Below are 57,671 nucleotides of genomic sequence, written 5' to 3'. Positions count from 1 at the left end.
TCCCGCAATGGTGATTGAACCTGCCTGAACTGCTCCCGGATCGGTGGAACCAGCCCAGGTACCGAGCGCCCGTCTAATACCTTCCGTTCTCGCCTTGGAATCGTTATGTCCGACGTCGCCGATGCACAGTACATAGCCCAAAACACCGTCGCCGTTGCGGTCGATCGAAGCATCAGCCTTCGCAAGGAAGTCCATAATCAATGCCCCTTGAACGGCACCGCCGCCTGCAGCGTCAAAACCGACATAGTAGGTCTTGTCGTTCCAGTTCATCGTCGTCATGTCGATTGCACCGGTCGTCGGATCGGACGGCTGCCGGTTAAAGAATACGAGCGGCTTATCCTTGTTGAGCGTCGCGGTGCTTTTCCCGCCGCAGCTTGCAAGAACCAAGAGGCTGCACGCCAGTACAGCCAATACAACTTTGTGAGATACTTTTGAAACATAGTTCATAGATATCTGCCTCCTCAAAATAAGTCATGCTTAACAGTGGCCCCGTTTTTGGGAAGCCAAAGCTAAGCCTCCGTATCTAACAGTTTTACCATTATTTACGGCTCACTGCCAGTACAATTCCGTATTATACTATATAAGTGCAAAATTTTCAAAATATTTTTTTATTTTTAATAGCACAATATGCAAAGCGAATGCATTGGAAACCGAATTTTAATGAAACAGGATGAATTGATTAGCTGCTTGCCCGCACACAACTTACCGCATACCCTTGAACGATAACCGAAAAATAACTAAAATATTTACTTATTGTAGAAAAACGAAGCAGGAGATTGGCGTCATGGAAGACATATTGCACACGATAGAATTGGAAAAAGCATATAATCCTAAGGATTTTGAAGATAGGGTCTATGCGGATTGGGAGAAGCAGGGCTGTTTTAAGCCGGTAAAAAAGACTGATGGTACCGGCAGATATGTCGTCGCCATTCCTCCCCCCAATGTAACCGGTGTTCTCCACATGGGACACGGTTTAAACAACGTGCTGCAGGATGTCGTTGTCCGCTACCACCGCATGAAGGGGGATGAAACGCTCTGGATACCCGGTACCGACCATGCCGGTATCGCAACGCAAAATGTGGTTGAACGCCAGCTAAAGGCAGAAGGCAAAACACGGCACGACCTCGGACGGGAAGCCTTTCTTAAACGCACGTGGGAGGTCAAAGAAAAGCACCACTCGATTATCACCAATCAGCTGCGTAAAATCGGTGCTTCCGTCGATTGGTCTCGGGAACGGTTTACGATGGACGAAGGGCTTTCCCATGCCGTCCGTACCGTATTCGTTACCCTCTATGAACGCGGGCTTATCTACCGCGGCAACTATCTGGTGAACTGGTGTCCTTCCTGCGGTACTGCGCTTGCGGACGATGAGGTCGACCATGAGGAGACCAAAGGGGGAATGTATCATATTCTGTACCCCCTCGCCGATGAAAACGGTACCCCTTCCGCGTCGGAATATATCGAAATAGCGACAACCCGTCCCGAAACGCTTTTGGGCGATACCGCGGTTGCCGTACACCCTGACGATCCCCGCTATACTCATTTAATAGGAAAGAAACTCGTGCTTCCCCTGACCGGCCGCTGTATCCCGATTGTTGCAGACAGCTATGTCGATAAGGAATTCGGGACGGGCGCCGTAAAAATAACCCCTGCCCACGACCCCAATGACTGGGAAGTCGGCAAGCGGCACAATCTCGAAGTTATCAATATATTAAACCCTGACGGTACGCTCAATGCGGCTGTACCCAAAAAATACCGCGGCATGACGGTGAAAGCCGCCCGTGAAGCGGTTATCGCCGATTTGGAAACGGCAGGTTTGTTTAAAGAGAAAGAAAACATTAAACATGCCGTAGGGCATTGCTACCGCTGTCACAGTGTCGTAGAGCCGTATCTTTCGGAGCAATGGTTTGTCAAAATGAAGCCGCTCGCAGACAAGGCACTTGCCGCGTGGAAAAAAGGCGAACTCGTGTTCTATCCGCAAAAATGGGAAAACACCTACAGTCATTGGATGGAAAACATTCGCGATTGGTGTATTTCGCGGCAGCTGTGGTGGGGGCATCGGATTCCGGTGTGGTATTGCCAAGACTGCGGTAAGATGACTGTTTCGGTAAAAGATGTAACCGAATGCCCCCACTGTAAGAGCGCCGCCCTCAAGCAGGATAGCGATGTGCTCGACACGTGGTTTTCAAGCTGGCTGTGGCCGTTCTCGACGCTCGGCTGGCCTGAAAACACCGAAGATTTACAGCACTATTACCCAACCTCCGCCGTTATCACCGCCCATGATATTATCTTCTTCTGGGTTGCCCGTATGATTATGGCGGCGCTGGAGTTTACCGGCACCGTTCCCTTCCGCGATGTTTATCTGCATGACTTAGTGCGCGATAAACAAGGACGCAAGATGTCCAAATCGCTCGGTAACGGTATCGATCCGCTGAATATTATCGACGAGTACGGAGCCGACGCTCTTAAATTTACGCTCACCTTTATGTGCACGCAGGGGCAGGATATTCTTATCGACAACGAATCCTTTAAACTCGGCTCCCGCTTTGCCAATAAAATCTGGAATGCTTCGCGCTATATCTTAGGAAACCTCGAAGGGCGGCGCATTGTTCCCGTTTCCGCCTCTGAATTAACCGAGCTTGACCGATGGATTTACCATACCCTCAACGAAACGGTTAAAAATGTGCGGGCAGCCTTTGAAGGGTACCGCTATAACGAGGTAGGGCACGGCATTTATGAATTCTTCTGGAATAACTTTTGCGACTGGTATGTTGAAGGGACAAAACTTTCCTATAAGAGCGGAGATGATGCGGAAAAAGACCGCATAACTTCGGTGCTGCTTGCTGTTTTGGAGGAATCGCTCCGGCTGCTGCACCCCGTGCTGCCCTTCGTTACCGAAGAAATCTATCGCAAACTCCCCGACCACTGTGCCGCCGGAGCTTCACACCGTGCGGAGGCGCTGATAACCGCCGATTATCCCGTCTATTGCGAAGAACGCATCGATACAGCAGCTGCTGCGCGCTTTACTGCGCTGCAAAATATCGTACGGCTTATCCGCGCGCTCCGGGCGGAATGCGGTATCGATCCTCAGCTCAAGCTGCATATTGTGCTCTATATCGAAGCAGGTTCCCCCGCATCCGCCGCGTTTGAGAATATCGATTTAATTAAGCTATTGGCGGGACTCGCGGATATCGCGTTTATCGAAACCCTCGCCGATAAACCTGCAAATTCCATCGGGACGGTAGGAGCCGGCTTTGAAGCATTCATCATTACCGGAACCGAGGTAGACCGCAGTCAATTGGCTGCACGCTTTACCAAAGAACTCGAAAAAGAAAAACAGGCGGTGTCCCGTTTAACGGCAAAGCTCTCTAATGCAAATTTTACGGATCATGCTCCTGCTGAGGTTGTCGAAGGGGAAAGAGAAAAGCTGCGCCAAGCGGAACGGCTGATTGAAAAGTTCACGCTCTATTTGCAAGACCTCGTATAACGAAAAAAGGATAAGAAGATGGAACAACACGAAGTAGCACTATTAAAAGGGATGTATCTTGCTCCCTATATTCATTTGGCGACCAGTTTACGGGGAAAAGCCCGCCATGCAGGCGGTAATATGTTTCGGCATCAAATCGATACGATGGGGACACTTATCGATTACGGCTATATCGACAGCATCTTACTAAAAGCGTCAATCGTTCATGATGTATTGGAAGATGTGCCGGATTTTAATGTGAATGAATTGTTATCGATCGATTCGGAATCTTCCGCTGTCTATGAATTGGTTATGGAAGTTACCCGTCGTCCGGGGCAGTCAAAACCTGAATATTTGGAGCATATTATCAGGCATGGATCACAACGGGCAAAGGTTCTCAAGTGTGCCGACCGAATCAGTAATATGATCAGTTTGGGCTTTGTAAACGATCCTGAATTTATTAAACGGTATTGTAATGAAACTGAAGTGTATGTATTTCCGATTGCGCTGGAAGTAAATTTTGATATGTATAATGAATTGCTGTATCTGGTGCAGTCCCGTCTGCAATACCTTGCTGATTTTGAATTTCTGCATCAACACCGCAAAGACTCTGCTTCTGTTTAATAGATCGGAGGCTGCCGTTTTCAGCAGCCCCTTTTTTTATTTCGATCACTTATTCGTCGAAGTCGTCTTCAAAACCGTCATCATCGTCATAGGTATCATCAAAATCGTCATCGTCAAAATCATCATCGAAGTCGTCGTCAAAATCGTCATCGAAATCGTCATCAAAGTCGTCGTCGCTAAAATCATCGTCAAAATCATCATTGCCGAAATCATCGTCAAAGTCGTCATCGAAATCATCGTCGTCATCAAAAGGAGCGGCCGATAAAAAACGATTTCCGAAAAAGAAAGAAACTTTGTTACTCATAGTGAACCATCCATTGTATTTTGGAATATCTTATAAAATCGTCTTAGAGGAAAGACGCTACCGTTGGGTAAACGGCAAATGCATAATAATAAGAGTATACTACTCTGTCAACCGGTTTTAGATTCAATGTATATTAGCTTAACCGTGCAAGACATCGCCGGTATTTATCCGGATTAACCCTAAAAGCTACAATAGGATCGCCGCCCTCTTGGGTTGCCTTGCCGATTGCAGCCATAGCTTCTTCGATCATGCGGGGAGCAGGAATAAGCCGCCCTGCCCGTGTCGTAAGTCCGATGCCGAGCGATTTCTTAGCGGAATCATCCAAAAGAGCCGTAATTTCGTCATAGAGACTACTTGCAATTTGCATTGCCTGATCCAACGGTGCATAAAAGATAATAATACCGAGAATATCTTTATTAAAAACAAACACCTTATGGATGCGGTCGAGTGTTGAACGCAGCAGATGAACAATTTGCTGATTATGAGGTATATCGGTTGCATGAATGAGCAGAAGTGTTAAGTCCTCTTCGGCTACAGCTGTTTCGATAATTGCCGTTGTCAATTCTTCGATGAGTGTAGCTTGTTCAAGCGAATGACTGCTGCTGTGTGATGCACCTGAAAGCGGTGTATTTTCGAAGGTAGTAACGGGCGGTTTTTTTGCAGATTCTTGTGTTTCGGTTGAGGTTTTCAATATTTGTGTATGATTTTCAAAGAAACCGTAATTCCTCGCGTCAAAACCCTGTTTACTATCCGCTTGCGGAGTCTCTGCCGTTTGTAAAATGTCCGTTTCAGCGCTATTTGAGGATACCGGACGTTCCGTATCCTTATCTGTGTTGCTTTGCCGATCTGCTGTGCTGTTTTCAAGCTGTGTGTGTTGTGAGCCTGCTTGATATTCGGGGGCGCTTTGTTGGGGCTGTTCATCATTGTAGATATGGAGACGGTTGAGCGATTCAAGCTGTTCATTTAACGGTAAAGACGAGACCGTCGTAGATATTTGCGCCTTATTTTTTTCCGTTACAGGCTGTTCATGAGTATTCGGCATCTTTGCACGGATACTTAAACCTTCTGTTTGCAAGGAGGCTGAATTGTCCGGTTCGGCACAAGTTTCCGTCTGTGGTATGCTTGGCGGCTCATTAGTTGCTGTAGCAGCGGCATACTCGCCTGACTGAGCGGTATTCGAATCGGTTATATCCGTTTCGGAAGTGCGTATAGCACTTTTAAGCTCCGGTTTTTTTTCTGCTGCGGATTTGATATCCATATATGAAAAGATCAACACCAAGACGGTCATTAATACAATCAGCAGTAATAGAAAGAATACTATTTGACCGCGGTTAAAGACCGTTTCAATCGGAAGCATTTGGAGCGCCGCATGGACGGTCACGGTATTCCCCGTTTCTTTAACCGGAATATGCGTTTGAGCAGCAGTAAAAAAGAGCGGCAGGTTTTTTACTTCGACTACATATTGTTCATTATATGAAAAAATATCGGTGTTTTTTGGCCAGGTAAATACGATACCGGCACTATCCCGAATGAGAACTGCTTGAATATATTTGCTGTAGTTACGGCATAGCTGTTCAAGCTGTACTTGCAGACGGACAGGATTACCCTCTTGAGCGGATTCCGACAATATCTCGCCGGTATGCTGAGCAAATATCTTAAAGTTCTTCAATGCTTCCGTTTTTCCCGCAGCAGAATCGCTGTGAAGGGTAAAAACAAACCATAACAAACTTCCAATAATAACAAGCAATGCGCATGCGGCATAGACTGACATCAATATTTTTTTCATCATAAATCAGTATACTCCGAAATGAATTCCGATACAAGTTCCATATCGGTCAAATTTCCTTTTCTATGAGCTTTACACCATGCAAGTGCAGGGAGCAGCGGCATGACGGCATTCCGGCCGTTTTGTTGTAAGGTTTTACTAAAAGATGCAAGAAATGCCGTGTGCGGGAATTGTTGAAAATCAGTGGGTTGCCAGCGGGTGGCACTGTGTTTTTCCGCTTCAAAAGCCGCCCGGTAAGAATCCAAAAGTGCCGTTCGATAGGTGATGCCTTGCGTTGTCCTCTCGTTGTAGGTTTCGGTACGAAACATGAGGCGGACGAACGAGTGTTCTTGAGGGCTGATACGTGCTGCACTGCCGGCATATTGCGCCGAAAGATAGGTACCGCGGCTATATGCCTTGCCGCCGGTATAGGCAAAGTCCATTCCGCTGCATTCGATATGCCGGTAACCGAGTGCCTGTGCCGCATGGTAGGCTGCGACGGCAACAGTGCCGGAACCCGTAGCAAGCGGCGGAAAAGGGGAGAAAAGCGCGGCTGTTTGGACAAGCGGGTGCCCGCCTGCCGTAAAAAAGAAAGCGTTGCCGTTTTTGTAAAAGCGGCGCGCTCCGGCGGGTTGTGCCGAAAGGTCGAAGATGCCTGTCGTTTCTTTAGGTATGACACCGATGGTATGCTGATATGAGATATGCTGCGGGTCAAGCGCAATGAAGAATTCCGGTGTAATACCGCTTGTGCATACGGCGGGAAAGGCTGTATCGGTACAAAAGACCGTGTACTGCTGCCGCTTTTTTTTCAACAATGATAAGCCTGCTTCCAAGCTTGGGCCTGCGCCCAATATGAGCGCTGTCCGGGCGGTATCAGTGTGAGGATATGCCGGTTTGACGGAACCTGCAAGGCGCAAATTGAAAAAGATATTGCGCAGCCAGATTTTTCCAAAATGTGCTTGAACCGAAAAATCCGCCTTGATTTTTTCGAGTGCGTGTTCGATCTTTTCCGGTAAATCTTTTACCTGAGCTTTATAGAATTCGCTCCATGTCCTTAGAATATGATAACCGAAGGTACCGTGTACGGCCGGCAAATAGGCTGCGGTAAGTGCGGTTTCAAAAGCGCTGCTTGTGCAGGGCGGCAAGAGAAAGACCCTGCTATCGGCTAATAGCTCCGTATAGTCGATGAGTGAGAGCAGCTGCTTGAAGGATTCGTAATCCGATTCCGTAATTGCGCAAAATGATTGCGGATATGTATCTAAAAACACTTTGATGTGGATACCGTTGCCCAGTCCGCAAAAAAGCATAAAACCGGCTGCTGAAGTAAGGGCGCGTTCTGCCTCACGTACCGGATTATACAGGGACTGCAGCGCCTGTCCCGATGCAAAAAGCGGCACCGGCTCCCCTGTTTTTGCGGGTACGACGCCTTTATAGGCAGCTCCTACTTGAGAGCGTTGGATATTTTCTGCGAGTTCCGGTTGTTTAAGGCGTATCGCAGCGAGGTTCATTTCTAAAACCGTCATGCTTCTATCCTTTTGATGAGCGCACCGAGTATGCGGCTTACCTGTTCCGACAAGTTTGTGTGCGCTTTGTTATCCGCAGGATTTTTTATCACATTACAGTAAGCGGTATAGCTGCATAAGGCGCATATCTGTTTTTCGAGGGTTGCCGTATCTTCCGCGAGCCGTGCCGGTTCCGCTGCAATTAACGCGGGTATTCCGGTACGCAGTGTGTTTAGCAGGGAATGCACTATCCGTGTGCGCTCCTGAGCGGATGGTGCAGGGTAGGATGTTACGGAAATCCGTGCCTTACCCCGTACTCCCGCTGTTAGGTCAACCGGTTTGATATTCGGAAGCGGCGCTCCACCCGTACCGGCGCGGGCCAGTCTCCGTGCAGATTCCGGCGGCAGCTGCAAAAACCATTGCCGATAGGTTTCAAGCGATTGCGCTGCAAAGTTTTGGACGGCGAGTGCATCAGCAAGCGGATGTACTCTGTTCGTTTCGGCAAACAAGCGTGCGATACTTGCATGGGGCTGTGCATGGCTGAAACCTTTTGCAACTGCTAAATCGACGCCGGCAAGTATGATGTTCCGGTTGCTATGCCGTAAAAGCAGTTCGCAGGCTGTGCCTGTTACAGTGCCGTTCTCTCTGGCGGTAAGCGGCTGTAGGTTTGCTGCCGTAAAGAGCGCTGATTCCAGCGGTGAATTGTATGAAAGCGGAACACAGGGATGCGTTTTGAGTATCGATGCAGGAATTGCCGCTTCGAGCGGAAAGGCAATCGGAACACTTGCAGGCAGCCGGTCAAAATGAGGCAATGCCCAATAGCCGGCGTCAGTACTGATGCAGAGGTCTATCGGGATATCCCGCGCCGTCAGCGCTGCACAAGCCGATGATACTGCAAGGATAGAGTAGGGGGCAGCCTGTGCTGCGGTCAGCTGTTCTAAGCTTGGGCCTGCCCCGGCTAAGATAAAATCCTGTGTTCCGAATTGCAGCGCTGCAGGCTGCTCAAGCCCGATAAAGTTATTGATCGTGTTTTGAAGCCACTTATTTCCAAAGAATGAACGGGTATGCATGATGCTCGTCAGCATATCGATTGTATTTCGAATATTTTTCCAGACTGTATCCGCCGCATCGGGAAAAGCTTTATCGGCAGCCTTCCAGCTGATAAAGCGGGTTCCGGCCAATTTTTCATCGGGTATATGTGAAAGTAAGAAAAAAGGCAAACTGCCGCTTCCCGGCCGCCAAACGGCGTCCCAGAGGGTATCGGAATCGGCAAAAGCTGTTTCGTTATACCGCACTGCGATACATTTTGTAGAGGGAAACTTTGCTTTCAGTACCGATGCAAGGTAGGATTCTCCCGGCTCGGTTATGACAATAATCGACGGATTGCCTTCAATAGCGGAAGCAAACTGTTCGGCTTCTTTGTGAGGGTTGTATTTTGAATGGAGACGAAAAGGAGGCATGAAAGCAATTAGCCGCTATGCAGGGGGGCATAGCGGCGCTAGGAAGTTTCTGTTATTAGGAAATGCCTAATTCTTCAAAAAGATGTTTATAAGTTTCAAAATATTCAGATTTGGCAAACTCTTCAATCTTCTTTTCGGGCAAGGCTTCCAACAGTTGATCCATGTAGGAAAGAACCGATTTAATCTCGTTTTTCAGTTCCAACGGAATAGAAATGGTTTCCCGCTTTCTGCTCGCAGCTTGCAACAATGTTTCCTGTTTCGGTTCTTCGGGAACGCTTTCGGTTTCCGGTTCCGATTCAAGCTCTGGAATTGCATCTTCAGCGGCGGTGTCCAATGCTTCGAACGTATCTTCATGGGCTCCAGATTGAGCTTCTTCGCCTTCCGATTCAATAGCAGGAACTTCTGCGATAAACGGTTCTCCGATAATTGCTTCTTTTATCGAATCTTCGCCGGCAGCTGAATCATCGTCAAACGGGTTCGGGAAATCTTCGTCATTTTGAAGTTCATGAATTGTGCGTTCTTCTTTCATTTCTTTAGAAGACTGTATTTCATTGTCAACCGCTTCCATGTTTTCAGAGGGAACTTCAATCTCCTGTTCCGTGGGAATATCGAAGGATTCTATATTGATATCTTCAAAATCGGCATCGTCATCCACAGACTCAGCGTCTTCAATATCTTCAAGTTCGGCTATTTCTTGATGATCTTCCGTATCTCCGTCAATAAGCCCCATATCTTCATCCGTAACTTCCGATTGATCGTCAAGGTAACTGAGATCTTCGGGCAGCGATGTAATGGGTGTGGGGTCTACATTAAAGACGGGATCGGATGCAAGGAGTTTTTCCCCTTCCGCCTCAGGTTTGTAATCGTTATTTGTCTCTTCCGAAGCCGGTTCCGCTATACTGTCTTCAAAAGCGTGATCGGCAGAGGCTGTTTCTTGTATTTCCGGATCAATATCTTTTGTAAGTACGGGCGGCACTTCATAGGTTTCGGTTGTTTCTGCCGGAGCTTCCTCATCGGCAGATGCCCGCTCTCCATCCTCGGCGTTCCGCTCTTCAGTGAAATCCGCAGTAATAAGGATATTATTTAGCTCATCCCCGGTGAGGGCAATCGTTTCGTCCGTGTCATCATCGCTGAAAAAGCCCGAACTTTCCGTATCGGCAGCTTTGTTTTCCGTATGTGCAGCAGCGTCTTTTACCGGTGCTTCGGAGGTTACTTTCGCTTGAGCCGTCATACCGGCTTTTAAGCTATTCAGCTCTGCTTTCAGATCGCTGATTTCGTGAGCAATTTGCATCAGTAATTCGGTTGCTTTATCTTGTTCAGCGGCGGTGCGTTGGAAAGGTACGGCTGTTGTATCCATAGTTTCTTTTGAATCCTTTTCCAAAGCAGGTTTCACCGGTTCTGCTTCAGGTTCGGTAACCTGCTGTGTTGAAAGTAAATCTTCTTTAACAGCTTCAACATCGTCAAAGAAAGCCGGCTCTTCCGTATGGGGAGATTTGTCGTCTGTCTCCGTACCGAAAATCGAAATATCGGCATTATCTTCTACAATCTGTGAGGATAGTGCCGAAAGCGGCTGCTCTTTTGCTCCTTCATCATCAGCTGTAACGTCAATGTCTAAAACGGTCTCTTCTTTTTGTTCGCTGTGTCCGGCTTCTTGCGTTTCGGAAGCGTCGTCTGCGAAGATATCGTTAAAATCATCGACTGTCTCAAAACCGTCGTCCGATCCGGAGCTTTCAGCCGGCGCTGCGTCTTCAAAATCTTCAAGAGAAATTTCACTGAAGTTTTCGAGCCCTGCCGGAAGTTCATTGGTGTTAGAATGTTGTTCGGTATCGTCGGTAATTTCGGTAAAATCAAGATCTATCGGTTCTTCTTCAACAAATGCTTCGGAGCTTTCTTTGGGCGCCGTTTCTGCAGAGGAGTCATCCGACAAAAAGTCATCCAAATCCAACGACTCAAAACTGTTTTCATCAAGCGCAATATCGGAAGTATCACTATCGCTATATGAAGGTGCAGGCGTTTCCAGCGGTATTTCGGTTGAAGTATTTATATCACTCAACTCGTCAAGTTCTGGTATTTCAGTATCTGCAGCCATATCCGAAAAAGAGAAATCATCATCAAAATTTATGCTATCTTGATCCGGTTCTATGTCGGAAGTACTTACAAATTGAGAATCGTCTGAATCGAGCGGTTCATTACTATCTTTCTTTTTCTTAAGCCATACACCATACATATCCAATTTTTCCGTGCTTTTACTGTCTATAGAAAAATTAGGATCATATAAATCATCGGTTTTGTTAAAATTATCCATAAACTTTCTCCACAAAGGGCTGTGTCATTATATCATGTATCGGCATACCCTGTATATAACATAAGTAACATAAACGGAAGTCTTGCCGAGAGTTTCTAAAAAATCCGGCATTCACAGGTGCTCCCCTACCGATTCAGTCGGTATCTTCAACTTTCTATTGTACCTTATTTCGAATAAAATTCAAGAAAATATTTATTTTGCCGTTATTAAAATCGAGTATGAAATTTTATTTGAAAGTTATTACGCCGATCTTCGTATTTGCGTTTGTTTATAGCTTTTTGAGTATGTGCTTTGGAGCACGCGGTTTTTTTGCATGTCAGCAGTTGAGAAGGCAGCACGAAGCTCTTGTGCAGCACGTACAGCTTCTATCCGATATTGGGGAAGATCTGAATATTCGTATCGCGAATTTGTCTTCCGATCCTCAGACCATCGCTGTGTATGCGCATGAATTGGGCTATGTTCAAAAAAACGAACGGCTTATCAAATTGATGAACTTTTCCGGGACGGCGGAGCGCACCGAGGATGTCGGTGTCGTGTATCTGATAGAGGCTCCGCGCTATCTGCCGGATGCCGTATGCAAAACGATTGCCGTTTCCATGAGTATTATCGTTATTATGTGCGAGATGATTGTGAGCAAAAAGAATGCGTATTCAAAAAAAAGCGTCTAATTCGGCGGATGCCGCCGCTGCGGAACTCAGGCGTGGAAATATCGTGGTTATTCCAACCGATACGATTTACGGATTTTCCGGGTTGATCGGTAAGACTGCCGAGGCAATTGCCCGTATTAAAGGAAGAGCTGAAGATAAACCGTTTATCGCCCTCATCGCCGAACCGGAGGATATTTACCGCTATACCGATCTAAAAATTCCCGAACATATTTTGAACCTGTGGCCTGCACCGCTGACGCTTATCGTGCCGTTAAAAGGGCAGGGCACACAGGCATTTCGCTGTCCCGCGGATGATTGGCTGCGCGGTGTCGTTGCTGCAGCGGGAGATGCAGTGTATTCGACGAGTGTTAACCGTTCGGGAACCCCGCCCCTCACCGATATAGAGGCGATTTGCCGCGAATTTGAGGATTCCGTTTCGTTAATTGTCGATGACGGTAATCTTGAGGGGCTTCCTTCTACTCTCGTGGATTTGACTTCCGGCACTCCCCGCGTGCTCCGCCAAGGTTCTGTTGTTATCGATTAAGCAAAGAGAAGATGGGCTATCCGTGCGGATGAGCTTTGTGGTACAGCTCTTGGAGCTGGGCTGCCGTGATGTGGGTGTAGCGTTGGGTGGTTGCGATATTGCTGTGTCCCAGCAGTTCCTGCACAACCCGTATGTCTGCTCCGCGCGTGATGAACATCGAGGCAAAGCTGTGCCGGAAAGCGTGCGGCGTCAGCTTTTTATAGTTCGGGAGAAGGGCTGTGTATCGGTTGATGATGTACCGGATGCCCTGTGTTGTAAGCGCGCCGCCGCGGCAGTTTAAAAAAAGCGCGTCTTCGGCAATCGCAGTTTTTAAGCCGTCCTGTTCTTTTAGGTATGCAATCAGTTCCGCCCGCTCCGTCAAATACCGCTGTACCGCTTCCCGTGCAAAGTCCGCAAAGAACACCTTGCGTTCTTTGCTTCCTTTTCCTTGTACGATTGCCCAGCTGCAATCTCCCTTTAAATCCGTTATTTTGAGTCCTTGCAGCTCCGCCGCGCGGCAGCCGGTAGAGTAGAGCGACGAAAAGATCGCTGCATCGCGGGCGTACCATAAAATGCCCGCTTCTTTGGGAAATTCACAGAAGCGTTCCGCTTCATCAGGAAAGAGGAAGCGGGGCAGCTTGTCCGGCTGTTTGAGGTTGCGGACAACCGCGGCGGGGTTCGTGGAGCAGAGCCCTTTCTGCAGGGCATAGCGATACAAGCCCCTCACACAGGAGAGGGTTCGGTTAATGCTTGCCGGTGCAAAATGCCGGTTACCGAGCTCTGCAACAAAGACACGTATCTGTGTTTTCGTAACTTCGGTAAAGGCCAGCTCATTGTCCGCAAGCCAGTCCGAAAAAAGCTTGAGGTCGCTCCGGTATGCCTCGATTGTCTTTTCCGAAAAGTGCCGCACGCCTGCGCTGTAGGCGAGGTAGTCTTCAAAGACCGTATTCATCGGCTAGTCGATATCCCGGTCTTCAATGCCTTCGACAACGCTATGAAGATAATCGCAATCGGGATTTACACAGGCTTTGTAGCTTCCGTTCTTTTTATCGTATTTTTCAACCATGAACCAGCCGCATTTGGGGCACGCCGAGTTGATAGGCTTAAAATGAGAGATAAAATTACACGTTGGAAAGTTGGTACAACCGAAGAATTCTTTGCCCCGCCCTTTTGCCCGCCGGGATACGATGTCGCCGCCGCATCCGGGACGCGGGCATTTAGCCAATGGAATGGATTTGGTATTGCGGCATTCCGGAAATCCTTCGCATGCCAAGAAAAAGCCGAAGCGGCCGAGCTTTTTCATCATTCTTTTGCCGCATTTTTCGCAGGTAAAGTTTGTCGGCTCATCGAGGCTTCCTTTCAAACTGCCTAAATGCGCCATCACCGAATCCACCTGTGTGATGAATGGGGTATAAAAGGAGCCGATAATCTTTGACCAGTCGGCATTGTGTTCTTCTATTTCGTCCAGCTTTTGTTCCATACCGGCGGTAAAGTTGACGTCGATTACGTCGTTGAAGTTTGCGACTAACAGATCGTTGATTATTCTGCCGAGCTGAGTGGGAACAAGCTGTTTATTGGAGCGGTTAACGTAATAACGGTCGAGCAGTACCGAAATAATCGGCGCATACGTCGAGGGGCGCCCGATACCTTTTTGTTCCAGCATTTTAACGATACTTGCGTCGGTATAGCGGGCGGGCCCCTGCGTAAAATGCTGTTCGGGTGTCAGGCTGTCTACCGTCAGGGTGTCGCCGGTTTTTAACGCCGGTAATGCCTTGCCTTTTTCTTCTTTTGAAAGGAGGAGATTCAGCACCGAATAGAAACCTTTGTCCGTTACCTTGGTAGAAGCCGTTCTAAAGACGGCATCTCCTGCGGAAATTTCATAGCTGAGCGTTTCGGTCTTTGCACCGGTCATCTGGCTCGCGGTAAAGCGTTCCCAGATAAGGGTATAGAGGCGCAGTTGGTCGCGGTTGAGATAGTCTTTCAGATAATCGGGCGTATAATGAGCGTAAGTCGGGCGGATACCTTCGTGGGCATCCTGCGCTTTTGCTCCGACGCTGTAGAAATTGGGTTTTTCCGGCAAGTAGGCGGGATATTGCTCGCCGATCCATTTGCGTACTTCCGTAAGAGCAACATCGGAGATACGTACCGAGTCGGTACGCATATAGGTGATTAAACCGACGCGGCTTGAGCCGACGGCGATACCTTCGTACAACTGTTGAGCAATCTGCATTGTCTTACGGGAGGTAAAGCCGAGCCTATTTGCTGCCGTTTGCTGCATCGTGGAGGTTGTAAACGGCGGTTTCGGATTGATGGTCTTTTGCGTGCTTTTGACATCGGTAACCGTTGCCTCTTTTCCGCTCAATACATCGATAATCGCCTGTACCTCCCGCTCGTTCTTCAGCGCCGGTTTTTCTCCGTTATATAATGCGAGTTGGGCGTTAAAGGCTGTTTTCCCCTTTTTAAAAGCTCCTTCCAGTGTCCAAAATTCTTCGGGGATAAAACTTTCTACCTCCGCTTCCCGTTCGCAGATGAGGCGCAGCGCAACCGACTGTACCCGCCCCGCGGAAAGCCCGTTCTTTACTTTTTGCCAAAGCAGCGGAGAAAGGTTGTAGCCGACAAGCCGGTCGAGTACGCGGCGGGCTTTTTGCGCATTCACCTTTGCCTCATCGATATCCATAGGATTCTGCACGGCGGTTTTAATCGCCTGCGGAGTGATTTCGTTAAAGACGATACGGTTGATAGGCACATCTTCGCATTTTTCCCGTATCGCATTGCACAGATGATAGGCGATTGCCTCCCCTTCGCGGTCATTATCACTTGCGAGAAAGACGTGTTGAGCATTTTTTGCATCTTGCTGCAGCTCTTTTAAGAGTTTAGCTCTGCCGCGCACGGTGATATATTCGGGCTGAAAGCCGTGTTCGATATCGATTGCGATACGGGACTTCGGCAGATCGATCAGGTGCCCCATCGAAGCCTTAACCGTATAGCCGCTGCCTAAATACTTTTCGATTGTTTTTGCTTTTGCCGGAGACTCTACGATAATTAAGTTTGTTTTTTTCGTTTTTGCTGCGGTTTTCTTCGCCATATTATGGTGCTCCTTTCTCAAACAAAGGTAGTTGTATGTGCTGCTCTCTCTGTAAATACTGCAAGGTCGGATGTGCCCATTCGCGTAAAAGGTCGCCGGCATGTTCTACCGGAATCGCTCCGTCCTCAGCAAGTTTTTTGCAGCCGGTATTCTGTACGGAATCCTGCATTCCGGCGTATATGCATACGTCGCGTCCTTGCTCAAGGGCAAAGTCCGCCGTAATAAGCGCCCCTGATTTCGCCGGCGCTTCGACGACAACGGTTGCGCGGGCTAACCCCGAAATAATCCGGTTACGCTGCGGAAAGCGGTAGGCAAGCGGCAGCTCCCCGGGCGCATATTCGCTGAGGATGCACCCGCCCGTTTCCAGTATCCGGCCTGCGAGCCGTGCATTGCTCTGCGGGTAGAGCCGGTCAAGTCCGCAGGCGAGTACAGCCGTCGTGAGGCCGCCGCCTTCCAAGGCTCCCCGGTGCGCAAAGGTGTCGATACCGCGTGCCAGCCCCGAAAGAACGGGGATGCCGGCGTGCCCGCATTCGGTGCCCAGCTGCAGTGCCGCCTTAATGCCGTTTCCTGTCGGGCGGCGTGTGCCGACAATCGCCGCTGCGGGCGTATCGGCCTGCGGTAAGACGCCGCGGTAGTACAGCAAAAAAGGCGCATCGGGAATTTCCCGCAGCAGGGGAGGGAAGTCGGCGTCATCGTAAAACGTCATGTTGATTCGGCAATACTTCATCAGCGCTTCAGCTTTTTCCACTGCCTGCGGCAGCTGTTCGGGCTTATAACTGCGTGTGCGGAGTGTCCGCTGTATCAGCCTGCTCAGCGTATCTATTGAACTTACTGTAAGTGCTTGCAAAGTGTCAAGCGTGCGGGCAAGTAAAAGGCGCTCGCTGCCCTTTAGAAAAGAGCAATAAGAGAGCGCAATGTAGAGTTTCCGCTTTTCAGAATCGGTTTTTGTATTCATTATTATAGTTTTTGTCGAATTCTATTGCCGAGCAGTTGTTGACCGTTAGCGCCGTGCATTTTCTACGAAAGCTTTGTTCCGTTCGGCGTCGGCGCGCTGTTCGGCGCTTCCGCTCGTTTTGATAATGCGGTCGTAGGCGGCAATCGCTTTTTCATATTGACCGGTCATGTAATAGGCGCGTCCAAGGATGAATAAGGAATCCAGCGGCTTTTTTTCGCGGGCGGCAACCGGTTCCATGATCGTAATGGCATCCTCCGGCCGGTTCAATTCAAAAACATAGAGTACGGACAGTGCGTATACCGCCCGTGTATAGGTTGGATCAAGCTCTACGGCGCGTTTATAGGCTGAGACCGACAGGTCGAAATATGCTTGCCGTTCGCCGAGGCTCATATTGGGGTAATCGAGGGTGCTTTTTGCGATAATAGCGGCACATACGCCGATTTGATAAAACACATGCTGATTTTCGGGGAAGTATTCCAATGCATTGCGGAAGGATTCAATCGCTTTTTTGTACATCTTTTTATCCATGTACCGGCGGCCGAGTATTTTGTACCAAATGCCGACTCGCTGTTCCATAGTTAGGATTTCGTTGATCTTTCCCTGATACTTTTGTATGGCCGATTCCAATTCTTGTATAGAAGACGGATTCTTGACGCCCATCTCCATATCCTGCATTCGCCGAATAAAGGCATTGTCCTTACAGGCAGTAAAAAGGAAAAGAATTGAACACAACAGCCCCGCATACGGAACTTTTTTTGATTTCATGTACACCTTCTTTTATTCAGCGCCGCCACAGATGACGGTGGTTATATTTCATGAGTGATGACAAGGATGTTCATCACCCGTGAAGTATTCTTATATATCTTTGTATGATTGTCAATATTACGGCAGCGGACTTCGGGCTGTGGATAAATGAGCCTTTTTTTCGGAATTCCGGGGCATAAAGGAAATTTGTATCTTTTGCTTAACTTTTTCTGTAAAATATTGCGGTTCTTTTTCCTTTTTACTATAATGAATCCTCAAAATAGGGAACCACTGGTTAATCCGAACGCGAATTAATCAACGCGCCCTTAATATACCCTTTCGGGTATAAAGGAGTTGTTTATGTCTGCTAAGGAAATACCGATTGAAGAAATCGCACTGCAAATTGTCCTTTCCGTCGGAATTATTATTATCGCTGCAAAGTATCTTGGTCTGCTTGCTAAAAAATTCAATATTCCGCAGGTTGCCGGCGAAATTGTTGCAGGGCTTTTCTTACGCTACCTGCCTTTTTTCCGTAATTTCGGCGGCGTCGAACCGAATATTATCTACGCTGGAACCAACCAATTTATCGAGTATATGTCAGAAATCGGCGTTATTCTGATTATGTTTTCCGCCGGATTGGGTACTAATTTAAAATCGCTTGTAAAATCCGGTATAAAATCAACCGTGATTGCTGCCTGCGGTGTTATCATACCATTGGTTTTAGGTACGGTTATGGCGTTGGGCTTTTGGGGTTTTGACGGCTTCGGGACACCGCTATTTTATCAAGCGCTATTCATCGGTACTATTTTAACGGCAACTTCGGTCAGTATTACCGTTGTTGCATTGAAAGAGCTGGGCAAGATAAATTCGGAAGTCGGGCAAACAATTATCAGCGCTGCAATTATTGATGATGTCTTTGGTATTATTGTATTAACGGTTGTGCTCGGCGCAAGTTCCGGTAAGAGCGATTACCTCGGACTTATCATAAAAACGGCAGCATTCTTTGGCGCTTCATTGGTCGTGGGGTACCTGATTTACCGAATTTTTAAATGGTATGATAACCGGCATCCGCATACCCACCGTATTTCGATTTACGGGTTGGGGGTTGCGTTGATTTTTTCCTATTGTACGGAACGCTTCTTCGGTATCGCTGATATCACCGGTGCGTATGTCGCAGGGGTTGTATTTTGCAATTTACATGATGCCTCTTATATGGAGAAAAAAATAGATATCAATTCATATATGTTTTTTAGTCCTCTCTTTTTTACTGCTATCGGACTTAAAACGGATTTAAGCGGACTGAATATGAGCTTAATATGGTTTTCGATCGCCTTTGTGCTTGTCGGTTGTATTGCAAAAATAATCGGATGCGGCGGTTCGGCTTTGGCTTTGGGCTTTAAGCGACAGGAATCGCTCCAGATAGGGCTGGGAATGATGGTGCGCGGTGAGGTAGCCCTTATCGTAGCTCAAAAGGGACTTGCCGTCGGCATGGTTCAGGCTGAATATTTTGCACCGGTCATTTTGCTGATTATTGTTTCTTCTATGATTGTGCCTATTTTGCTTGGAAAAGCATTTGCGGAAAAGAATCTGCCTCCGGCAGGAACAGCCGCCGTATAGCCGGAGCTCCGAATAGTATATGGATACGGCATTTTTCGATTCAAAAGCAGAGCAATGGGATGCACACCGCACGCGGGTGTTGAGGGCGGAAGAGATATATAGAAAAATTATCGCTGAGATATGCCCTCAGCCTTACAACAAGGTGCTTGATTTCGGTTGCGGGACAGGCTTGCTCGGATTTCATTTTGTTGATTGTGCAGTTGAAGTAACGTTTGCCGACATCTCCGCCGGTATGCTCGAACAGGTGTGCAAAAAAGCTGCAACGCTTGGGAGCGGCAGTGTAAAGACCATCGATTTAACGGAGCATACCGTTACGGAAGCATACGATATTATTGTTTCACTGTTGGCGCTCCATCATGTTGACGATATAGAAAAAACGGTTTGCGGCTTGGCTTCACATGTTGCCGAGGGCGGATATCTCTGCCTTTCGGATCTCGATCTTGAAGATGGGAGTTTCCATTACCCCAATACGGCGCCTCATAACGGAATAGACCGTGATGCGGTTATGAATGCGGCTCGTAAGAGCGGTATTCACGTTATTTGTAACAAAACCGTATATACTGAGCAAAAGATTATCGATGGCGCCGTAAAAACATATCCTATTTTTTTAATCATTGGGATGCGGGACACTAACCGAAGATAGGCTATAGGGCGCGGCTGCTTATCGGCTTTCGTTCACAAAGACACGGGGAACACGCTTGTGGATACCGCAGGTGATTTCGTAGGGAATAGTGCCTGCAATGTCTGCCAGTGTTTGTGCGCTGTTGTCCTGAGGGTTGGGGCCGAATATGCACACCTCATCCCACCGTTGTACCCACGGGTGCGCGCCGAGGTCAACCATGCATTGATCCATACATATTCTACCGATAATCGGAAAGAATTCGTTGCCGATGCGTACTTTTAGTCCGGGCGAAAGTGCGCGGCGTAAACCGTCTGCATATCCGATCGGGAGGGTTGCGATATAGGTATCCTGAGGAGCTGTCCAGTTGCGCCCGTAGGAAACGCAGGTGCCCGCGCGTATCTGTTTTATCAGCACTACCTGCGTTACCAGTTCCATAACGGGTTTTACGTCGATAGCCGTTGCCGTATCCTGTAAGGGCAGGTAGCCATAGGCGAGGAGTCCGGGGCGAACCATATCAAACCGAGCTTCGGGCATCATCTGCACCGCGCCTGAGTTGGCGGCATGAACGAGCGGGATGTGTATGCCTGTCTGTCTGATTGCTTCGACGGCATCGCTAAAACGTTCCAGCTGATCTTTTGTAAAAGCGCGGTCGGATTCCGAATCGGAATCCGCAACGGCAAAGTGGGTTGCAACGCCTTGCAACCGTAAATTTTTTGCCCGCACAATTTGGGTCGCCAGTTTTACCGCTTCCGACGGCTTGCAGCCTATCCTGCTCATACCGGTATCTATTTTAAGATGTACCGCAACGGTTTTCTTTTGCGCATCGGCCGCGCGATTGAGTTCATTGATGAATTCCTCATCGATAACAAGCGGTTCCAGTTTATAGTCTATAATAGAATCTATTTCTTCCAAAATCGGCAGACTGAGCGAAATGATGGGGGCGACAATGCCAGCCTCTCGAAGCTCTATACCTTCCTGTACGGAAGCGACGGCAAGGTATGAAACTCCTGCTCTGATGGCTGCAATCGCTGTCCGTATGGCTCCGTGTCCGTAGGCATCAGCTTTAACCGGTAAACATATCTTTGTTTCCGGGGCAAGGGTTTGTTTGATTTGGGTAATGTTATGTTTCAGATTATCCAGATGGATAATCGCTTTTGTTGCACGCATGGGCGGCATTGTACTGCAAACGGCAAAGAATTGCAATTTATATTTTTGTCAACTGTGCTTAACCCTTGACATTATTTTTATGAGTGATATACTAACGGCATATTTGTAAGTTTTAGCTAATTAGTTGAGGGCTTTATGTATATTACACAGAATAAAAAACATGCCTTTGCCGCAATTTTGTTCGCTTTATCGTTCATATTTATTCCGGTTAGCGGACTGTATGCCGCAAACGACGAAGAGGTGCTGGATTCGTGGACAGGAATTGTAAAAAAGATGGAAGTGCACCTCAATAATGCCTACGATCTTTATACTCAAGGGAAATCCAAAGAAGCGTATGACGAAGTGAACGTCGCGTACTTTAGATTTTATGAATCTAAAGGGATGGAAAAGATAACGATGGGGTACCTTTCCGGTGCGCGTAAGACAACGGTAGAAAATGCGTTTTACGAATACCGCCGGAACGTCTACAGCGATAAAGATAATGAGATGGTAAAAGCGCATAAAGATAAGCTTATTGCAATGCTTTACCATGATGCAGCCGAGCTTGACGGCACGTTGGACGAAAGCGGCAGCGAGACTGCAAATACCGCTCAATCGGCAGTTGTTGCAACGTTTATTTCCTGTTTTGTATTGGTACTCCGCGAAGGCTTGGAAGCAATCCTTGTTATCGCCGCTATTATCGCCTATCTTGTAAAAACGGGGAAAAAGAAATATATCATGTCGGTATATGTCGGTGCGTTGGGCGGTATCTTGGTAAGTATTCTGTTGGCCTTTTTGTTCGGCGCTGTTGCCGGTGCACAGAGCGGCATCGCTCAGGAAGTTTTTGAAGGCATCGGTATGTTTGTCGCAGTTATCGTGTTGTTCTATGTCAGTAACTGGATGCTTTCAAAGTCCGAAACCGAAGCATGGGAGCGGTACATTCATAAGAAGGTTGAAGCATCGGTTTCTACCGGAAATAAATGGGTCTTAATTTTCGCGGCCTTTATTGCAGTTGCGCGTGAAGGCGCCGAGCTTATTCTCTTTTTCCAGGGCGTTCCCGTTCATGGAACGAGCGGCAGGAATGCAATGATCTTGGCGATTGTGCTGTCAGCGGTTGTTTTGATTGCGGTGTTCCTAGTATTTAGGTTCTTAACCGTGCGGTTGCCATTAAAGCCTTTCTTCTTGGTTACCAGTATATTGATGTATGCGATGTGCTTTTCGTTTACCGGAAAAGGTGTGTCGGAACTGCAAGCTGCCGGTGTTGTCAATAAGACCGTTATTCCGTGGATGAGTTTTGAAATGGACTTCCTCGGTATTTATGCAACGTATGAAAGTCTCATCCCGCAGATTATCGTGCTTGCGGTGATTATCACAATGTCTGTTGTGTATGCAAAAAAGAATAAACAACAGCGTGCTCAAATTGAAGCTGAAAAGGCGAGGATTGGGCAAAAGTAAAAAAATATAGGGCGATCTCAAAAGCAAAGTTTTTGAGATCGCCGATGACAACTGCTTTTGGGCTGCCGGATTGTGGAAAATAACTGGTGTCCTACAAGGCTGTAATGAATGTGAAACAAAAAGAAAATAAAGATATATTATTTAGGAGGATAGTTTCAAAATGAAGAAAACAGTATCTTTTCTTTTTGCACTGATTGCAATCGCTTTTGTGCTTGCATCATGTGACAAACCTGCGCAAAAGCAGGAAATGGCAAAACCTGCCGCAGAGCAAAAAGCTGCGGCTCCTGCACCGACTGCAGAAGAGGCAGCAGGTTTTGATGAGTTCCCAATCGGGGACGAACAGGATGTTGGTCCGCTCCACATCGGTGGCGTTTACTTCCAGCCGGTTGACATGGAACCTGCCGGAAACAGCCTTTCCAAGAACGAAGCTGACTGCCACATCGAAGCGGATATCCACGCAAATGATGAGGGTAAGGTGCTTGGTTACGGCGTAGGCGACTTTGTTCCGTATCTTCATGTTAAGGCTTATGTTCAAAAGCAAGGCTCGAGCAAAGTGCAGGAAGTTGCATTTATGCCGATGAATGCCGATGACGGCCCCCACTACGGTGCAAACATGAAGTTCGAAGAAGGTCTCGGCAAATACAATGTCAAATTCGAAATCAAAGCTCCGGGTAACGATTACCTGTTGCACGTTGACAAAGAAACCGGTGTTACCGGCCGTTTCTGGACGGAACCGCTCGTTGTCGAATGGAAAGATTTTGAATGGAAAGGACCTCAGTGGTAAACAGTATGCAGTTTTAAGGCGGTGCCGGTTCATTTAAATAGTTAATCGGTATGCCTTACAATCAACCTGTTTGGAAACTTCCGTTTCGGGACAGGTTGTCTTGGAAACTGCTTTGCCACACTAAGCGGTAACCGTTATTCTTTCTCTTTGCAAGATACTCCTATTAAAAGGTATATTTTGGGAAGGAGTGGCGGTTACCGCCGGTTTTTTCTTGGAGGTGTATCATCTTAAAATTTTATATAAGAGTTTTTGAAGCAGGTATCGCCTTTGCATTGGTGTTAGCCGTTGTATTTGCTTCATTTAAAACTCAAGAGTCCGAGAGAACGGAAGAATCCCAAAAAAAAAACGGCTTGTTGTTTTAATAAGTATGCTGCTGGGCTTTGCCGGCAGTATTGTTTCAGCAATTCTTAGATCAATTCCCAACTATATAAATAGAACACGTTTCGCTTTTTGGTGCATGGTTCCTGTTACCATCGCACTTCTCTTTTTACTCATCCTGCTTTTTATTTCACCCAATCTTAAACGAAAGATAGCACATATATATGAAAATCTTTTTAGTGCGGCAATTTTCTTATATGCAGCTTCGATGCTGTTTTACTATCTTCCCGTTATTATCATGCTGGCAACCACATTGGTAAATTACGGCGAGAGCGCAGTAAGTACGATTGTCTTATTCAGACTGATAGGCTATGTACTCGGTATTGTGTGTATGCTGTGCGCCGGTTTAGCGATCTATAAAACGTTGATTAAATTATCGGCCATAGAACTCAAGGTATCGGTTGCCGGAGCGCTTTGCATTTTTGGTGTTACGCAGGTGGTTGTTATTTTACAGCGCCTCTATTCGTTGGGGATTATTCCTCGCAACGACTTTATCTTTGCATTCATTGCCGCGGTCGTAAACCACGGAAATTTCTTTACCTTTGCAATTATCCTATTCATTATGATTCCGCCGATTATCCTCTGGCGGAAGAACCGGACAATTACGGAAACATATCACAACAATGCGGAACTGCGGAAACTGAAAGCGCAAAAGCGCAACGCACGCCGGTGGGCGAAATTTTCGCTGGTCTTGCTGATCGGTTCGGTTTTATCTCTGTCTGTGTTGCGGCACTATGTCGACCGAGAAGTTCCGCTTTCGCCGCCGGAAAATTATACGATTGCCGACGGTATGGCGATGATTCCTATTTCGGAATTGGAAGATGATAAGCTGCACCGGTATGCGTATACTTCGGAGCAGGGGATTGAAGTCCGGTTTATTGCCATTAAAAAGAGCGAAGGCTCTTATGGCGTAGGACTTGATGCGTGCGATATCTGCGGTCCTACCGGATATTTTGAACGGAACGGGGAGGTTATCTGTAAACTCTGCGATGTCGTGATGAACAAGGGAACTATCGGCTTCCCGGGCGGATGTAACCCTGTGCCGGTTGCGTATATCATCCACGATGAAAAGATCAAGATAAAGATAGCCGATCTTGAAGCGGAAGCGCACCGCTTTAAATAGGAATATCCAGATGGAGGTTCGATAGCAATTATGTTTTGGAGAATGATAGCCGGTTCCCTCTTCCGTCAGAAAGGGAAGATGGCGATGATTGCGTTTACCATTGCGCTGGGTGCGAGTCTTTCAAGCGCAATGCTCAATACGATGCTCGGAGTAGGGGATAAGGTAAATCAGGAGCTGAAAACCTACGGAGCGAATATCAATGTCGTGCATAAAGAGGCCTCGCTTCTCGATGATATTTACGGAGTAGAGTCGGGGAGTACCAAAAAGTATTTACGCGAGGATGAGCTGTATAAAATTAAGACTATATTTTGGGCGTACAATGTTGTTGACTATGCTCCGTTTTTAAACGTGTCCGTTGAATATAAGGGCCAAAATAAGCCCGTCCGTCTGACCGGTACATGGTTCGATTATAAAATAGACTTGCACACCGGACAGGAAGTTATTACCGGTATCCGGCGGATGCGAACGTGGTGGGAAGTAACCGGTGCATGGGCTTCCGATACCGATGATTCCAGCTGTATGATCGGCAGCCTTTTTGCGGGGCGTAATGCCATTCATGTCGGTGATGTAATCGAAGTAACAGGCCCTGCCGGAACCGCATCGTTGACTGTTTCCGGTATATTCAATTCGGGCAGCAACGAGGATGAGTACATCTTTACGACTATTCATACGGCGCAGCGCCTGTTAGGAAAAACCGATGTATGTGAAAGTATCGAGGTAAGCGCCCTTACGACGCCCGATAACGACCTCGCACGAAAGGCCGCGCGGAACCCTTTGAGTTTAACCATCAAAGAGATGGAGGTATGGTACTGCACCGCGTATGTCAGCAGTATCTGCTATCAGATTCAGGAAGTGATTACCGATGCCGTTGCAAAACCGGTGCGGCAGGTTGCCGAATCCGAAGGGGCGATTTTAAATAAGACCACGCTGCTGATGCTCTTAATCACAATTTTGAGCTTGCTCGCTTCCGCATTGGGGATTTCCAACCTTGTAACGGCAAGCGTGATGGACAGACGCGCGGAAATCGGTTTAAAGAAAGCGATCGGTGCGAGTAATACAGCGGTTACCGTATCGGTACTGACGGAGATTATGATTATCGGATTAATCGGCGGAACAATCGGCTACTTTGCAGGTTTGGGTCTGACGCAGATTATCGGACGGAGTGTATTCGGTTCGGCTATTCCTCCCGCACCGATGGTGATTCCGATTGTCGTGCTTATCATCTTCCTTATTACCCTGCTCGGCAGTCTGCCTTCGGTACGGTATTTGCTTAAACTCAACCCTACGGAGGTGCTGCATGGAAAATAAAATGCACGCCGAAAGCGGAAAGAGCGGATACGGGAGTGAACTATTATGACAAGAAATAGAATGTATTTAAAGATGATTACAAGTTCGCTGATACGTCGCCGGTCGCGGATGCTTGTCGCGTTGTTGGCAATCGCAATCGGTTCTACGGTGCTGTCGGGCTTACTGACTATTTACTATGATATTCCGCGTCAGATGGGGACGGTATTCCGCTCATACGGCGCAAATGTGATATTCCTTCCGGCGGAAAGCGAATCCAAGATTACGCAGGAGCAAATCGACGCTATTAAGCAGGTAATCGATTCTGAGAAGCTGGTCGGGTTTGCGCCGTATATTTATCAGTCGGCAAAGGTAAACGAACAGCCGTACATGATTGCCGCGACCGATTTGGAAAATGCACGGAATAACAGTCCGTATTGGCTTATCCGCGGGGACTGGCCGCACAATAAAAAGGAAGTGCTGATCGGGCACGAAATAAGCCGCAATATCGAATTGTCGGTCGGCGATACCTTTATCGTCAATACGCCGAAGGCAAACGGCGATGTTACCGTCAACGAATGTACGGTGTCGGGTATTGTTACCACCGGCGGTGTAGAAGAAGAATTTATCTTTATGAGCCTTGAGGACATCAAAGGTATTATCGGGTACGATGATCAGTTTGATGTTATCGAATGCAGCATCGACGGCAATCAGGAATACCTTAAATCGATAGCCGATATGGTGTCGAAGCAGGTGAACGGTATTACGCCGCGGCTTGTAAAACGTGTAACGGAATCTCAGGATGTAGTTTTGAGCAAGCTGCAAGCACTCGTGTGGATTGTTACCATCATTGTGTTGTTCTTAACGATGATCTGCGTAACGACGACGATGATGGCGGTTGTCGCAGAACGCAGAAAAGAAATCGGACTTAAAAAAGCGCTCGGCGCTTCGAACAGCAGTGTTGTGAAAGACTTTATGGGCGAAGCGGTGATGCTCGGTTTGATCGGCGGTATCTTGGGCGTGGTATTAGGCTATGTGTTTGCGGACAACGTGAGTATCAGCGTATTCGCCCGCGAGGTTTCGTTTCCGGTACAGCTCGCGCCGTTTACGGTAATCGCCTCGATTATCATCACGATTGTTTCCTGTTTATTCCCGGTACGCGCCACGGTAGACATCGACCCCGCTTTGGTTTTACGCGGGGAGTAGCAAAGGAGGATTATATGGATATTTTAACATTGAGCGGAATTTCAAAGATTTACGGCGACTTAAAAGCCTTAGACAACATAAACTTAAACGTAGAAGAAGGCGAGTGGCTGTCGATTATGGGACCGTCCGGTTCCGGTAAAACGACGCTGATGAACATCATCGGCTGTATGGATAAGCCGTCGCTCGGCAAGATTGAGCTTGCGGGGCAGGATATTTCAAAATTATCCTCGAAGGAATTAACGGTCGTACGGCGGGATACCATCGGCTTGGTCTTTCAGCAATTCCACCTCGTCAACTATCTTACCGCGCTTGAAAACGTGATGATGGCGCAGTATTACCACAGTATGCCCGATGAAGAAGAGGCGATGGAAGCGCTTGCGAGCGTCGGCTTAAAGGAGCGGGCAAAGCACTTACCCAATCAGCTGTCGGGCGGAGAGCAGCAGCGCGTGTGTATTGCCCGCGCGCTCATCAATCACCCTAAGCTCCTGCTTGCGGACGAACCGACCGGCAACCTCGATGAAAAAAACGAGCGGTTGGTTATGGAGATTTTTGAAAAGCTGCACAATACCGGCAGTACCATTATCGTTGTTACTCACGACCCCGAGGTTGCCGATCAGGCGGAACGGATGGTTGTACTTGAGCACGGAAAAATCGCGCGCATCGAAAAAATGAGCAGAACACGGCCTGTGCTGCAAAAATAAGATGTGCAGGGAAAAATACATCAGATGCGTTTTTAACAACAAGAGCCTGATGTGTCTTTCCCTTTTTCTAACATAAATTAGACGAAGGTTTAAAGAAAATTTCATACAAATAAGGAAGTAAAGAATGAAAAAAACAACTTTGTGTATGTTCACAATTACATTGGCACTTGCAGCGTTTTGTTTTGCAGGGTGTAGTAAAAATGAAGGTGCAGCGCAGCAGGCCGGACAATCGGCACAAGCTGTACAACCTACGGTACGGTATAAGGATGGCGTTTACAAAGCGGTTTCCGGTATTAAAGACGATTGGGGCGGAAATGCCGAGGTAACGATAACCGTTAAAGACGGTAAAATTACCGACTGCGAATTTCTGTCCTACGAGAAGGACGGAACGCTGAAAGGCGAGAACTACGGCAAAACCGACGGAGTGATTAAGAATGCCGGTTTATATAAAATTGCGCAGAACGCAATTAAGAATGCCGAAAAGTACGGACCGAAACTGGTTGAAACGCAGCAGCTTGATAAAGTGGATGCGATTGCCGGAGCGACTGTATCTTATGAACTGTTTGAGAACGTAGTCGGTATTGCGCTTAAACAGGCAAAGGCAGAGTAGTAACGATGGCAGTTTCCGAACCGGTCAAAAAATTAACGGTTATCGAACTTGCGAAACAGAACCTTAAACGCAAGCCGTTTAGGACGGTGAGTTTGATTGTGCTGACTGCGGTGTTGGCGTTCAGTCTTTTTGCAGGCAGCTTTTTAGTCAAGAGTCTGAACGGCGGAATGCAGTCGCTGTCGAACCGGCTGGGTGCAGACATCATTGTCGTGCCGCAGGGGTATGATTCAAAAATCGAAAGCGCACTGCTGCGGGGTGAACCGAACAGCTTTTACTTTAAGTCCGAGGTTGTAGACCGCCTTAAAAAGATTGAAGGTGTTGATCTCGCTTCTCCGCAGCTTTTTATCGCAACTCTTTCCGCCGGATGCTGTTCGTTTCCGTTGCAGGTAATCGGCATCGACTTTGATTCCGATTTTAATATCAAGCCGTGGCTCGAAAGACAAATTCGGTTACCGCTTACCGATAACCAGATTGTCGTGGGCAGTAACATTGTCGGGGATACGCATTCCGAGGTTAAGTTTTTTAATCAGCCTTTTGTGATTACGGGGCGGCTCGCGAAAACCGGTATGGGCTTCGACAATTCCGTGTTTATGACGATTGAAAATGCAAAGCGGCTTGCAAAAGAATATGAGCGGATTATGGAACATCCTGTTGCGCACGACGAGGATCTTATCTCCAGCGTTATGGTGCGGATCAAACCGAATGCCGATGTCAAAACAGTCGCTCAGCGCATCCTCACTGAGTTTGAAGGCGAACAGATTTATCCTCTTATTTCCAAGCTGATGATGACCAATATTTCCGCAAGTATCGTAAACCTCAATGTGTATATTTATGTGCTGCTTGCTCTGCTCTGGCTCTTGTCGTTCATTGTACTTGCGGTGTCGTTTTCTTCGATATTCCATGAGCGGAAAGAAGAATTCGGAATGCTGCGGATTATCGGCGGTACAAAGAAAAAACTTGCGCAGCTTGCTTCTGCCGAAGCGTTTATCATCAGTGCATCAGGTGCGGGAATTGGGACGGTACTATCCTGCTTAATTGTCCTCTTGTTTAATCAGGCAATTATCGCCGGTCTTAAAATGCCCTTTCTTACGCCGCCGGTTTTGTGGATACTGTTGTGCGCCCTTTCAACCTTATTAGCTATTTCGCTTATCGGACCGCTTGCTGCGCTTAAAACCATTCACGGATTTACCAAGCAAGAGCCTGCGTTACAGCTGCAAGGATAGGGATTATCTATCCGTTCCAACATTCCGCAACTGCCGGTTTTGATAATCCGCCATAATTCCGTGCAGTTGCAATTTTGCAGGAAAACACTGTCATGGCTGATGATAATGAGTGCGCATGATATTTTTGCAAGGGCAGTTTCGAGAAGTCTAACAGAAAGAATATCCAAGTGATTGGTCGGTTCGTCCAAAATAAGAACTTTGAGTTGGTTTGACATTGCAAGTGCAATCATGAGCTTGCGAAGTTCGCCGGGACTGACCCGTTTGCTGTCAGTAAAGGTAAGCAGCGCTTTGGGATTCGATCCCATGCGGTACACCGTAGAAAGAATTTCACTTCGCAGTTCTTTATCGAGCGAGAAGAAGTGTGCTAACACTGCTTGTTCTTCTGCTTTCGGAATTTCCTGCGGCAGATAAGATGAAAGACTTTCTCCATCGCTTTTCTTTTGCAGATCAGCTTCCCGTATCCGGTTTAATATTGTATGTGCAAGCAATGTCTTTCCTGTTCCGTTGGCTCCCGTCAGCGCAATGCGGGACTGCTTTTGCACCGTCAATTCGGGAATCTGCAAGGTATAACTGCCATCTTCTCCTGCACTGATGATTTGAGGCGGCAGGTGTATGAGTACCTTTGGAATGAACACTGACGTGTCTGCTTGCGCCGGTGAAAACCCTTCCTTACGGTTCAGCGGTTTTGCTTGAGTATCGCGGCGTTTTTCGGCTTGTTCACGGCGGCTGTCAAAACATTTTTTTACGGTGCCCGGCGTACGGTCTTTACCGGTAACAATGGCAAGGCGGATTTTTTGTGCTGCATCGTGGTCTTTGCCGCCGTACACATTCCTCAGGCGGTTCTTAGAATGTTCTGCCTCGCGCTGCCACATATCGGAAAGTGCTTTTGCTTTTGAAACCCCTGCATCCGCTTTATGCCACTCCGAAAGGCAGGAAGCTCGCTCTGTGTCCCAAAGTTCAAGCGCTGTACTTACATTCGCAGCATAGAGCTTACCTCTGATTGAATCGGCTCCGTCTGCGAACGCTGCCGATTCCCGATATAAGTAGAAGGTAGCGGTACATAATGAATCGGCAAAGGCGCGGTCATGACTGACAATGAGCCCTGTGCCGGTAAACAGTTTTAAGGCATTTATAATGAGCTCTTTTGAAACGGCATCCAAGTGATTGGTCGGTTCGTCAAGCAGCAGAACCGAAGGACGCTCCGCTAAAGCACAGGCAATTTGCAGCCGCTTCTTTTCTCCGCCCGAAAGCGTTTCCCAGCGTTCAAGCTGTTTTGCCGTAATATTAAGCAGCGAGAAAAAGCGACGCACTTCGTTATCCGCATCCCAGAACAATGTATACGCAGTATCGGGCAGTTCCGTACTGTTTTGCGCACAGTATACTGCCGATTCGCATTTAATTATCCCTGAAAGCGGCGGAAGCATCCCTGCGATTAATTTGAGTAATGTCGTTTTTCCGCAGCCATTTGCACCGGTAATACATGTCCAATGGGATGTTCCTCCAAGCGCTGCGGAGAATCCGTCGAATAATGTCTCCGCAGAATCCGGATATGAAAAAGAAATATCTTGTAGTGTTATCATGTATGCTGTATTCCTTCATTCAATGAGTAATTATCGTATTATAAATTATTTCTCGCCCTTCTCCGATACGGCTTTTGCCACATCGTCTATCAATTTTGAAAAATCAATTGCGTTTTTCGGGCTGATGACCGGCTTACCGGTTTCTGTTTCGATTTCTTTTCGTGTACATCCTGCAATGTTGCCGCCCCGTTGTGCTATTTTTTTGTTTCATTTTCGGCGCCGGTAATTCATCATACATTGCATTAAACAAGCCCGTTATAAATGCTTTGTCATCGACTTCGTCTACTAAAAGCATTTCTTTTGCGCCTTGATACGGCAATTCGTAGGAAGCGTTCGGCATATACGCAATTGCCGACGGAACCGCTTTTACCAGTAAGCGGTCATCGTAGATACCGCCCACAATTTTATCTCGATAGTAAATGATAAATTCTCCCATCATTGCGCGATAGCGTATGTCTTGCAATTCAGATAACTGCTCCAAAATGAAGTCTAAATATGTTTTACTCGATGCCATAATTATCCTTTAGTTATGATTTTTCTCCCGAGCCGTTTCTCCAATCTCCACTGCGGTGGGACTCCATCGTCTTCCCAATATTCATCCATCGCAATTATTTTATCATCTTTTAATTTTATAAACGATACCACATGAAAAGAACTTGTTCTATCGACACTGTATACGTTGACAGCGGTGATAATTAAATCATCGGTTTGTTCTATCCTTTCGATTGTTCCATCCCATGTTCCCGGATACTCGCAATTTGCTTGTATGTATTCTTCAACCGTGAAATGCTCATTGGTACAATGCCAGTTGATATATGCGGAATCGGAAAAGTAAGTACGTAATTGTTCGGTATCTTGTTTTAATACTGCGTTCAAAAAATCTTGTATGTTCATAACCAGCCTCAAAGTTAGATATTCAATTCCATTTCAATACATTCCCATGCGCAATCCGGCATCATATAGGTTATAACTTTTTCTGTTGGTTGAAAACCGGTGGCTTCATAACAATGCCGTGCACGCTCATTATTCGTAAACACTCCCAATGTTATTTTTGAAGCATACAAAACGGTCTTTGCATATTCTATTGCAAGCTCTACCATTTTCTTTCCGCTTCCCTTTCCCCTGCTTTCAGGCGAAAGTATAATAAACCCGAATCGCACGAGCGTTTTATCGTCTTTATTTGGATATCGGATAAACAAATGACCGATTACGCTGCATCCGTCAATGGCACAAAGAGGAATGATAGGCTGTGTACCGTTCATCGAACCATAGTATTCATTTAACTCATTGCCATTCAGTGGAAACCGCCCTATTCTGTCGGCAGACCATTGATAAAGCTGCTTTGCATCCTGAATCCAGCTGCAAATGATTTTTGAATCTTGCGCTTCATATTTTCTTAATACCATGATCACCTCAATAATATTTTTTTATAAACGACACAACGGATCCTTCTTATTTCACCGCACGTGTTGCAATAAACGATGGGATATGCAATTCGTGCAAGCGTCCTTCTCCGTTCGTGTCTTCGTATATATCGGTGAGCGTGAAACCTGCGCGCAGTTGTCCGCCGATTTGTTCGCTTACTGTATGAGAAAATTGCCATCCACAGTCCGCTTCTTCAAGCTGTTTGCGGTGCGCTTCGTAAACGAGCGGATTAAACGGAAGTGCGTTGATAATTTTCTCTTCTTTTTGATCGACAATATAATTGATACCGGTATCAAGTCCGCACAGTAACACACCGCCTTTTTTGAGTATCCGGAAACATTCGGCAAACACCGGTTCAACTTTTTCGATATAGCAGTTGCTTACCGGATGGAAAATAATATCGAAGGATGCATCGGCAAAGGGCAGCGGTTTTGACATATCTGCACGTATAATGTTAATTCGATAGCCTTCACGCTCGGCAACAATTCGCTCAGATTCAAGCTGTTTTTCAGAGTAGTCAAGTATCGTGCATTCCGCTCCGGCTGCGGTAAAAATCGGCATTTGCTGCCCGCCTCCCGACGCAAGTCCTAACAGCTTTTTTCCTTTTAAATCACCGAACCATTTACGCGGTACCGCTTTTGTCGGCGTCAATACTACAGACCATTGTCCGTTTTGTGCATTGATATACGTTTCGTGATCAACGGGCTTACCCCATTCCCAGCCTTCTGTAATCCAACGGTCGATCACCGCCGCATTTGCGTCCTGATAATTTTGATGTGTGTTCATAAAATGCTCCATATTAATCTATTCCTCAATTTTATGCTTGCTCAATACAGCGAATAAAATAACAATGCAATATCCAATGATTGCAGGTAATCCGCTTTCTATGCCAAATGTACCGCCTGTTATCCACATATTTTCGCTGCGAATGACGTAGGATACTAAGGGAGTAGTATTCGGTTTTACTGAAATACCGATAATACCGAGAATGAAAAAATTCCATACTCCATGTATTACTATTGAGTTGTTTACCGTATCTTTTGCATATGTAACGGATGAGAACATTACACCGACTGTTATACCGGCAAGTAACAATTGCAGGATATCGATTATGCTCATGCTGCCTGATATATGAAGAAGGGCAAATAATGCAGACGGTACAAATGCGGAAACTTTTTTATTCCATCGTATTTCTACCAACTTCATTATATATCCGCGGAAAAGTATTTCTTCGCAAACTCCTGCAGATAATCCTATACTGACAGCAAAGCATATCTTTTCATATATCTTTATGTTATTAACCGATAATGTACCGCTTAGAAAAAAATAATAAAATCCTATAACACAACCGGGTAAAATAATTGAAATAAGAATAAATAATTTTGACGGTTTTACATTATTTATCCGGAAAAAATCCAATCGTTTTTTTAACCCTTTCCGGATATAGAGCGATATCAACAAGAGAAAAAATAGAATATTAAAACAACAGTTTATGATGATAATAATACTATGAACAGTAATAATATTCGACAAAACGTTTGATAATATTGCTGCAGCAATATTTGCAATAATAAACAGAATAATGCCGATAACACAATGTGCTATGGTCTTTAGACCAAAACGATCATCTTCAATAGTAATAAATGAGTTCCACATAAAACATTCCTTTGAAATACAGCAGTTGAGAGAATATCAATTCTCGAAAAATGATGCATTGATGCACGAAAAGTGCACATACAATCTGTGATGTTTGCCGCAAGGTAAACTCATCGGTTAACTTCGGCATCCTTAGACGGAAACACCTATATAACTTGCCAAATAGGGTTTCATACAGGAATCGCCGGAAAGAAGATAAATCAGGGCATTTGTATCAGCCATGTAGTCAATTCCACTCATCTCGCATTTCCTTTTGCATTCTAAGAGCATCATGCTGTATTTTTATACTGCCAAAATATTTTGATAAATCTTGTTGCGAATGTTTTTCGACATTTTGTTTGTATCGATATAAAATATACTGGACATAATTTTCTATATCTGCAAGATATTCCCGCGGCACTGTTTTTATTTGCTCAAAAAAAGTTTCGTACATAATGACCTCCATTACTAAAATGATTTATCTTAATTATACTTAAAAACATTCTTTTCGCTATCTTTCAGTCCGAATATTCAATTTGCTTACAATTTTTTCTTCTCTTTCGTTTCTCAAATCTCCACTGAGGCGGAACTCCGTCATTGCTTCTCATAAACAAAACATTTCACTATGTCTAAATTTTTTATGTGCATCGGTTTTTGAACGGGATAGCGCCGTGCTAATATGCTCAGCATTGTCCGCATCTGAAATCCGTGACCTACAATCACCGCATTTTTGTTTTCCATTAAAGACATCAATGCTTCGACTTCATGTTCGACCATCCGCTTTGTTCTTTCCTGCCGCGGATTGTTGCGAAACCACTGCACCCGTCCCCAGAATAGCCATCGCCAGAGCGAAAGCGGCTTATCAGAATCTCGATACGGATAAATCGGTATTTCCGAAAGCTCCGGCAACCGCATCGGTGTTTTATCAGGAAAGAGCAGTGCTGCCGTGTCAATACTTCTTTTTAAGGTACTCGTATAAAGTTCAAAATGCTCCGGCAATTCATCTCTGATAGACCGAAGCTGTGAATCGTTGATCCGTTCTATCGGTGCTTCATCATACTCAGCCTGTGCCTGAGCAAAGCCCTCGGCCGTATATTTCTTTTCCCAATTAAAAAGCACGTGTGCATGCCGTATCAAAATAAGCATTATGGTGCATACCTCATGTGTTCCCGCTACAGTGTGCTTTGTGTGTGTTGAGGATCAATCTTTGTGCAACACTACCGGAGATAGCCAGTGTAACAGAATATGCTCTGTTAGAATCTATTAGAACGAGATAATGATGGTATGAAAAAGAGAGTAAAGAGTCAATAATGGATGATAGGACATCTCTAAAAACGATTCCGGTTTGGCAAACGGACAACTTAATGCATTTCCCTACAGAATAAGACGAGATAGACTTGCGGGTTTTAGAGGTTCCCGAATGGTTGACAACACCCTATTTTATAGGGTATATTGTAAAGTGTAAGATGAAAAGGGAATTTATAGAAACTCCATCGTTTACGAAAAAATGGTTTGCACTAGGATTTACTGATGATGATTTAGCTGAATTACAGCAATTCCTTCTTAAAAATCCGGAGGCAGGCGATATAATGGTTGGAACAGGCGGTTTGAAAAAATCCGTTTTGCTTTTCAGGGCAGAGGTAAAAGCGGAAGTTCCAGAGTTTGCTATGTTGATTTTGCAACTTTTGCAAAAACATATCTGATTTAAGTATTTTCAAAAGAAGAACAATCAAACCTAACCGATGCGGAAAAAAATGCAGTTAAAAAAGTTATCGGTATTTTAAAAATAGAAGCTGCAAGGAATTGGAGGAAAGAACATGAGTGAATTTTTTGATAGTCTAATGACTGGCTTAAATGAAGCAGTGGCTATTGAACGGGGGGAATTAAAAGGTCGTAAAACCGTATATGAAATTCAACCTATAAAAAAATATAATAATATTGAAATAAAACACATAAGAAATTCCGTTGGGATGACACAGGTTTTGTTTGCAAATTACATGGGTGTTTCACTCAAGACGGTAGAAGCATGGGAAAAAGGAACAAACCGCCCAACCGGTACCGCATGCCGTTTAATCAGTATGCTGGAAAATAAAACATTTGAAACACTGCCTTTTGTAAAAAGGATAGCAAATGCGTAATCAACACTTCGGTGCATCTTGCGATAGTTTGTACAATACGCAGTAACCTATCGCAAAAAAGCTTAACCGTGAAATGCTCATTAGTACAATGCCAGTTGATATATGCCGAATCGGAAAAGTAAGTGCGTAAGCGCTCGGCATCCTGTTTTAATACTGCGTTCAAAAAATCTTGTATGTTCATAGTTTTACCTTTCTTGTAGCGTTTTGTTTATAAAGGAAATAATTGCTTCTTCAAGCTGTGCAATACCCGGCTGTTCAATCGGAAAATGCCCCGCGTTTTTAAGCGTGCATAGTTGTTTTGGACTCCGTACGCGATCAAAAAAAAGGCGGCTTATCCATTCGGGTGTCCAGCGATCTTTTTCAGGATGACAAAGCAAAAGCGGAATTTCAAATGCTTCAGGCTCTACGGCAGGAATGCTTTCCATCATCGAACATAACAAACCAAGATGCACGGAAGATCCTGCTCCCCTTTTATCCTGCAGCAACAAAGAAAGTACCCGGTCGTTGTTGACGATTGCTTTCATATTCGTTATCGCCTTTACCGGAATTTTTAAGTGCCTTATCTGCTTCGGTATAAAACGTAAAAGCAGCAAAGCGATACGCGCCTGCAATTTGTTTTTTGCCGAATAGTTACGCACCGGCTTTAAGCGATTATCTAACAGGGTGGTAACGATGACGCCGGAAACACCATGAGCCAAGCAGGCAACGTTGTATGCGAGCATGCCTCCTGCACTCAAACCCAGTACAAAAATCTTTTTGGAGCGCTGTAATTCCTGTCGTACAATGTGCACACCGGTGTCGATCCATGTTTTATAAGACGGTATGCCCTCGTATTCGGTATAGCTGTACCCCGGCAAATCCGGACAGACAACCTTATAGCCGCGCTTTGCCAGAGGAGCTGCAATAAACGACAGGAGCCGGCCGTTCCCGCCGACACCGTGGAACAGCACGAGCGTAACACCGTTGTTGCTATGTTCGTTGTATACGTCGAGATGGATGTTCGTTCTGTCGAATGTGCTGAACATTTCGGAAGGAGCGCATGAAATGCTTATCCTGTTGCGTTCGGGTAAAAACGCTTGAAGTTTTTGCCATGTTTCATCGTTTGTATACATGCAGCGCTCCTTCATTCGTGTGGAGACTTTACTACCTACAATCTTTTTTATGCAGATAGACAAATAGAACAATTATAAACGACACGGATTGGGCAATTGCAATTCTTAAAAATATCAATTCATCACACCCCGTAGAAGAAACAATATGAAAAATATTAATGATTGTATTATTTACAAAGTGATCACCCATTGCCATATAAATAGAGCCGGTCAATTTTGTTAATAAAGCAAATTTAAATCCGATAAATCCGGAAGCAGTAACCAACAGAATAATATTTACATACATACCTTCAATACTGCTGCTGCCGTCAAAATAGTTTCTTACAGGTCCGATAAAATGCCATAATCCAAACAAAACAGAAGTAATAAGCACAGATACAAAAAATGTATGATTTTTCTCAAGCATTTTTGTAAACAGGCCTCTGAATATCCCTTCTTCCATAATCACATTAATGATATTCCCGATAATACAAATTACAAAAAAGAGTAGTGAAGTTTGATTTCCTATATTTTTATCTACAGAATAAGAACTGACATATAATTGTAATGATTGAAAATTTTTATTTGAAACAGCTATAACAATCTCTATACTATAAGCTAATACATATATACAAATTCCAAACAGCAATCCCATCAATGTATATTTTACAGCTCTATTTTTATTAAATCCGATATCTTGCACTTTAAAGTTATATAATTTAGCTGCTATGAATAAAACAACTATCCCTAAAAGTTTGTGTAAAAATGCCTCTCCCCAAAATGTTTGATCCGTACGAATAATAAAATACTCTATAAATCGGAATATAAAGCACAATATATAAATCACGAGTACGGCAAACAAGGGTTTATAGATTTTTGTCATCTCTTATTTTCTCCCATGATTTCTTCATCTTCATTCTTATCGGCAATGACAGTTAATCTGCCTTTCCATGATGATAGTGTTAATCTCTTTTTCAGAGTGCTCCTCCCCTATGGCTGATTCATCTAGTTATACAGGATACTATCCTCGTGCCCTGCTCAACAAGTCGGTAAGTGTTTCCTTAATAAGATCTTTCCCCGCAAAATAGGTTCCTTGAATGGCCGGACTGCTTCCACCGCCGCGGCCGTTGAGCTGTTGGTTTAATGTTTTTATGTGCAGTTTTAAATCGATTGCATTACTCACGATGACGTAATTGTATGCTGTCGGTTGCACTTCTTCCGAGTCAACTGAAACCGCTGATAATGCTGCACAGGTGTGCATTTTTCCTGTTGCTAAAAGCAGATTGCAGAACGAGCGTAGATATTCGATACTGAGATTATCTTCAAAATAAAGAGGTGCACCCTCAGTATCTGCCGCCGACTCCGCTTTCTGTTTTAGATATTTTTCAGTCATCTCGTGCAGCTGCTGCTGGAGCTTTGCTTTTTCGGCATTTAATTTTTCCACCGCATCCTTCACTTCGGATGGCTTTGCCGATAAGCAGCGGGAGATAGCCCGTACTTGTGCCATCTCTTGTTCGTATGCAAGAACTGCCTTTCTGCCGCAGAGCACTTCCAAACGGACGCCCTTTTTTCGGTTCGTAAAGTTGAGAATCTTAATCAAACCGATCTCGCCGGTTGCAGTAACATGTGTGCCGCAGCAGGCGCAGGCATCAAGTCCCGGAATGGTGATAATGCGTACGGTACCCGACAGTTCTTTCTTGCTGCGGTATTGCATTGTCTTACGTTCTTCATCGTTTGGAAAGCTTTCTTGTATTGGAAGATTTGCACGGACAATTTCATTGGCACGCTGTTCTGCATCGAGTACCTGCTCGTCAGTCAACGGACCGCTAAAGTCGATGGTGATAAAACTTTCTCCCATGTGGAAACCGACATTTTCGTACCCGTAGGTTTGTGCGAGGATGCCGGTAAGGATATGCTCGCCCGAATGTCCTTGCATATTGTCGCAACGGTTTACCCAGTCCAATACGCCGTGAATCTTTGTTCCGGCATCAAGTTCTCCATCGGCAATATGAACGATACGTTCACCTGCAAATTGCGTATCAGATATTCGGATAGTACGCTCAGGCTGTCCTTCCGCAACAAGGCTGCCCCTGTCGCCGGGCTGTCCGCCCCCTTCGGGATAAAATGCCGTATCCGACAGTTCTATCTCATACCCTCTCTCGGTTTTTGAACAAGCGGTTACCGTTGCATCGAATTCTCTGATATACGGTTTCTGGTAGTACAGTGCGTTAAAGTTTTCCATAAATGTTCCTTGTGTCGAATAAGTTGATTATACTCCGATACGGCAATAAATCCAATCATCTTTTATCTGTCGAATATAAGGTAAACGCTTAAAACTATCTGATGCGGTCACCTTCCGTTTGCACAAAATTTTGCATAAAATTTTGTGCTATTTTTTTTAAGAAGGATAAACGCATCAGGTAGAGTAGATAAAAAGCGCAGAAGCAATGGGGTTGTGAGACCATTTGAACCGCGAAGAGGTTCAACTCTGGTTGAACAACCCCATTGCTTCTGCGGGGTTACTAAAAAACGGCATGATGCGTTTATCCTGATATCGAATATGTATTGTCATCCCTGCTAAACTCAGATATAGTGAACATATTATTGTAGACGAAGTAGCCTCTAAAGCGAGCAAAGTTGTTAGAGAGGTACTCGGTATGCGGAGGTATTTCTCTTTATGCGGGAAAAGAAAAGTTTTTCTATTCGTAAGAAGCTGCTTATCATTTTCGGAACGTTGATTACGGTAGCCGGTGTTATACAAGGTTCGTTGGCGCGGTATACTGCGCAACAAGCCCTTACTGCGCGGGTCAATGCGCATCTTATCGACAAAGTAAACGATATAGCCTTGTTTATTACGAGCGATATTAAAGGGGACTTCAGTTTCTTAAGCGGTTTTATGCGTAATCCGGCAATAAAGGATCCTTCAGTGTCTTTTACGGAAAAAACGCGAATTGTACGTGACGATATCGGATATGCCGACACTCTCAGTTTTTTTAATATATGCGATACCAAGGGAAACAGCTATTATGCCGACGGTACGGTTGGCTTTGTCGGGGACACGGATTGGTATAAGAGCGCGGTGAGCGGAGTTCCTTTTATCAGCGAGCCTCATATTTCAACACTTACTAAAAAACTGGAAGTTATTTTGGCTGTTCCGATGTTAGATAGCGAGGATAATGTTATCGCTGTTTTGGGTGCAGGACTGGGAGGAACTGTTATTTGTGATACCATATCGGAAATCAAAATCGGTAAAACGGGAAATTGCCATATTTTAGGAATGGACGGAACAACTATTGCCCATAAGGATACATCAATTGTTGAAGCGCAACAAAATACAATGGAACTGGCAAAGACTGACCGCTCCTTCGCATCCATCGCAGAGTTTCAGCGGCAAGCGGTTTCGGATTCTTCCGACGGTATCGGTTATTATACTTACAACGGTAAAAAGCATATTGCAGCTTATACGAAAATGCCGGATACGGAATGGACAATTATTATTGCTGCTCCGGCGGAAGAGTTTCTTGGCGCAATTACGGATTTTCGTAAAATGATCATTATCATCGGTATTATTATTCTTGTGGTAACACTGACAATTATATTTTTTATTGCGGCAAAGATGGTCGCTCCCGTTCAGACAGCGGTTAATGCACTGAAAGATATTTCGCAAGGGGAGGGTGATTTGACCGTGCAGCTTCCTCTTATCGGTAATGATGAGGTAACGCGGCTATCGGAATATTTTAATGAGACGATTAAAAAGATTCGTTCTTCCATACAATCCATCGATAGCAATGCCGGAATAATGCGATCGATTGGTGATGAACTGGCTCAGAATATGACCGAGACAGCTCAAGCTGTCCATAAGATAAATGAAAATATCGACGGTGTAAAACAGCAAGCATTGACGCAGACTGCAAGTGTCGGAGAAACGGCTGCAACGGTTGAAGAAATTATCAAAACGATACGTCAATTAAATACCCGCATAGAAAGCCAGTCGGCAAGTGTGTCCGTTTCTTCTTCCGCTATAGAAGAGATGGTTGCCAATATCGCATCGATTACCGATACGCTTGAAAAGACGGACGGGGTTATTAAAACACTCGCAGAAGCGACTGCGGACGGACGAGAGATTATCGTGAATACCGGCAGCGTTACTCAGAAAATTGCGGAGGAGTCTGGCAGCTTGATGGAAGCTTCAAGTGTCATTCAACACATCGCATCTCAAACGAACTTACTTGCAATGAATGCCGCTATCGAAGCAGCTCATGCCGGTGAGGCTGGAAAGGGGTTTGCGGTTGTTGCGGACGAAATCCGCAAACTTGCAGAAGATTCCGCTGCGCAGGGTAAGACGATTACCGCTACGCTTAAAACTTTGAGTGCGGAAATCGAAGGGCTTTCTACTTCTTCAAAAGTTGCCGGTGAAAAATTTGCTACTATTTTTACGCTTTCCGATCAGGTAAAAAATATGAGTACCCGTTTAACCGAGTCGATGAGAGAGCAGGAAAACGGAAGCCGCGAAGTATTGGAGGCTATTAAGAATATTAGTGAGGTAACCGTTGAAATAGAAGACGGTTCAGGCGATATGCTCAAAGGCGGAGAAGGGGTTGCACACGAAATGAAAAAACTCGACGGGCTGACCAACACAATCGCTGCGAGTATGAAAGAAATGGCGGCTGCAGCAGTGCAAATCAATAATGCAATTCAAGGTGTAAAAGAAATCACCAATAAAAACAAACGAAGTATTGAAAATTTAGCACAGGAAGTGTCTAAGTTTAAAATATAGAAGAGAAACTTTAGAGCATTTGAAAAAACTCGGGTAGCTTTTAAAGATTCTATGCATATTTCCTCTTGAGTAATTATGCAGCATAATTACTCAAGAGATATTTTGCGTGCTCTATTTTCCAAGCCGCTTTTTTATTTCCGCAATTAAAGTATTCAGTTCAACGCCGGTGCGTTCACTCGCAATTTTAATCGTCGCCTTCGGCAGCATGATCCGTGCGAGCGGCGTTTTCAGCATTTTAAACTTGGGGCTGATTTCTTCCATTTGATCTTTTAACGCAGGATAATCTTCAAAGATATCTTTTAAAAGCGTATCGGCGGTAATACCCGCTGCGGAAAGTTTTTTATCCCGCTGCGGAGATTCGGAAGTCTGCGCATGTGGCGTACCGACTGTACTTTTCGCATCGACGGTATTGCCGTTATGAGATTCATTTGAGTTTTCTTGGATAACGGTTTGGCCATTTATTTCGCCGCCTTTTTTCCACGTCAGCAGCGTTTGCGAATCGGTTAGGCTGCGGATATGCGTGCAGTCCTGCATCATTTCGAGGATGCCGCGGAATTTACCGTGTTCGTCACGGACTGCCGTATACAGAATGTAGATAAAGATGCCGGGTTTATTGATCCAAAATTCTGCAGAGTCCTGTTCGCCCGAGCGGAACTTTTCGATAATCTCTTCGACAATATGCACACTTGCCCGCGGGTGACAGTTCTTAACATTCCGCCCGATGACGTTTTTGCTGCGCGGAAACACACGATGCTCCGTATCGGAATAAAAGCAAACGATTTCGTTTTCGTCTACATACGAAAGATCGACGGGTAGGTGCCGGTAAATCAAATTAATCTGTTCGAGTGTCAACTTACCGGTTGTTACATCAAAAACGGAACTGTTTCCGCCGCCGACATTTAAACCGTGCTTGCGTAATACTGCCGCTAAATCATCCGTTAAAGAAGAAACAGTGCCGGTAGCGCCCTGCGTTTGCGTATCGTGTGCCGTTTGTGCGGAATTGTTTTTAGCTGTTAAACTATGTGCTCCGCTGTCGTTTATCCACGCAAAGCCGATTTCTTTGTCTCCCGACTTCATCTCTTCAAATTCTTTTTCATTGATCATCGCAAGCGAAGTAGGATACAAAATTGCTTCTTCTTTTTGCAGTAAGTCGCGTACATCGGCAACAATCGAAGATTGCACCGCAATAAATTGATCGTCGGCATCATCTTCCAGCAGCTTTCGCGCATCACGGATTTCATCACGGATAAAATTGTCCAACGTCCACATTGTTGTCGTAGGCCGGTCAAAGCCTTTTTTTTCCAAAATGGAATAGAGCTGATTTTGTTTGCGTGATAGGTGTATTCTGAACTGATCCAGCCGGTCATATATGCCGAGCCACTGATTTTTGATAAGCGGATATTGAACAAGGTCTTCGATTTCCAATAGGATTTTTTTGAGCGCATCATTTTCGCGGTAATAGCACATGATAGGATGAGCGTCGGGTAAGTCGGGACGGCTCGTATCCATAATGTCCTCAAAAAGTTCAAGCATCTTTTGAATGTCTTCTTTTTGACATTCATTTTCATCAAACTCTTTAAGTTCCTGCTCTGCAAGGGCGATCTCGTACGGTTTTAAGGAACCGACTTTTTCTTTTAATATCCGTTTGGCATCTGTCAAGCTGATTTTTCCTGCATTATAGTCATTCTTCAGCTGAAGAACCGTTTTTATCTTTGCATCATTTACTGAATCTAAATGGCGTTTCATTTCCATAGGTATCCTCCGTATAAAGACTGTAGTTTCTTATTCCTGGAAGCGATAAGAGGTGTCTGTTAGTCTTTATTTACAATAAAGATAAAGAAATACCTGCCTTGCGTCAAGTCAATCTCTTTTGCAAGCCGCACGGAATAGATATAATTGCTTTATGGAAAAACACGATGAACTGCTAAAGCGAGCGCACACTGTGCTTAAAACGACATTCGGTTACAATGAGTTCCGCCCGATGCAGCAAGAGGTAATTGCCTCCGTTTTGTCCGGACGTGATACGCTTGCCGTTATGCCGACCGGCGGCGGAAAATCGTTGTGCTATCAAATCCCTGCGCTTTTGTTCGGCGGTATTACGCTTGTTGTTTCTCCGCTGATTTCACTCATGCAAGATCAAGTTGCTTCCCTTGTCGAAAACGGTGTGAGCGCCGTTTTTTTGAATAGCTCGCTTGAATGGGGCGACTATCTTGATGCAGTGCAGCGTATTAAGTCCGGAAGTGTCAAACTGGTATACCTTTCTCCGGAAGCGCTTGCGGCGGATCGCACGCAGTCTATACTGCATGATGCAAGCCTGCCGGTCAGCTGCATTACCATTGACGAAGCTCATTGTATCAGCGAGTGGGGGCACGACTTCCGTCCCGACTACTTGGCAATTTCGAATATCCGTGCGCAATTTAAGGATGCGGTTTTTCTTGCGCTTACGGCAACTGCGACGGCACAGGTGCAAGAAGATATTACGGTAAATCTCCGTATGAAAACGCCGGATGTTTTTGTCGCCGGTTTTAACCGCGCAAATATTTTTCTTGAGGTACGTCCTAAGCGGAATGCGCTGCGCGAGGTCATCGCCTGCCTTGAACAACACAGCGGTGAAAGCGGCATCATTTATTGTTTTTCGCGCAAGCAAGTTGACAAGCTGACCGAACAGCTGAATGATGTCGGCTACTCGGCGCTCAATTATCACGCAGGTCTTTCCGACGAAGAGCGGAGAAATCATCAACAGCAATTTATCCGCGATAAAGTGCGGATTATGGTTGCGACGGTTGCATTCGGTATGGGAATTGATAAACCGAACGTCCGCTTTGTTATCCATTATGATTTACCCAAGTCGCTCGAAGAGTATTATCAGGAGATTGGACGAGCAGGACGCGACGGACTTGCCTCTCACGCCCTACTTTTATACAGCGCAGGCGATGCACATAAAATTCGTTCGTTTTTTGAAGAGGCCGCGGACAGCACCAACTCCGAACGGCTCTTGCAGGCAATGCTCAGGTTTGCGTCCGCTCGGACATGCCGCCGTCATTTTCTGTTGTCGTATTTCGGAGAGCGGTTTGTTCCGGCGGCAGCTAACGAGAAAGCCGAAAGCCCTGATGCAAAACCGGAAGACATCGGCGGTGAAAACGAAAGCGTTGCCGGACAAATATGTCCTTTTCCATGCTGCGATGTGTGTGCCGCGCCTCCGTCTCCGCTGACGGATGTTACAATCCCGGCTCAAAAGTTTATGAGCTGCATATACCGTACGCAATCGCGGTTCGGGCTTTCGTATATTGTCGATGTATTGCTCGGCTCAAAGCAAAAGCGGATTATTGAAAACGGGCATGATAAAGTTTCAACATGGGGGATCGGGAGGGAGCTTTCAAAAGAGGATTGGTTTGCGCTGTCCGATGCGCTCATCTATGCGGGACTTGTCGAAAAAACCGGTGATTACAATGTGCTCATTATAACCGAGAACGGTAAACGGACGCTTGCATCCCGCGCAAAAATCGAACTCCCGATCGAGCTTGTTGGGCAGAGCGGGGTGAATCAAGCAGAATCTAAAAAGACCGGTATTGATTCTAAAAAGAATGATGCTGCACATAAACGAGGTGAATATAAGCGAGGTGAATTTTTGCGCACGTTGAATGAAGATGACGCAGCGTTGTATGAATCGATAAAAGACTGGCGCAGACACGCTGCCGAGGAAGAAAACGTTCCGCCTTACGTTATATTCGGAGATAGAACAATCGAAGACCTCATCCTCAAAAAGCCGCACACGGTACGTGAACTGCTGAACGTATTCGGTATCGGCGAAATAAAAGCGGAAAAATTCGGCTCGGCTCTTTTGCGTCTTGTGGAAAATACGGGGATGTAACCGCATCACGATGTGTGATGCCATCTCCCGACAAGGCGCACCGTAATCGGGATGGTGCAGATAAGCCCGATGCTTCCTGCAACTGCACGCAGAACCTCGGAGGCTAAAAGTTCGAGATTGATAATTTCGGTAAATCCGTTGGAGAATAGAATAAACAGCAGCAGTACCGGAATGGAGGTACTGACATACGCCAAAATCAGTGTGTTCGACATTGAGCCGATAATGTCTCGGCCGATATTCATACCGGATTTTATCAGTTGCTTTTTTGATATATCGGGGCTTACGGAAATAATCTCCCACATTGCCGATGAGATGGACATTGCCACATCCATCACCGCGCCGAGTGCACCAATCATAATACCTGCAAACAACAAACCTTGATAGTCAATCCTACGGTGCTGCGGTATAAAGGCAAGCATTTGCGCGTCCTCGTTTCCAAGCCCTGTCAGCATGAGTATCTTACCGGCAATAAATGCGAATATTCCTGCAATGATAACGCCCCCGATTGTACCGATGATAGCCGTATAAGTTTTTTTATTATTTCCACTGATGATCAGCAGCGTGATAACCGTTGCGGAACTGCATACGGCGAGCGCCAATAATATCGGGTTAAAACCCCGTATAATGCACGGGAGAAAAATACCGAAAATAAGACCTACGGTAATGCCGAGCGTAATCAGCGCTTTGAGGCCGTTTTTTTTGCCGACGACAATAAGCGCCGCTGCGAAGATTACAATGAGCGCATAGACTTTTGTATCCCGTGCACGCTCGTAGATTTTTAAGTTTATTATCTTTCCGGTTTCTTCATCTTCGTCCACCTGCAGTATCATTTTTTCATGGACACGGAAGATAAGCCGGTACGGAATTGCCAATTCAATAGTGTTGCGGACGGTATAAACTTCTCCCTTATGCTTGCCGGTTAAAATTTCTATTTTTAAATGCTGATACCGGAAGTCGGATTCAATCGGAACATCCGGCCTGCTTTCCGCAAGGTCATCATATACGATTTCAATGACGCGCGCTTTTACCACCTGATTCTTCGGCAAATTAAGTTGCGTGTCGTAATATTCCGCCAATCCTTTATCTTTTGAATCGGTGTCTGCCTCTGCAAATACGGGGATTTGCGCTGTAAGCATATTTGTAAGGATAAAAAAAAAGAAAATAAAAGACCGTTTGATTTTTTGCTGCATGATGAATACCAAAAAGAAAAACAAGCAATGTATGCGAACATACATTGCTTGTTTTATTGTGTATAAGGACTCCCTTTTATTTTTTACTGATATCTTTGATGTAATCCGGAGCTTTCGGCGTAATTGTTTTTGCCGCTTTAATTTCGTCGATTAAAGCATCACGAATCGGAACGTATGTTTCGACGACGTTCGTTGCCTTCGAGAAATCGTATTTATCGCCGCCGGTAAACATAAAGTCGTTGACAACAACCTTATATGTTTTGTTCATATCGAGCGGAGTTCCATCGGCTAATGCGATAGAAGTTACTCTGCTTTCAAAAGGTTTGGTGCCGTCGTATTCAACCTTTAATCCTGCAAACTGTCCGTCCGTGATATTCGGGTTCATAATACCGTGATCAATTGCCTTTTTGATTTCCGAACCGGGAAGATCGAACACTACCAAGTAGTTGTCGAACGGCATAATTTCGTACAGATCGCCGACGGTAATATTTCCCGCTGCAAGCGTTCTGCGTAATCCGCCGCCGTTTTGGATGGCGATATCTGCTTTACCTACTTTCCGCTGAGCTTCAGAAGCCCATACGCCGAGCAAGGTGTTGCTGCCTTTTTCACTTCTTTCGTGGGTAAATTCACCGGCAGCGGTACCGATTACTTTGCCTAAGATCGGTTTTAAGTCAGCTTCGTATTTTGCATGCACAGCTTTGCCTACTTCATCTTCGACGATAGTGTCTTTATGCTTCCAAATTTCATCAAGAGCAGGGGTGATGGATGCAATTTTTTTATTTTTATCGAATGTGATACTGAGTTTTCCGACTGCGCGGCCATAGCAGTATGCCTGCATAATCGGCAGACCGTCTGCAACCCCTTGTACCGGCCGGTGGCTGTGAGCTGATAATATCGCGTTTAAACCCTTAATTTTAGCAAGGGCAACTGCATTTCCGGTAATTTCTTCACCTTTCTGATCCGAATCGATGTGCGTCAATGCGATGATGACATCCGGTTTCCCTTCTTTTGCTTTTCCGGCCAAAAGGTAATCAACCCATTGCTGTCCGGCGCTCACAGGATCGGTAAAGTCCAATCCGCTGACATGTTCGGCTTTTGTTAAAGTGACCGTGTCGGGATGTGCTAAACCAATAAATGCAACCTTATAACCGCCTTTAGTGATAATCATGTACGGTTTTGCCCACGAGACAGGCTTCTTGGTGTTTTTATCAACGATATTTGCCGCCAAGAAGGTGAAGCCGCCGTCTTTTTGCCATTGGGTCATGTGTTTTACACCCCAGTCGAATTCATGGTTTCCGACTGCACATACCGATACCCCCATCGCCTTCATCATTGCGGAAACCGGCGCACCGTAGGTCAAATTGGAAATCGCAGTACCTTGGTAGTTATCACCGCCCGCTACAACAATCGTGTTCGGGTTTTCCCTTTGTGCCGTGTGTACATAGCCGAGCATCTTTGCCATACCGGCATTTCTACCTTTGCCGGGACGGGTATCTTCCGCGACGTTACCGTGGAAGTCGTTAAATAATAGAACGTCTACTTGATTGGCAGGCGCTTTCGCTTCAATGGCACTGTATTGCTTTGATACAGCTGCCGGAGCGGATTCGGTTGTTTTACACGACGGGAACAGCATAAATGCAGCCGCCAGAACAACGAACAGTGTTTTAAAAACTTTTTTCTGTGTCATTTGCATACTCCTTATGTTCTTTAGTGTAAAACGGATAGAAAAAAAATGCAAGGAAAAAAGAGAGAAAAAGTTATAAGGAAAAACCTCTATAAACTATGGCGTAGATAAAAAGATATGGCGTTATTGTATACAGACTGGATTTCTTATGTTAATTAAGAATGATATGCTGTATAATACCGCATATATAGGAATAACATGAAAATAAATGAAGTGCTTAAAAATTTACAGCTCAATTGGCAAACAGAGCTGCAAAAAGATGAATGGTTTTTTGCAAAAGCACGGGATAAAATAGATACTGCATTTACTGCAGAAGATGCTTTTAGCGCTATAATGGAAGTTGTGTTTTTTATACAGTCTGAAACAAACCCCTATTTATGTACCGAATGTGTTGAGCTTTTGTATTCACTTATACGAAAAAGTGATACCACAGAAATTCCTAAAGGCTTCCTTCAAAACCTTCATGTTTTGAAGGAAAAACTCGCAAAAGATACGTACTCATTAAATATCTTACAAGAAATTGAGGCTCACTATAGAATATGAAGGTCGTTTTCGGCCAAAGAAGCTGATCCCCCAACGTTACAGATTGCGGCTGCGAGCAATGGAAAATCTTTTCCATTAATCGGTAAAGAGGGCGTTGATTTGTTTGCTGTATAACGACGTAATCTTATAGCGCATGATATCTTGCTTTGCCGAAAGTTCCACACCTGCTTCAAAAGGTTTGGCAAGGAGCGCAAAACGATTAATCCGTTCAAACAGCTTAAAACCATTTTCATGGTTTATCAACGAAGCAATTTGCCGTTCAAAAAGTTTTTTGATCTCCGGCTTTTCCAGCAGTTCCGAAAGCGAATCCGCGGCTAATCCTTGTTCTGCTGCATAGCTTTTTACTTCCGCTTCATCCGCAACGATGAGTGCGCCTAAAAAGCGCTGATCCTGCCCGAGAACTACCGCTTGCGCAATGAATGGCGATTCTTGCAGCTTCATTTCAATGGGTACCGGCTCGATGTTTTCTCCGCCGCGCAGTACAATCGTATCCTTTTTTCTGCCGCGTAGGATAAGTTCGCCGTCAAGCGTTTTAAATCCGAGGTCGCCGCTGTCGAACCAACCGTCTTTATCGATGACCGCATCGGTTAAATCCTGCCGTTTGTAATACCCCTTCATAACACTGGTGCCGCGGATCATTACCGTACCGAGTTGGCCTACCGGCAGCTCTTTCCCGTTGTCATCGACAATCTTTACCTCCGTACACGACAGCGGCTTCCCGATAGTACCGAACACGGGGCGTCCGAGCGGGCGAACCGACACAACCGGTGCCGTTTCAGTTAAACCGTAGCCTTCGGTAACGCTTACACCGATAGCCCAGAAGAAAGCATCGATATTCGGCGGTAGCGCACCGCCGCCTGAAACTCCTTGCCGGAAGCCGGTACCGAGTTTGGTACGGATCTTTTTAAACACAAGCGCATTGCCCAGCGCATAGAGCGGCAGGGAGAAAAGATAGGGTATAAAGGAAATAATAGGACGGGTGATCTTTGTATAAGGCACAAAGTGCGGATTTTGCCCTGTTACATTCCGCGCATGGTGTGCATGGAACAAGCCTACCGCGACAAAGAAGTTGAACAGTTTTTGCTTAATGCCGCCAGCCTGCTTCATTGCCTTAAAAACACCGGTATAGACGGATTCCCATATACGCGGTACCGACGGGAACAGTGCCGGATTGGTTTTTGCGATATCTGCAAGCAAGATGCTTCCCACCGGTTTGGAGTATACCATCCCCGCAGCAGAAGCCAAAATAACGTATTCGCAAAGCCGCTCAAAGCTATGCCATACCGGCAATACCACAATGGCCTTTTCGCCGGGATGTAGGATAACTCTCGTTTTAAGATCATCCAGCTGCACGGCAAAGTTTTTATGCGTCAGCATAACCCCTTTTGGTTCGCCTGTCGTACCGGAGGTAAAAATGATCGTAGCAACTTCCGTATCGCTGCCTTTTTCCAGCTCCTGTTCAACCGCTTCGGGGTGTTCTTTCCGATATGTCATACCCCGTTCGATAATCTCATCGTAACTGTACATTGCAAAGCGGGAAATGTCGCCCTTTGTTTTGAGCTCTTCATCTTGAATATCAAAAGGATCAAAAACAATGAGCGTTTTGAGCAGCGGGAACTGTTGCTGATTTTTTAAGATTTTTATGAATTGATCCCGGTTTTCTATAACTGCCGACGTACATTCGGCAAAGGACAAAATACGTACCAAATCCTGTTCGGTTGCATCACAGCCGCGCGGAACATCAGCAGCTCCGATCGCCATAATCCCCATACTGGCATGGTACCATTCTTTCCGGTTATCTGCGATAAGGCCGACTCTATCGCCCCGCGTGATGCCGAGGGATAACAGCCCGCCTGCAAAACTCAATACCCGATCAAAAACATCGGTGTAGGAGAGTGGATTAAAATCGCCTTGCTCATTCTTTGAATATTGAGCGGCAATATTCGGATGTTTTTTTGCAATTTGTTGCAACAATTGCGGCATTGTGATGTCGTTCATGCCGAAACGCTAGCACAAAAGAAAAAATCAGTCAAGTAAAAGGCAACCTCATCAGACGGTCTTCGGATATTCCCGCAAAATAAAGAGGATGTTCAAGACGTATGATTGACGGCAAAGAGGTTTCCTCTTACAATGAAAAGAAAAGGAGCTAACGTATGGATGATTGTATTTTTTGTAAGATTATTAAAGGTGAAATTCCGTGCATGAAAATTTATGAAGATGAATATACGATTGTCTTTATGGATATTGCAAAAGATGTTGACGGTCATATGCTGGTCGTCCCCAAAAAACACGTTACGAATATCTTGGATGCGGATGAAGCAACGCTCCATCATGTAATGGATACGGTAAAAAAGGTCGCGAACCATTGCGTGACTGACTGCGGATATGAAGGTATCAATATGCTGAATGCAAATAACCAATGCGCAGGCCAGACGGTTTTTCATTTGCATATACACCTTATTCCGCGGAAATCAGGTGATGCTGTACCGAGCTTTCCGAAGTTCGGCGGAGCCGTACATCCGCTCGAAGAAACGTATAAAAAACTCAAGATGTAAAGCGCACCGCTGCCGGATCGGAGGTATTTTGGAGATATTTGGGGCGGTTGACAAAACTCACAATATATGAATAATGCTTCAAGCATGAGTGCCGATGCAATTAGTCTTTGTGCATATGCGAAGATTAATATTCATCTAAAGGTTCTGGCAAAAAGAGAAGATGGGTTTCATAACCTTGAAAGTATTTTTCAGCGTATTTCAATAGCGGATTATCTTTCCATAACACAATCAAGCGATTCGCACAGTTGTACGGTTGAATCTCCTTTGTTGCCATTGCCTGCTGATAACACATTGACTAAAGCATGGAAAGTGTTTAAAGACGCGGCGGAAATCAATGCGGGCATAAGAGTTCGGTTGATAAAAAATCTTCCTGCAGGAAGCGGTTTGGGTGCAGGGTCATCCGATGCGGCTGCCTTACTGAAGGTTGTAAATGAGCTTTTTGCGATGCCGTTAACCGATTCTGAGTTGATAGATCTTGCTTTACAAGTCGGTAGCGATGTGCCGTTCTTTCTTAGGGAGGCGGCAGGAATCGTGTCGGGACGAGGAGAGGTTTTTGAGCCGATACAATCCCGTACTGACTGTTTCGGTATCCTGATTTGGCCGGATGTGCAGAGTTCGACGAAAGAAGCTTATTCGCTTTTGGATAAACAAAAGGGAATACTATCCGGCGAATATGAAGCCTGGGGATATGAAAAACTGATAAAACAGTATCATGATCCGCTTGGGAAATGGTGTTTTGTAAATGATTTTCAGCCGGTGCTTGAGCAGCGCTACCCCGTTATCGGTCGTGTGCGTAACGAGCTCTGCGAACAAGGTGCGGAATTTGCACAGATGAGCGGTTCCGGTTCCGCTGTTTTCGGGTTGTTTAGCTCTGAAAATCTTATGGCTTCTGCATTCAAAGTCTTGGCAAAAAGATGGAGCTGGTGTAAACCGTTTCTTTTACTTGCCTAACAAGACTTTACGGTGTATAATGGCTCTACCGTAAGGAGGGGCATAGTATGACGATCACTGATGTCCAGATCCGGAAGACCGTAGCTGAAGGCAAATTAAAGGCTTATGCAACCGTTACCTTTGATGACTGCTTCGTACTGCATAATGTGAAGCTTATTGAAGGCGAAAAAGGTGTTTTTGTTGCAATGCCGAGCCGTAGAACTAAGACCGGCGCGTACAAGGATATTGCTCATCCGATAACACCTGAATTCCGATCGGTACTGCAAGAAAAGATACTTTCCGCATACGAGGCTTGTGCAGAAAGCTAGAACCGATGGTATACAGATCGGTTTATAACAATAGGAAAATTACCGTGCATGAATGCATGGTTTTTTATAATGGGACGTCGGCAAGTGGTAAGCCAACGGCTTTTGGTGCCGTCATTCCGTAGGTTCGAATCCTACCGTCCCAGTCTGAAGGAGATACGGATTATTTTGTTGCAAAATAATCCGTGTTGACTTTATATGAATGTAAATATAAAAAAGGGGCTTTTCATACAGAAGGAGCCTCTTGTTTGCTTTATATGCAAAGGAGTTCCTGATTATGGAAGAGAGAGTTTTGACAGCCTGCCGCCGAACAGATTTTGGAAAAGCTGCTACTGCAAAATGCCGTAGGGCTAATCGTTTACCTGCCGTTATTTATGATAATGCGGGGCATTCGACAGCTATTGATGTTCCCTATCGCGATTTTGAAAAATTATTCAAAACAGTTACCGAAAGTACGCTTATTACCGTTAAAGTTGACGACAAAGACGAGTTTGAAGTTTTTATCAAAGATTATCAATATGATATCGTAAACGATAAAGTTTTCCACGCAGATTTCTACGCTGTTGAACGCGGTCAGCTGTTGCGGACTAAAATTCAGATTCGGCTTTCCGGATCTCCTGAAGCATGCCGTCAAGGCGCCGTTTTGGAAACCGGTATTGCAGAACTTGAGGTTGAATGTTTACCGCGTAACTTGCCTGAGCGCATCGTAGTCGATGTTGAAAAACTCGGTGCTAACGAAGCAATTCACGTTCGGGATATTAAAGTTCCCGAAGGGGTTAAGGTTTTGACTGATGCCGATTTAGCGGTTGCAATGGTTAAATTTGCCAGAGAAGAAGCCCCCGCTGCTACGGATGAAGCTGCAGCTGATGCAGCTCCGGCTGCAGGCGCTGCTCCGGAAGCAAAAGCCTAACCTTCTTATCAAAGTGCAGGTCTTACACCTGCACTTTTTTTTCTGTTCTGTTCTTGTCTTTTCCTCAAAAACGCTTTATTGTTCTCAGTGTATGTATTCTCATCCGCTCATCGATGTCGTATTTAACAATCTTAAACCATTTTTAACACATATTCCGTGTCGCTTTCTTCTTGCGTGTTCGGGCGGTGCTGATTCTACGGCATTACTGTTAGCCTTTCATCGATTACAGACGCGGCTTCGCTGCCGATTAACCGTAGTTACGGTCAACCATAATATCCGCAGTGCGGAAGAAAGCGCCGCCGATTCAGCCTTTGTCGCCGAGCTGTGCAGCCGTCTGGATCCGCCGGTACCCTGTGTAGTTGCGGAAATCCCCGCTGGAGAAGTTGCGCGTTATACAAAGGAACGAAACAGGGGAACCGAAGATGCCGCACGTACGCTGAGATACCGGCTTTTTGAAGAAACCGCCGCTTCCGTGGGCGCCGACTATATCGTAACGGCGCATAACCGCAGTGATGTATATGAAACAGCGTTGATGCGGCTCTTCCAAGGCGGCAGTACGGCAAGTTTATCCGTAATGCCGGTACGGCGCGGACGGTATTTACGTCCGCTTATCACGGTAGAACGGAGCGATATCGAGGCCTTTTTACGGCACCAGGGTATCGGATGGCGTGAGGATTCCACCAATGCGGAAGATACGTATCTGCGCAACCGAATTCGGCACCATTTAGTACCGGCATTGGCTGCGGCCTTCGGCGGGTGGCGCACCGGGCTGGATAAAACGTTGCAGCGGATTAGTCTGGATCGTTCGTTCTGTGAAGAAGCATTGATAACTGCGCGCAAAACCTTTATCGGCATAGCCGGTGCGACCAACGCGGGCGCCACGGCTGATTGGGAGCAATGTAAACACGGCGCACTTGCAATCGCGGCGGATTTCTTCGATTCGCTCCATCCTGCACTGCGGCTCAGGCTGCTTGAACAAGGGTGCCGTCGGCTCGGTATCGGGACACGGGTTCCGCTTGGCATACTTCTTCGGCTTTCGTCCGAACATACGGCAGCGCCGGAGGCATCTGATGGAGCGGTGCCGGAACCAATCGCAGCTTTGGATGTATCAGACTCACCGGCAGTATCGGAGGTATCTACGTCTGAAGCATCGGCACTGCCGGATGCATTGATTGTTCCGGAAAAGCAACCGGATACTCGCTCAAAGATTGCTGCTGCCGGCGCTCTTCGGTTGGAACGCCGCGGTGATCGTATCCTGCTGTTTGACAGTACTGCCTATCTTACGCTGTATAATCAAAAGTCATATAGTTTGACCATTCCGCAATGCGGCATATATACGTATCCTCTGGGGCAGTTGGAGGTTTATCAAGCTGACAACGGTATCTTTGTGCGGGATAGTACGGAGAAAAGCAGCGGAATAGGCCCTTTTACGCTCCCCATTTTCGTCAGGTCAAGGCGCGGCGGCGATCGGATTCAAATGAAATCCGGAAATGTAAAAGAAGTAAAAAAAATTTTAAATGAATGGCAGGTTGATTCACTTGCTCGCGAACTTTTGCCGATTATCATAGAAGATACTTGTATTCAGAGGCGTACTCGTATACGCGCCTTGTATGGCAGCTTCCTTGGATATAAAAACTGGTTTGTGGAGGAACAATAGAATGCTCAAGCATATAAAACGGATGATTCCGCTTACAGAAGCGTTGTTTATGCTATTACTACCTGTTACTGCGGCTTATTCGCAAACAGTAAACCGTGAACTGCAGCAGATTAATACCTCGTATGCACTGCAATATTTACAAAAAGCCGCGGCGCTCTATACCGATGCAAACTATGCGGAAGCTCTTGAATACACCGAAAAAGGCATGACTTTTGACGATTCCTTTGCGGACTTTTTTTATTTAAAGGCTCAATGCCTTCTTCAGTTAAACGGTACCCGTGCACAATGCCTTGATGCTGCGGAAACAGCTTTGACTTCGGGTTTAAAGTTGCGTATCTATAACCGTGATAATCTCGTGTTACTGCTTGCCCGCCTTTATACTGAAACGGAACGCTACAACGAAGCAATTCAAGTGTTGGATTCGCTTGCCTTTGATTCCGCCGACCGTGACTTTTACCGTGCTTCTGCGCTCTATGGGGTAGGACGTGACGGGCAGGCGCGGGATGTAATCGAAACTGCGTTAAACCGTTGGAGTTTTGATGTTCGGTTCCCTCGGCTGTTCTTTTTACAAGAGCGGGATAAAGCGATGACCCGCGCGGGGAAAAAACTTGCCGACTCTCTTTTGCAGCAACTTTATGTCTGGATTGAACAGGCGCCGTCTCTGGCAGTGTATGCCGCTCCCTTTGATCCTAACCCGCAGGAAAACAGCCGCCGTTTAAAAGTGTACCGTAATATGTATGCAACGGGCACTCAAAACCTTGATGCTCGGACGCAGCTTGCCGCGGTGCTTGCGGAGCTTCGGTATGGCGTTATCGAAGAAAAGACCGCTGTCGAAGAATTTTTTGCCGTAACCGTTGCCGCCCATTTGCCGCAAAGGGAAAATGGTAAAGCGCCCGTGTTTGCCTTGTATTCCGATCAGCTGATTGAGTTGTGCCGGCTGACCGGTACGGACGCTATGAGGAAAGAGATTGGTAACCGCCTTAAAAGTTTTAGCGGCGTGCTCTTAGAGGACGATAACCGTGACGGCATCTCCAACGCGGCTGTTTTTTTTGAACAGGGACGCCCCGTATCGGCCTTTTTCGATCTCAATCAGGATGAGGTGTATGAATATCAGATACAGTGCAATTTCGGCGCCCCTGATCGTATTGTTACGCCGAAGAACGGTTATGCCGTCCAATATGACAGCTATCCGGCAGTGCATTCGATTGTGCAAAAGGCGGAAAAGCGGGAATATATCATGCGCCCGCTTGCACTTCGATGGGAGCCGGTTGCTCAGACCGAACTTGATTTAAGACTGCGCGATACCGATGCAGAGGCTCCGGCTTTCTTTACGCTGCGGTTACGCAACAATGCCCGCCTGCTGCAAGAACATGATTTTATCTTTTCGGTATTATACAGTGAAGAACCTTCACCGTTGGATACAAATGCGGTTATGCGGATGCACTTTGAAGACGGCCGGATTATTTCGGCTGAAATCAAGACGGGAACACAAACGCTTGCTCTTGCCCGGTATCGGAACGGCGTACTTGCACAAAAAGAGTATGACTATGACGGCGACGGATTTTTTGAAGTGCTGGAACAATACGGCAAACAGGGAAAGCTCGATAAAATTTCGGTTGATATCAATAAAAATAAGTTGTTTGAATATTATGAACTTTACAAGACGGACGGAACGGTCATAAAAAATTGGGATGAAAATGAAGACGGAACGCCGGAAATTCAGTATACGCAGTTTCCGTCGGGAAATGCTCAGACGGTGTGGAAGCACCGGTATTCGGGGCTTCCGGTGTCGGTATACTATAAAAAAGGAACACCGGAACGCTTGACTAT

At 45.9% G+C, this 57,671-nt stretch carries 51 protein-coding genes and 1 tRNA gene (2 of these 52 only partly in view); 26 read left to right on the top strand and 26 right to left on the bottom strand.

The window, feature by feature from the left end; genetic code table 11:
* On the bottom strand, positions 1-447 hold the beginning of the coding sequence (locus E4N65_RS07810; RefSeq protein ID WP_253672628.1) for a substrate-binding domain-containing protein. 765 nt of this gene lie to the left of the window's left edge; 447 of the gene's 1,212 nt are visible here — the first part of the coding sequence; it begins with the start codon at positions 445-447; the stop codon falls past the left edge of the window.
* A 337-nt stretch (positions 448-784) separates the two neighbouring features.
* Between E4N65_RS07810 and E4N65_RS07805 the strand changes: the two genes are divergently transcribed.
* Complete coding sequence (locus tag E4N65_RS07805) at positions 785-3,487, top strand: valine--tRNA ligase (protein WP_253672626.1); 2,703 nt, start codon at positions 785-787, stop codon at positions 3,485-3,487.
* 18 nt (positions 3,488-3,505) lie between these two features.
* Complete coding sequence (locus tag E4N65_RS07800; RefSeq protein WP_044015738.1) at positions 3,506-4,090, top strand: hypothetical protein; 585 nt, start codon at positions 3,506-3,508, stop codon at positions 4,088-4,090.
* A 49-nt stretch (positions 4,091-4,139) separates the two neighbouring features.
* Here the strand turns inward: E4N65_RS07800 and E4N65_RS07795 are convergent, their stop codons facing one another.
* The 5 genes from E4N65_RS07795 to E4N65_RS07775 form a co-directional block, all read right to left on the bottom strand.
* A complete protein-coding gene (locus E4N65_RS07795; protein WP_044015740.1) occupies positions 4,140-4,394 on the bottom strand; it encodes a hypothetical protein in 255 nt (84 codons plus the stop codon).
* Positions 4,395-4,527: 133 nt separating this feature from the next.
* On the bottom strand, positions 4,528-6,183 hold the full coding sequence (locus tag E4N65_RS07790) for a diguanylate cyclase (RefSeq protein WP_253672624.1): 1,656 nt from the start codon (positions 6,181-6,183) through the stop codon (positions 4,528-4,530).
* Positions 6,180-7,682 (bottom strand): motility associated factor glycosyltransferase family protein, encoded by a 1,503-nt coding sequence (locus E4N65_RS07785; RefSeq protein ID WP_253672622.1) that lies wholly within the window; start codon positions 7,680-7,682, stop codon positions 6,180-6,182. The genes E4N65_RS07790 and E4N65_RS07785 overlap by 4 nt, the downstream gene beginning before the upstream one ends.
* Entirely contained in the window at positions 7,679-9,121 is a 1,443-nt protein-coding gene (locus E4N65_RS07780; protein WP_253672620.1) for a 6-hydroxymethylpterin diphosphokinase MptE-like protein, read from the bottom strand. Before E4N65_RS07780 ends, E4N65_RS07785 begins: the two co-directional genes overlap by 4 nt.
* Positions 9,122-9,176: 55 nt before the next feature.
* Positions 9,177-11,426 carry a midas domain-containing protein gene (locus E4N65_RS07775; protein ID WP_044015749.1) on the bottom strand — a complete coding sequence of 750 codons (2,250 nt, stop codon included), beginning with the start codon at positions 11,424-11,426 and terminating at the stop codon, positions 9,177-9,179.
* A gap of 218 nt (positions 11,427-11,644) precedes the next feature.
* On the opposite strand from E4N65_RS07775, the gene E4N65_RS07770 reads away from it, so the two are divergent.
* Positions 11,645-12,094, top strand: a complete 450-nt coding sequence (locus E4N65_RS07770; RefSeq protein ID WP_044015750.1) for an FtsB family cell division protein — start codon at positions 11,645-11,647, stop codon at positions 12,092-12,094.
* Positions 12,069-12,617, top strand: coding sequence for an L-threonylcarbamoyladenylate synthase (locus E4N65_RS07765; protein ID WP_044015753.1), 549 nt, complete (start codon positions 12,069-12,071; stop codon positions 12,615-12,617). The genes E4N65_RS07770 and E4N65_RS07765 overlap by 26 nt, the downstream gene beginning before the upstream one ends.
* A 16-nt stretch (positions 12,618-12,633) precedes the next feature.
* On the opposite strand, the gene E4N65_RS07760 is transcribed toward E4N65_RS07765, so the two are convergent.
* Genes E4N65_RS07760 through E4N65_RS07745 form a run of 4 tightly spaced genes read right to left on the bottom strand, consistent with a single transcriptional unit; the run spans position 12,634 to position 17,401 of the window.
* Positions 12,634-13,548, bottom strand: coding sequence for a tyrosine-type recombinase/integrase (locus E4N65_RS07760; protein WP_044015756.1), 915 nt, complete (start codon positions 13,546-13,548; stop codon positions 12,634-12,636).
* Positions 13,549-13,551: 3 nt separating this feature from the next.
* Positions 13,552-15,681, bottom strand: coding sequence for a type I DNA topoisomerase (gene topA, locus E4N65_RS07755; RefSeq protein WP_253672618.1), 2,130 nt, complete (start codon positions 15,679-15,681; stop codon positions 13,552-13,554).
* A 1-nt stretch (position 15,682) separates the two neighbouring features.
* Positions 15,683-16,636, bottom strand: coding sequence for a DNA-processing protein DprA (gene dprA, locus E4N65_RS07750; protein ID WP_044015759.1), 954 nt, complete (start codon positions 16,634-16,636; stop codon positions 15,683-15,685).
* A 45-nt stretch (positions 16,637-16,681) separates the two neighbouring features.
* On the bottom strand, positions 16,682-17,401 hold the full coding sequence (locus E4N65_RS07745) for a tetratricopeptide repeat protein (protein ID WP_044015761.1): 720 nt from the start codon (positions 17,399-17,401) through the stop codon (positions 16,682-16,684).
* Between the two features lie 339 nt (positions 17,402-17,740).
* Between E4N65_RS07745 and E4N65_RS07740 the strand changes: the two genes are divergently transcribed.
* Both E4N65_RS07740 and E4N65_RS07735 read left to right on the top strand, forming a co-directional pair.
* Positions 17,741-18,997 (top strand): cation:proton antiporter, encoded by a 1,257-nt coding sequence (locus E4N65_RS07740; RefSeq protein WP_253672616.1) that lies wholly within the window; start codon positions 17,741-17,743, stop codon positions 18,995-18,997.
* Positions 18,998-19,016: 19 nt separating this feature from the next.
* On the top strand, positions 19,017-19,640 hold the full coding sequence (locus E4N65_RS07735; RefSeq protein WP_253672614.1) for a class I SAM-dependent DNA methyltransferase: 624 nt from the start codon (positions 19,017-19,019) through the stop codon (positions 19,638-19,640).
* An 18-nt stretch (positions 19,641-19,658) separates the two neighbouring features.
* Here E4N65_RS07735 and alr read toward each other — a convergent pair whose 3' ends face one another.
* The gene (alr, locus tag E4N65_RS07730; protein WP_044017261.1) at positions 19,659-20,786 is read right to left on the bottom strand and encodes an alanine racemase; all 1,128 of its coding nucleotides are present in this window, start codon (positions 20,784-20,786) and stop codon (positions 19,659-19,661) included.
* A gap of 135 nt (positions 20,787-20,921) precedes the next feature.
* Between alr and E4N65_RS07725 the strand changes: the two genes are divergently transcribed.
* The 8 genes from E4N65_RS07725 to E4N65_RS07690 all read left to right on the top strand — a co-directional run bounded on the left by E4N65_RS07725 (position 20,922) and on the right by E4N65_RS07690 (position 29,529).
* Positions 20,922-22,220, top strand: coding sequence for an FTR1 family iron permease (locus tag E4N65_RS07725; RefSeq protein WP_044015767.1), 1,299 nt, complete (start codon positions 20,922-20,924; stop codon positions 22,218-22,220).
* Positions 22,221-22,380: 160 nt separating this feature from the next.
* Positions 22,381-23,004 (top strand): iron transporter, encoded by a 624-nt coding sequence (locus tag E4N65_RS07720; protein WP_044015769.1) that lies wholly within the window; start codon positions 22,381-22,383, stop codon positions 23,002-23,004.
* 457 nt (positions 23,005-23,461) lie between these two features.
* Complete coding sequence (locus tag E4N65_RS07715) at positions 23,462-24,505, top strand: Fe-S-containing protein (protein ID WP_232502157.1); 1,044 nt, start codon at positions 23,462-23,464, stop codon at positions 24,503-24,505.
* 30 nt (positions 24,506-24,535) lie between these two features.
* Positions 24,536-25,813 (top strand): ABC transporter permease, encoded by a 1,278-nt coding sequence (locus E4N65_RS07710; RefSeq protein ID WP_253672612.1) that lies wholly within the window; start codon positions 24,536-24,538, stop codon positions 25,811-25,813.
* Positions 25,814-25,858: 45 nt separating this feature from the next.
* Positions 25,859-26,995, top strand: coding sequence for an ABC transporter permease (locus tag E4N65_RS07705; RefSeq protein WP_044015773.1), 1,137 nt, complete (start codon positions 25,859-25,861; stop codon positions 26,993-26,995).
* A gap of 14 nt (positions 26,996-27,009) precedes the next feature.
* On the top strand, positions 27,010-27,696 hold the full coding sequence (locus tag E4N65_RS07700) for an ABC transporter ATP-binding protein (protein ID WP_044015775.1): 687 nt from the start codon (positions 27,010-27,012) through the stop codon (positions 27,694-27,696).
* Positions 27,697-27,820: 124 nt separating this feature from the next.
* The gene (locus tag E4N65_RS07695) at positions 27,821-28,306 is read left to right on the top strand and encodes an FMN-binding protein (protein ID WP_253672610.1); all 486 of its coding nucleotides are present in this window, start codon (positions 27,821-27,823) and stop codon (positions 28,304-28,306) included.
* Positions 28,307-28,311: 5 nt separating this feature from the next.
* A complete protein-coding gene (locus tag E4N65_RS07690; RefSeq protein WP_253672608.1) occupies positions 28,312-29,529 on the top strand; it encodes an ABC transporter permease in 1,218 nt (405 codons plus the stop codon).
* Here E4N65_RS07690 and E4N65_RS07685 read toward each other — a convergent pair.
* The 8 genes from E4N65_RS07685 to E4N65_RS07650 form a co-directional block, all read right to left on the bottom strand.
* On the bottom strand, positions 29,484-31,109 hold the full coding sequence (locus tag E4N65_RS07685) for an ATP-binding cassette domain-containing protein (protein WP_253672606.1): 1,626 nt from the start codon (positions 31,107-31,109) through the stop codon (positions 29,484-29,486). The two genes, E4N65_RS07690 and E4N65_RS07685, sit on opposite strands and share 46 nt — an antisense overlap.
* A 133-nt stretch (positions 31,110-31,242) precedes the next feature.
* Entirely contained in the window at positions 31,243-31,623 is a 381-nt protein-coding gene (locus E4N65_RS07680) for a TfoX/Sxy family protein (RefSeq protein ID WP_253672604.1), read from the bottom strand.
* 2 nt (positions 31,624-31,625) lie between these two features.
* Positions 31,626-32,003 carry a nuclear transport factor 2-like protein gene (locus E4N65_RS07675; protein ID WP_253672602.1) on the bottom strand — a complete coding sequence of 126 codons (378 nt, stop codon included), beginning with the start codon at positions 32,001-32,003 and terminating at the stop codon, positions 31,626-31,628.
* A gap of 14 nt (positions 32,004-32,017) precedes the next feature.
* The gene (locus E4N65_RS07670; protein ID WP_044015786.1) at positions 32,018-32,515 is read right to left on the bottom strand and encodes a GNAT family N-acetyltransferase; all 498 of its coding nucleotides are present in this window, start codon (positions 32,513-32,515) and stop codon (positions 32,018-32,020) included.
* Positions 32,516-32,561: 46 nt separating this feature from the next.
* The gene (locus E4N65_RS07665) at positions 32,562-33,320 is read right to left on the bottom strand and encodes a class I SAM-dependent methyltransferase (RefSeq protein ID WP_044017269.1); all 759 of its coding nucleotides are present in this window, start codon (positions 33,318-33,320) and stop codon (positions 32,562-32,564) included.
* A gap of 18 nt (positions 33,321-33,338) precedes the next feature.
* A complete protein-coding gene (locus E4N65_RS07660) occupies positions 33,339-34,190 on the bottom strand; it encodes a CPBP family intramembrane glutamic endopeptidase (RefSeq protein ID WP_052185534.1) in 852 nt (283 codons plus the stop codon).
* 226 nt (positions 34,191-34,416) lie between these two features.
* Positions 34,417-34,623, bottom strand: a complete 207-nt coding sequence (locus E4N65_RS07655) for a hypothetical protein (protein WP_235619678.1) — start codon at positions 34,621-34,623, stop codon at positions 34,417-34,419.
* A 140-nt stretch (positions 34,624-34,763) separates the two neighbouring features.
* Entirely contained in the window at positions 34,764-35,315 is a 552-nt protein-coding gene (locus E4N65_RS07650) for a histidine phosphatase family protein (protein ID WP_044015788.1), read from the bottom strand.
* A 320-nt stretch (positions 35,316-35,635) separates the two neighbouring features.
* On the opposite strand from E4N65_RS07650, the gene E4N65_RS07645 reads away from it, so the two are divergent.
* Both E4N65_RS07645 and E4N65_RS07640 read left to right on the top strand, forming a co-directional pair.
* Positions 35,636-35,872 carry a hypothetical protein gene (locus E4N65_RS07645; RefSeq protein WP_235619679.1) on the top strand — a complete coding sequence of 79 codons (237 nt, stop codon included), beginning with the start codon at positions 35,636-35,638 and terminating at the stop codon, positions 35,870-35,872.
* A 114-nt stretch (positions 35,873-35,986) separates the two neighbouring features.
* A complete protein-coding gene (locus tag E4N65_RS07640; RefSeq protein ID WP_044015790.1) occupies positions 35,987-36,307 on the top strand; it encodes a helix-turn-helix domain-containing protein in 321 nt (106 codons plus the stop codon).
* Between the two features lie 185 nt (positions 36,308-36,492).
* Here E4N65_RS07640 and E4N65_RS07635 read toward each other — a convergent pair whose 3' ends face one another.
* From E4N65_RS07635 to E4N65_RS07625, 3 genes are all read right to left on the bottom strand, one after another.
* Entirely contained in the window at positions 36,493-37,419 is a 927-nt protein-coding gene (locus E4N65_RS07635; RefSeq protein WP_044015792.1) for an alpha/beta hydrolase, read from the bottom strand.
* A 31-nt stretch (positions 37,420-37,450) separates the two neighbouring features.
* Entirely contained in the window at positions 37,451-38,281 is an 831-nt protein-coding gene (locus tag E4N65_RS07630; RefSeq protein ID WP_044015794.1) for a CPBP family intramembrane glutamic endopeptidase, read from the bottom strand.
* A gap of 138 nt (positions 38,282-38,419) precedes the next feature.
* Positions 38,420-39,640 carry an alanyl-tRNA editing protein gene (locus E4N65_RS07625; RefSeq protein ID WP_253672600.1) on the bottom strand — a complete coding sequence of 407 codons (1,221 nt, stop codon included), beginning with the start codon at positions 39,638-39,640 and terminating at the stop codon, positions 38,420-38,422.
* A gap of 435 nt (positions 39,641-40,075) precedes the next feature.
* Here E4N65_RS07625 and E4N65_RS07620 point away from each other — a divergent pair, with 435 nt between their 5' ends.
* Positions 40,076-42,175 (top strand): methyl-accepting chemotaxis protein, encoded by a 2,100-nt coding sequence (locus E4N65_RS07620; RefSeq protein ID WP_044015797.1) that lies wholly within the window; start codon positions 40,076-40,078, stop codon positions 42,173-42,175.
* Positions 42,176-42,286: 111 nt separating this feature from the next.
* Here the strand turns inward: E4N65_RS07620 and E4N65_RS07615 are convergent, their stop codons facing one another.
* Positions 42,287-43,927: a PAS domain-containing protein gene (locus E4N65_RS07615; RefSeq protein ID WP_253672598.1), complete on the bottom strand. Its 1,641-nt coding sequence runs from the start codon at positions 43,925-43,927 to the stop codon at positions 42,287-42,289.
* Positions 43,928-44,078: 151 nt separating this feature from the next.
* On the opposite strand from E4N65_RS07615, the gene E4N65_RS07610 reads away from it, so the two are divergent.
* Positions 44,079-46,046 (top strand): RecQ family ATP-dependent DNA helicase, encoded by a 1,968-nt coding sequence (locus tag E4N65_RS07610; RefSeq protein ID WP_253672596.1) that lies wholly within the window; start codon positions 44,079-44,081, stop codon positions 46,044-46,046.
* A gap of 5 nt (positions 46,047-46,051) precedes the next feature.
* Here the strand turns inward: E4N65_RS07610 and E4N65_RS07605 are convergent, their stop codons facing one another.
* Complete coding sequence (locus E4N65_RS07605; RefSeq protein WP_371921830.1) at positions 46,052-47,182, bottom strand: YibE/F family protein; 1,131 nt, start codon at positions 47,180-47,182, stop codon at positions 46,052-46,054.
* 130 nt (positions 47,183-47,312) lie between these two features.
* Positions 47,313-48,923, bottom strand: coding sequence for a 5'-nucleotidase C-terminal domain-containing protein (locus E4N65_RS07600; protein ID WP_253672592.1), 1,611 nt, complete (start codon positions 48,921-48,923; stop codon positions 47,313-47,315).
* A gap of 195 nt (positions 48,924-49,118) precedes the next feature.
* Between E4N65_RS07600 and E4N65_RS07595 the strand changes: the two genes are divergently transcribed.
* Complete coding sequence (locus E4N65_RS07595) at positions 49,119-49,463, top strand: hypothetical protein (RefSeq protein ID WP_253672590.1); 345 nt, start codon at positions 49,119-49,121, stop codon at positions 49,461-49,463.
* A gap of 75 nt (positions 49,464-49,538) precedes the next feature.
* On the opposite strand, the gene E4N65_RS07590 is transcribed toward E4N65_RS07595, so the two are convergent.
* Positions 49,539-51,461 (bottom strand): AMP-dependent synthetase/ligase, encoded by a 1,923-nt coding sequence (locus E4N65_RS07590; protein ID WP_253672588.1) that lies wholly within the window; start codon positions 51,459-51,461, stop codon positions 49,539-49,541.
* A gap of 155 nt (positions 51,462-51,616) precedes the next feature.
* On the opposite strand from E4N65_RS07590, the gene E4N65_RS07585 reads away from it, so the two are divergent.
* From E4N65_RS07585 to E4N65_RS07555, 7 genes are all read left to right on the top strand, one after another.
* The gene (locus tag E4N65_RS07585) at positions 51,617-52,018 is read left to right on the top strand and encodes an HIT family protein (RefSeq protein ID WP_253672586.1); all 402 of its coding nucleotides are present in this window, start codon (positions 51,617-51,619) and stop codon (positions 52,016-52,018) included.
* A 66-nt stretch (positions 52,019-52,084) separates the two neighbouring features.
* Positions 52,085-52,969: a 4-(cytidine 5'-diphospho)-2-C-methyl-D-erythritol kinase gene (ispE, locus tag E4N65_RS07580; protein ID WP_253672585.1), complete on the top strand. Its 885-nt coding sequence runs from the start codon at positions 52,085-52,087 to the stop codon at positions 52,967-52,969.
* Positions 52,970-53,016: 47 nt separating this feature from the next.
* On the top strand, positions 53,017-53,277 hold the full coding sequence (gene spoVG / locus E4N65_RS07575) for a septation regulator SpoVG (RefSeq protein ID WP_016523359.1): 261 nt from the start codon (positions 53,017-53,019) through the stop codon (positions 53,275-53,277).
* Positions 53,278-53,347: 70 nt separating this feature from the next.
* Positions 53,348-53,420: transfer RNA gene (locus E4N65_RS07570), tRNA-Gln, on the top strand.
* 131 nt (positions 53,421-53,551) lie between these two features.
* The gene (locus tag E4N65_RS07565) at positions 53,552-54,184 is read left to right on the top strand and encodes a 50S ribosomal protein L25 (RefSeq protein WP_253672583.1); all 633 of its coding nucleotides are present in this window, start codon (positions 53,552-53,554) and stop codon (positions 54,182-54,184) included.
* On the top strand, positions 54,126-55,841 hold the full coding sequence (gene tilS, locus E4N65_RS07560) for a tRNA lysidine(34) synthetase TilS (protein ID WP_253672581.1): 1,716 nt from the start codon (positions 54,126-54,128) through the stop codon (positions 55,839-55,841). Before E4N65_RS07565 ends, tilS begins: the two co-directional genes overlap by 59 nt.
* 1 nt (position 55,842) lies before the next feature.
* Positions 55,843-57,671, top strand: the 5' portion of a protein-coding gene (locus tag E4N65_RS07555; RefSeq protein WP_253672579.1) for a tetratricopeptide repeat protein. Its footprint extends 256 nt past the window's final position; the window shows 1,829 of its 2,085 coding nt (coding positions 1-1,829); its start codon is at positions 55,843-55,845; the stop codon falls past the right edge of the window.

It is taken from the genome of Treponema sp. OMZ 855, from assembly GCF_024181145.1.
GTDB lineage: Bacteria > Spirochaetota > Spirochaetia > Treponematales > Treponemataceae > Treponema.
The sequence above is the reverse complement of the archived record's forward strand: the minus strand, read 5'-3'. Positions and strand labels throughout refer to the sequence as shown.

Coding starts and splice junctions, on each gene's coding strand:
- E4N65_RS07675 (WP_253672602.1), bottom strand. CDS start 32,003: ATGAACATACAAGATTTTTTGAACGCAGTATTAAAACAAGATACCGAA.
- E4N65_RS07705 (WP_044015773.1), top strand. CDS start 25,859: ATGACAAGAAATAGAATGTATTTAAAGATGATTACAAGTTCGCTGATA.
- E4N65_RS07605 (WP_371921830.1), bottom strand. CDS start 47,182: ATGCTTACAGCGCAAATCCCCGTATTTGCAGAGGCAGACACCGATTCA.
- E4N65_RS07590 (WP_253672588.1), bottom strand. CDS start 51,461: ATGAACGACATCACAATGCCGCAATTGTTGCAACAAATTGCAAAAAAA.
- E4N65_RS07585 (WP_253672586.1), top strand. CDS start 51,617: ATGGATGATTGTATTTTTTGTAAGATTATTAAAGGTGAAATTCCGTGC.
- topA (WP_253672618.1), bottom strand. CDS start 15,681: ATGGCGAAGAAAACCGCAGCAAAAACGAAAAAAACAAACTTAATTATC.
- E4N65_RS07615 (WP_253672598.1), bottom strand. CDS start 43,927: ATGGAAATGAAACGCCATTTAGATTCAGTAAATGATGCAAAGATAAAA.
- E4N65_RS07655 (WP_235619678.1), bottom strand. CDS start 34,623: ATGTACGAAACTTTTTTTGAGCAAATAAAAACAGTGCCGCGGGAATAT.
- E4N65_RS07630 (WP_044015794.1), bottom strand. CDS start 38,281: ATGACAAAAATCTATAAACCCTTGTTTGCCGTACTCGTGATTTATATA.
- E4N65_RS07800 (WP_044015738.1), top strand. CDS start 3,506: ATGGAACAACACGAAGTAGCACTATTAAAAGGGATGTATCTTGCTCCC.
- E4N65_RS07565 (WP_253672583.1), top strand. CDS start 53,552: ATGGAAGAGAGAGTTTTGACAGCCTGCCGCCGAACAGATTTTGGAAAA.
- E4N65_RS07740 (WP_253672616.1), top strand. CDS start 17,741: ATGTCTGCTAAGGAAATACCGATTGAAGAAATCGCACTGCAAATTGTC.
- E4N65_RS07735 (WP_253672614.1), top strand. CDS start 19,017: ATGGATACGGCATTTTTCGATTCAAAAGCAGAGCAATGGGATGCACAC.
- E4N65_RS07745 (WP_044015761.1), bottom strand. CDS start 17,401: ATGAAATCAAAAAAAGTTCCGTATGCGGGGCTGTTGTGTTCAATTCTT.
- E4N65_RS07770 (WP_044015750.1), top strand. CDS start 11,645: ATGAAATTTTATTTGAAAGTTATTACGCCGATCTTCGTATTTGCGTTT.
- E4N65_RS07785 (WP_253672622.1), bottom strand. CDS start 7,682: ATGACGGTTTTAGAAATGAACCTCGCTGCGATACGCCTTAAACAACCG.
- E4N65_RS07780 (WP_253672620.1), bottom strand. CDS start 9,121: ATGCCTCCTTTTCGTCTCCATTCAAAATACAACCCTCACAAAGAAGCC.
- E4N65_RS07680 (WP_253672604.1), bottom strand. CDS start 31,623: ATGGCATCGAGTAAAACATATTTAGACTTCATTTTGGAGCAGTTATCT.
- dprA (WP_044015759.1), bottom strand. CDS start 16,636: ATGAATACAAAAACCGATTCTGAAAAGCGGAAACTCTACATTGCGCTC.
- E4N65_RS07635 (WP_044015792.1), bottom strand. CDS start 37,419: ATGTATACAAACGATGAAACATGGCAAAAACTTCAAGCGTTTTTACCC.
- E4N65_RS07595 (WP_253672590.1), top strand. CDS start 49,119: ATGAAAATAAATGAAGTGCTTAAAAATTTACAGCTCAATTGGCAAACA.
- E4N65_RS07725 (WP_044015767.1), top strand. CDS start 20,922: ATGTATATTACACAGAATAAAAAACATGCCTTTGCCGCAATTTTGTTC.
- E4N65_RS07700 (WP_044015775.1), top strand. CDS start 27,010: ATGGATATTTTAACATTGAGCGGAATTTCAAAGATTTACGGCGACTTA.
- E4N65_RS07690 (WP_253672608.1), top strand. CDS start 28,312: ATGGCAGTTTCCGAACCGGTCAAAAAATTAACGGTTATCGAACTTGCG.
- E4N65_RS07790 (WP_253672624.1), bottom strand. CDS start 6,183: ATGATGAAAAAAATATTGATGTCAGTCTATGCCGCATGCGCATTGCTT.
- E4N65_RS07795 (WP_044015740.1), bottom strand. CDS start 4,394: ATGAGTAACAAAGTTTCTTTCTTTTTCGGAAATCGTTTTTTATCGGCC.
- E4N65_RS07610 (WP_253672596.1), top strand. CDS start 44,079: ATGGAAAAACACGATGAACTGCTAAAGCGAGCGCACACTGTGCTTAAA.
- tilS (WP_253672581.1), top strand. CDS start 54,126: ATGAAGCTGCAGCTGATGCAGCTCCGGCTGCAGGCGCTGCTCCGGAAG.
- ispE (WP_253672585.1), top strand. CDS start 52,085: ATGAATAATGCTTCAAGCATGAGTGCCGATGCAATTAGTCTTTGTGCA.
- E4N65_RS07685 (WP_253672606.1), bottom strand. CDS start 31,109: ATGATAACACTACAAGATATTTCTTTTTCATATCCGGATTCTGCGGAG.
- E4N65_RS07715 (WP_232502157.1), top strand. CDS start 23,462: ATGGTTCCTGTTACCATCGCACTTCTCTTTTTACTCATCCTGCTTTTT.
- E4N65_RS07660 (WP_052185534.1), bottom strand. CDS start 34,190: ATGTGGAACTCATTTATTACTATTGAAGATGATCGTTTTGGTCTAAAG.
- E4N65_RS07805 (WP_253672626.1), top strand. CDS start 785: ATGGAAGACATATTGCACACGATAGAATTGGAAAAAGCATATAATCCT.
- E4N65_RS07720 (WP_044015769.1), top strand. CDS start 22,381: ATGAAGAAAACAGTATCTTTTCTTTTTGCACTGATTGCAATCGCTTTT.
- E4N65_RS07640 (WP_044015790.1), top strand. CDS start 35,987: ATGAGTGAATTTTTTGATAGTCTAATGACTGGCTTAAATGAAGCAGTG.
- E4N65_RS07620 (WP_044015797.1), top strand. CDS start 40,076: ATGCGGGAAAAGAAAAGTTTTTCTATTCGTAAGAAGCTGCTTATCATT.
- E4N65_RS07645 (WP_235619679.1), top strand. CDS start 35,636: ATGAAAAGGGAATTTATAGAAACTCCATCGTTTACGAAAAAATGGTTT.
- E4N65_RS07650 (WP_044015788.1), bottom strand. CDS start 35,315: ATGCTTATTTTGATACGGCATGCACACGTGCTTTTTAATTGGGAAAAG.
- E4N65_RS07695 (WP_253672610.1), top strand. CDS start 27,821: ATGAAAAAAACAACTTTGTGTATGTTCACAATTACATTGGCACTTGCA.
- E4N65_RS07670 (WP_044015786.1), bottom strand. CDS start 32,515: ATGGTATTAAGAAAATATGAAGCGCAAGATTCAAAAATCATTTGCAGC.
- E4N65_RS07710 (WP_253672612.1), top strand. CDS start 24,536: ATGTTTTGGAGAATGATAGCCGGTTCCCTCTTCCGTCAGAAAGGGAAG.
- E4N65_RS07625 (WP_253672600.1), bottom strand. CDS start 39,640: ATGGAAAACTTTAACGCACTGTACTACCAGAAACCGTATATCAGAGAA.
- E4N65_RS07765 (WP_044015753.1), top strand. CDS start 12,069: ATGCGTATTCAAAAAAAAGCGTCTAATTCGGCGGATGCCGCCGCTGCG.
- E4N65_RS07665 (WP_044017269.1), bottom strand. CDS start 33,320: ATGAACACACATCAAAATTATCAGGACGCAAATGCGGCGGTGATCGAC.
- E4N65_RS07600 (WP_253672592.1), bottom strand. CDS start 48,923: ATGACACAGAAAAAAGTTTTTAAAACACTGTTCGTTGTTCTGGCGGCT.
- alr (WP_044017261.1), bottom strand. CDS start 20,786: ATGCGTGCAACAAAAGCGATTATCCATCTGGATAATCTGAAACATAAC.
- E4N65_RS07775 (WP_044015749.1), bottom strand. CDS start 11,426: ATGGATAATTTTAACAAAACCGATGATTTATATGATCCTAATTTTTCT.
- E4N65_RS07760 (WP_044015756.1), bottom strand. CDS start 13,548: ATGAATACGGTCTTTGAAGACTACCTCGCCTACAGCGCAGGCGTGCGG.
- spoVG (WP_016523359.1), top strand. CDS start 53,017: ATGACGATCACTGATGTCCAGATCCGGAAGACCGTAGCTGAAGGCAAA.